Origin of the sequence: Stutzerimonas stutzeri (assembly GCF_019090095.1) — a bacterium.
Classification (GTDB): Bacteria; Pseudomonadota; Gammaproteobacteria; order Pseudomonadales; family Pseudomonadaceae; genus Stutzerimonas; species Stutzerimonas stutzeri_AN.
This window is the reverse complement of record NZ_JAGQFP010000001.1, coordinates 860,267-917,478: the sequence shown is the minus strand read 5'-3', so window position 1 is coordinate 917,478 and position 57,212 is coordinate 860,267. Positions and strand designations below refer to the sequence as shown.

Annotated in this window: 50 protein-coding genes, 3 pseudogenes and 1 riboswitch (2 of these 54 running past the window's edge); of the genes and pseudogenes, 30 read left to right on the top strand and 23 right to left on the bottom strand. The window is 59.5% G+C overall.

Annotated features, from left to right (window positions below):
- Together dbpB (KVO92_RS03910) and KVO92_RS03905 are read right to left on the bottom strand one after the other, a co-directional pair.
- On the bottom strand, positions 1–195 hold the beginning of the coding sequence (gene dbpB / locus KVO92_RS03910) for a DGQHR domain-containing protein DpdB (RefSeq protein ID WP_217474366.1). It extends 933 nt beyond the left edge of the window; the window shows 195 of its 1,128 coding nt (coding positions 1–195); its start codon is at positions 193–195; its stop codon lies off the left edge, out of view.
- Positions 192–1,127: a hypothetical protein gene (locus KVO92_RS03905; RefSeq protein WP_217474365.1), complete on the bottom strand. Its 936-nt coding sequence runs from the start codon at positions 1,125–1,127 to the stop codon at positions 192–194. The genes dbpB (KVO92_RS03910) and KVO92_RS03905 overlap by 4 nt, the downstream gene beginning before the upstream one ends.
- Positions 1,128–1,295: 168 nt before the next feature.
- On the opposite strand from KVO92_RS03905, the gene dbpB (KVO92_RS03900) reads away from it, so the two are divergent.
- The 3 genes from dbpB (KVO92_RS03900) to KVO92_RS03890 are packed head-to-tail and all read left to right on the top strand — an operon-like array spanning position 1,296 to position 3,322.
- Positions 1,296–2,372: a DGQHR domain-containing protein DpdB gene (gene dbpB / locus KVO92_RS03900; protein WP_254621277.1), complete on the top strand. Its 1,077-nt coding sequence runs from the start codon at positions 1,296–1,298 to the stop codon at positions 2,370–2,372.
- A 14-nt stretch (positions 2,373–2,386) separates the two neighbouring features.
- The gene (locus tag KVO92_RS03895; protein WP_217474364.1) at positions 2,387–2,836 is read left to right on the top strand and encodes a hypothetical protein; all 450 of its coding nucleotides are present in this window, start codon (positions 2,387–2,389) and stop codon (positions 2,834–2,836) included.
- 3 nt (positions 2,837–2,839) lie between these two features.
- On the top strand, positions 2,840–3,322 hold the full coding sequence (locus tag KVO92_RS03890; protein ID WP_217474363.1) for a hypothetical protein: 483 nt from the start codon (positions 2,840–2,842) through the stop codon (positions 3,320–3,322).
- A 283-nt stretch (positions 3,323–3,605) separates the two neighbouring features.
- On the opposite strand, the gene KVO92_RS03885 is transcribed toward KVO92_RS03890, so the two are convergent.
- Together KVO92_RS03885 and KVO92_RS22900 are read right to left on the bottom strand one after the other, a co-directional pair.
- On the bottom strand, positions 3,606–4,856 hold the full coding sequence (locus KVO92_RS03885; protein ID WP_217474362.1) for a tyrosine-type recombinase/integrase: 1,251 nt from the start codon (positions 4,854–4,856) through the stop codon (positions 3,606–3,608).
- Between the two features lie 47 nt (positions 4,857–4,903).
- Positions 4,904–4,984: pseudogene (locus KVO92_RS22900) on the bottom strand (conjugal transfer protein TrbI); the annotation flags it as partial.
- Between the two features lie 117 nt (positions 4,985–5,101).
- Between KVO92_RS22900 and KVO92_RS03880 the strand changes: the two are divergent.
- From KVO92_RS03880 to KVO92_RS03840, 9 genes and pseudogenes are all read left to right on the top strand, one after another.
- Positions 5,102–5,239 (top strand): hypothetical protein, encoded by a 138-nt coding sequence (locus KVO92_RS03880; RefSeq protein ID WP_217474361.1) that lies wholly within the window; start codon positions 5,102–5,104, stop codon positions 5,237–5,239.
- A 257-nt stretch (positions 5,240–5,496) separates the two neighbouring features.
- Entirely contained in the window at positions 5,497–6,021 is a 525-nt protein-coding gene (locus KVO92_RS03875; RefSeq protein ID WP_217474360.1) for an RNA polymerase sigma factor, read from the top strand.
- A complete protein-coding gene (locus KVO92_RS03870; RefSeq protein WP_217474359.1) occupies positions 6,018–6,839 on the top strand; it encodes a FecR family protein in 822 nt (273 codons plus the stop codon). The genes KVO92_RS03875 and KVO92_RS03870 overlap by 4 nt, the downstream gene beginning before the upstream one ends.
- A gap of 142 nt (positions 6,840–6,981) precedes the next feature.
- Positions 6,982–9,333 (top strand): TonB-dependent receptor, encoded by a 2,352-nt coding sequence (locus KVO92_RS03865; protein ID WP_254621350.1) that lies wholly within the window; start codon positions 6,982–6,984, stop codon positions 9,331–9,333.
- 770 nt (positions 9,334–10,103) lie between these two features.
- Positions 10,104–12,239, top strand: a complete 2,136-nt coding sequence (locus KVO92_RS03860) for a TonB-dependent siderophore receptor (RefSeq protein ID WP_217474357.1) — start codon at positions 10,104–10,106, stop codon at positions 12,237–12,239.
- On the top strand, positions 12,236–12,535 hold the full coding sequence (locus KVO92_RS03855; protein WP_217474356.1) for a DUF3649 domain-containing protein: 300 nt from the start codon (positions 12,236–12,238) through the stop codon (positions 12,533–12,535). The genes KVO92_RS03860 and KVO92_RS03855 overlap by 4 nt, the downstream gene beginning before the upstream one ends.
- Positions 12,536–12,545: 10 nt before the next feature.
- The gene (locus tag KVO92_RS03850) at positions 12,546–14,228 is read left to right on the top strand and encodes a PepSY-associated TM helix domain-containing protein (RefSeq protein WP_217474355.1); all 1,683 of its coding nucleotides are present in this window, start codon (positions 12,546–12,548) and stop codon (positions 14,226–14,228) included.
- Positions 14,221–14,538 carry a DUF3325 family protein gene (locus tag KVO92_RS03845; protein ID WP_217474354.1) on the top strand — a complete coding sequence of 106 codons (318 nt, stop codon included), beginning with the start codon at positions 14,221–14,223 and terminating at the stop codon, positions 14,536–14,538. Before KVO92_RS03850 ends, KVO92_RS03845 begins: the two co-directional genes overlap by 8 nt.
- A gap of 188 nt (positions 14,539–14,726) precedes the next feature.
- Positions 14,727–14,990: pseudogene (locus KVO92_RS03840) on the top strand (DUF1330 domain-containing protein); the annotation flags it as partial.
- Positions 14,991–15,224: 234 nt separating this feature from the next.
- Here KVO92_RS03840 and KVO92_RS03835 read toward each other — a convergent pair.
- From KVO92_RS03835 to KVO92_RS03825, 3 genes and pseudogenes are all read right to left on the bottom strand, one after another.
- A pseudogene (locus tag KVO92_RS03835) lies at positions 15,225–15,491 on the bottom strand (MurR/RpiR family transcriptional regulator); the annotation flags it as partial.
- A gap of 458 nt (positions 15,492–15,949) precedes the next feature.
- A complete protein-coding gene (locus KVO92_RS03830; RefSeq protein WP_217474352.1) occupies positions 15,950–16,351 on the bottom strand; it encodes a hypothetical protein in 402 nt (133 codons plus the stop codon).
- A 107-nt stretch (positions 16,352–16,458) separates the two neighbouring features.
- Positions 16,459–16,857, bottom strand: coding sequence for a DoxX family protein (locus KVO92_RS03825; protein ID WP_217474351.1), 399 nt, complete (start codon positions 16,855–16,857; stop codon positions 16,459–16,461).
- Positions 16,858–17,138: 281 nt separating this feature from the next.
- Between KVO92_RS03825 and tig the strand changes: the two genes are divergently transcribed.
- From tig to KVO92_RS03795, 6 genes are all read left to right on the top strand, one after another.
- On the top strand, positions 17,139–18,449 hold the full coding sequence (gene tig, locus KVO92_RS03820) for a trigger factor (protein WP_217474350.1): 1,311 nt from the start codon (positions 17,139–17,141) through the stop codon (positions 18,447–18,449).
- An 87-nt stretch (positions 18,450–18,536) separates the two neighbouring features.
- A complete protein-coding gene (gene clpP / locus KVO92_RS03815; RefSeq protein WP_217474349.1) occupies positions 18,537–19,175 on the top strand; it encodes an ATP-dependent Clp endopeptidase proteolytic subunit ClpP in 639 nt (212 codons plus the stop codon).
- 117 nt (positions 19,176–19,292) lie between these two features.
- Positions 19,293–20,573 carry an ATP-dependent Clp protease ATP-binding subunit ClpX gene (gene clpX / locus KVO92_RS03810; protein WP_217474348.1) on the top strand — a complete coding sequence of 427 codons (1,281 nt, stop codon included), beginning with the start codon at positions 19,293–19,295 and terminating at the stop codon, positions 20,571–20,573.
- 127 nt (positions 20,574–20,700) lie between these two features.
- Positions 20,701–23,097 (top strand): endopeptidase La, encoded by a 2,397-nt coding sequence (gene lon, locus KVO92_RS03805; RefSeq protein ID WP_217474347.1) that lies wholly within the window; start codon positions 20,701–20,703, stop codon positions 23,095–23,097.
- A 133-nt stretch (positions 23,098–23,230) separates the two neighbouring features.
- The gene (hupB, locus tag KVO92_RS03800; RefSeq protein WP_003282502.1) at positions 23,231–23,503 is read left to right on the top strand and encodes a nucleoid-associated protein HU-beta; all 273 of its coding nucleotides are present in this window, start codon (positions 23,231–23,233) and stop codon (positions 23,501–23,503) included.
- A gap of 208 nt (positions 23,504–23,711) precedes the next feature.
- On the top strand, positions 23,712–25,565 hold the full coding sequence (locus KVO92_RS03795; protein ID WP_217474346.1) for a SurA N-terminal domain-containing protein: 1,854 nt from the start codon (positions 23,712–23,714) through the stop codon (positions 25,563–25,565).
- 62 nt (positions 25,566–25,627) lie between these two features.
- Here KVO92_RS03795 and fabI read toward each other — a convergent pair whose 3' ends face one another.
- From fabI to KVO92_RS03765, 6 genes are read right to left on the bottom strand one after another with little or no spacing between them, the layout of a single operon-like run.
- A complete protein-coding gene (gene fabI / locus KVO92_RS03790) occupies positions 25,628–26,422 on the bottom strand; it encodes an enoyl-ACP reductase FabI (protein WP_217474345.1) in 795 nt (264 codons plus the stop codon).
- The gene (locus tag KVO92_RS03785) at positions 26,403–28,052 is read right to left on the bottom strand and encodes an ABC transporter ATP-binding protein (protein ID WP_217474344.1); all 1,650 of its coding nucleotides are present in this window, start codon (positions 28,050–28,052) and stop codon (positions 26,403–26,405) included. The genes fabI and KVO92_RS03785 overlap by 20 nt, the downstream gene beginning before the upstream one ends.
- 1 nt (position 28,053) lies before the next feature.
- Entirely contained in the window at positions 28,054–29,070 is a 1,017-nt protein-coding gene (locus KVO92_RS03780) for an ABC transporter permease (RefSeq protein ID WP_217474343.1), read from the bottom strand.
- A gap of 1 nt (position 29,071) precedes the next feature.
- A complete protein-coding gene (locus tag KVO92_RS03775) occupies positions 29,072–30,148 on the bottom strand; it encodes a microcin C ABC transporter permease YejB (RefSeq protein ID WP_217474342.1) in 1,077 nt (358 codons plus the stop codon).
- A complete protein-coding gene (locus tag KVO92_RS03770) occupies positions 30,149–32,029 on the bottom strand; it encodes an extracellular solute-binding protein (RefSeq protein ID WP_217474341.1) in 1,881 nt (626 codons plus the stop codon).
- Positions 32,026–33,876 carry an extracellular solute-binding protein gene (locus tag KVO92_RS03765; protein WP_423836220.1) on the bottom strand — a complete coding sequence of 617 codons (1,851 nt, stop codon included), beginning with the start codon at positions 33,874–33,876 and terminating at the stop codon, positions 32,026–32,028. The genes KVO92_RS03770 and KVO92_RS03765 overlap by 4 nt, the downstream gene beginning before the upstream one ends.
- Before the next feature lie 144 nt (positions 33,877–34,020).
- Here KVO92_RS03765 and KVO92_RS03760 point away from each other — a divergent pair, with 144 nt between their 5' ends.
- Positions 34,021–35,451, top strand: coding sequence for an HDOD domain-containing protein (locus KVO92_RS03760; protein WP_217475419.1), 1,431 nt, complete (start codon positions 34,021–34,023; stop codon positions 35,449–35,451).
- A gap of 9 nt (positions 35,452–35,460) precedes the next feature.
- On the opposite strand, the gene KVO92_RS03755 is transcribed toward KVO92_RS03760, so the two are convergent.
- Positions 35,461–37,008, bottom strand: coding sequence for a lytic transglycosylase domain-containing protein (locus tag KVO92_RS03755; RefSeq protein ID WP_217474340.1), 1,548 nt, complete (start codon positions 37,006–37,008; stop codon positions 35,461–35,463).
- A 100-nt stretch (positions 37,009–37,108) separates the two neighbouring features.
- Positions 37,109–37,888: a hydroxyacylglutathione hydrolase gene (gloB, locus tag KVO92_RS03750; RefSeq protein WP_217474339.1), complete on the bottom strand. Its 780-nt coding sequence runs from the start codon at positions 37,886–37,888 to the stop codon at positions 37,109–37,111.
- Positions 37,889–38,001: 113 nt separating this feature from the next.
- Here gloB and KVO92_RS03745 point away from each other — a divergent pair, with 113 nt between their 5' ends.
- The 7 genes from KVO92_RS03745 to nudC all read left to right on the top strand — a co-directional run bounded on the left by KVO92_RS03745 (position 38,002) and on the right by nudC (position 45,870).
- Positions 38,002–38,757: a class I SAM-dependent methyltransferase gene (locus KVO92_RS03745; protein ID WP_217474338.1), complete on the top strand. Its 756-nt coding sequence runs from the start codon at positions 38,002–38,004 to the stop codon at positions 38,755–38,757.
- A gap of 18 nt (positions 38,758–38,775) precedes the next feature.
- Positions 38,776–39,228: a ribonuclease HI gene (gene rnhA / locus KVO92_RS03740; RefSeq protein ID WP_217474337.1), complete on the top strand. Its 453-nt coding sequence runs from the start codon at positions 38,776–38,778 to the stop codon at positions 39,226–39,228.
- Between the two features lie 12 nt (positions 39,229–39,240).
- Entirely contained in the window at positions 39,241–40,002 is a 762-nt protein-coding gene (gene dnaQ / locus KVO92_RS03735) for a DNA polymerase III subunit epsilon (protein ID WP_217474336.1), read from the top strand.
- A 94-nt stretch (positions 40,003–40,096) separates the two neighbouring features.
- The gene (locus tag KVO92_RS03730; RefSeq protein WP_217474335.1) at positions 40,097–42,349 is read left to right on the top strand and encodes an arginine/lysine/ornithine decarboxylase; all 2,253 of its coding nucleotides are present in this window, start codon (positions 40,097–40,099) and stop codon (positions 42,347–42,349) included.
- A gap of 152 nt (positions 42,350–42,501) precedes the next feature.
- On the top strand, positions 42,502–43,314 hold the full coding sequence (locus tag KVO92_RS03725) for a crotonase/enoyl-CoA hydratase family protein (RefSeq protein WP_217474334.1): 813 nt from the start codon (positions 42,502–42,504) through the stop codon (positions 43,312–43,314).
- A 40-nt stretch (positions 43,315–43,354) separates the two neighbouring features.
- Positions 43,355–45,037 (top strand): ferrous iron transporter B, encoded by a 1,683-nt coding sequence (locus KVO92_RS03720; RefSeq protein ID WP_217474333.1) that lies wholly within the window; start codon positions 43,355–43,357, stop codon positions 45,035–45,037.
- Entirely contained in the window at positions 45,037–45,870 is an 834-nt protein-coding gene (nudC, locus tag KVO92_RS03715) for an NAD(+) diphosphatase (protein ID WP_217474332.1), read from the top strand. The genes KVO92_RS03720 and nudC overlap by 1 nt, the downstream gene beginning before the upstream one ends.
- Here the strand turns inward: nudC and KVO92_RS03710 are convergent.
- Entirely contained in the window at positions 45,838–46,620 is a 783-nt protein-coding gene (locus KVO92_RS03710; protein ID WP_217474331.1) for a TSUP family transporter, read from the bottom strand. The two genes, nudC and KVO92_RS03710, sit on opposite strands and share 33 nt — an antisense overlap.
- 204 nt (positions 46,621–46,824) lie before the next feature.
- Between KVO92_RS03710 and KVO92_RS03705 the strand changes: the two genes are divergently transcribed.
- Positions 46,825–47,472, top strand: coding sequence for a hypothetical protein (locus tag KVO92_RS03705; RefSeq protein WP_217474330.1), 648 nt, complete (start codon positions 46,825–46,827; stop codon positions 47,470–47,472).
- A gap of 77 nt (positions 47,473–47,549) precedes the next feature.
- Here KVO92_RS03705 and KVO92_RS03700 read toward each other — a convergent pair whose 3' ends face one another.
- The 4 genes from KVO92_RS03700 to KVO92_RS03685 all read right to left on the bottom strand — a co-directional run bounded on the left by KVO92_RS03700 (position 47,550) and on the right by KVO92_RS03685 (position 50,736).
- Positions 47,550–48,317, bottom strand: a complete 768-nt coding sequence (locus KVO92_RS03700; protein WP_217474329.1) for an SDR family oxidoreductase — start codon at positions 48,315–48,317, stop codon at positions 47,550–47,552.
- A gap of 27 nt (positions 48,318–48,344) precedes the next feature.
- Positions 48,345–49,412: a phosphotransferase family protein gene (locus KVO92_RS03695; RefSeq protein WP_217474328.1), complete on the bottom strand. Its 1,068-nt coding sequence runs from the start codon at positions 49,410–49,412 to the stop codon at positions 48,345–48,347.
- Positions 49,413–49,654: 242 nt separating this feature from the next.
- The gene (locus KVO92_RS03690; RefSeq protein WP_025241974.1) at positions 49,655–49,969 is read right to left on the bottom strand and encodes an SCP2 sterol-binding domain-containing protein; all 315 of its coding nucleotides are present in this window, start codon (positions 49,967–49,969) and stop codon (positions 49,655–49,657) included.
- Between the two features lie 59 nt (positions 49,970–50,028).
- A complete protein-coding gene (locus KVO92_RS03685) occupies positions 50,029–50,736 on the bottom strand; it encodes a histidine phosphatase family protein (protein WP_217474327.1) in 708 nt (235 codons plus the stop codon).
- 177 nt (positions 50,737–50,913) lie between these two features.
- On the opposite strand from KVO92_RS03685, the gene sohB reads away from it, so the two are divergent.
- Positions 50,914–51,939: a protease SohB gene (sohB, locus tag KVO92_RS03680; protein ID WP_217474326.1), complete on the top strand. Its 1,026-nt coding sequence runs from the start codon at positions 50,914–50,916 to the stop codon at positions 51,937–51,939.
- An 11-nt stretch (positions 51,940–51,950) separates the two neighbouring features.
- A complete protein-coding gene (locus tag KVO92_RS03675; protein ID WP_217474325.1) occupies positions 51,951–52,943 on the top strand; it encodes a YhdH/YhfP family quinone oxidoreductase in 993 nt (330 codons plus the stop codon).
- Between the two features lie 248 nt (positions 52,944–53,191).
- On the opposite strand, the gene KVO92_RS03670 is transcribed toward KVO92_RS03675, so the two are convergent.
- The 3 genes from KVO92_RS03670 to KVO92_RS03660 form a co-directional block, all read right to left on the bottom strand.
- Positions 53,192–53,692, bottom strand: a complete 501-nt coding sequence (locus tag KVO92_RS03670; protein WP_217474324.1) for a DUF934 domain-containing protein — start codon at positions 53,690–53,692, stop codon at positions 53,192–53,194.
- On the bottom strand, positions 53,676–55,334 hold the full coding sequence (locus KVO92_RS03665; protein ID WP_217474323.1) for a nitrite/sulfite reductase: 1,659 nt from the start codon (positions 55,332–55,334) through the stop codon (positions 53,676–53,678). The genes KVO92_RS03670 and KVO92_RS03665 overlap by 17 nt, the downstream gene beginning before the upstream one ends.
- A gap of 378 nt (positions 55,335–55,712) precedes the next feature.
- Positions 55,713–55,931: a DUF2970 domain-containing protein gene (locus KVO92_RS03660; RefSeq protein ID WP_217474322.1), complete on the bottom strand. Its 219-nt coding sequence runs from the start codon at positions 55,929–55,931 to the stop codon at positions 55,713–55,715.
- 129 nt (positions 55,932–56,060) lie between these two features.
- Positions 56,061–56,195, top strand: a riboswitch (cobalamin riboswitch).
- 91 nt (positions 56,196–56,286) lie between these two features.
- Here KVO92_RS03660 and KVO92_RS03655 point away from each other — a divergent pair.
- On the top strand, positions 56,287–57,212 hold the start of the coding sequence (locus tag KVO92_RS03655; RefSeq protein ID WP_254621274.1) for a cobaltochelatase subunit CobN. 3,358 nt of this gene lie beyond the right edge of the window; only the first 926 of its 4,284 coding nucleotides appear in the window; it begins with the start codon at positions 56,287–56,289; the stop codon falls past the right edge of the window.

Genomic DNA, 57,212 nt, shown 5'->3' with positions numbered 1-57,212 from the left:
AATCCCTTTTACATGGCTGCGTATTTCGGGTCGCTGAAATCCTTTGAGGGTGTCACTGTCGTCCCTTGAAATTCGGCTAATATCAGCGATACGTACCAAGTCAGATCCGCGAATAAAGAGCGCGTAAACGTCTAAGTTATCGCCTTGGGTAGTGCGCAGCGCGCGCACAACAATTTCTTGATTTTTTCCGCTCATACTTTACTCCGTAGCATGCTGCGGCTTTTCAGTTCTAGCCATAAACCCCTGAAGCGAGATTGCTCGCATGCAACCAGTGCATCGTCGCGTAGATAGCGTAGAAGGCGAGAGGAGTTACCCTTCTGAGCATCCCATGCTTCGACCATTAACGCTTTCACTTCTTCATCTGAGGCGCGGCGTCTCTTTATGGTGCCTACTAGCGGGAGTGCAGACATGGCGGCGCTGACGGCTTGGTAATCTGCACTGACGGGGTTAGTAGAGGCATTGGTGAGTTCGACAAAGTGTCGCATAGCCCTTTGTGGGAAGTCGGCCCGGGTGCCAGCGAATCGCGAGCTTTCAAGGCGATCGTCATAAGGCATAGCCAAAGAGCGGAATTGCTTCGGTAGTCGTTCAATACCGGGGCGTGAAGTGAAGAATCTCAGTTTGGACCGGTCGTCAGTCGCGATCTGTTCTAGATCGTTCGCGACTAGGTCGATGTAGTTCGCCGATAGCGCTATCAGGATGCGTTTAATGTCTGTGCGCTTAGCAAGCGTCGCTAATGGATTAGGGCGTTGCCAGTGATTGTTGACGGCGTCCCACCAGTCTGAAGGGGCCAGACCCATCCGCGCTAGCCATGGGCGAATGGAGTTAGGCTCTGCTGCGACGGTCAGATTGTAAGGCGGACAAGGATGCTCAGCTCCAATCAAGCCTAGACCTGTTGAAGCGAACATCAGTTTCGCATCGAGTTTCTGTGCCACCCATTTCGCGTCTTGCACGCTCCTGCCCGTATACAGCAACTCAGCTGGGTGAGTGGAGGTTCTTGCCTTTACCTGTTGGGTCCAGGTGGCTGCCATGGCGGTCAGCGACTGGGTCTGAGAGGTACAGAGCACCAGTGGGGAATGGCCCCCAAGCCGCTTGCGGTTTGTGCAGTTAGTGATGATGACGATGCTCATGGAAACTGTCGCATCTCTGCTCTGAAGGGTTGCAGTTATTTCTGGGTGTGCAATCCTACCATCGAATAACTGCATGGGTCATCGCTATTGGTCGGCTATGAACGCCATGTCGATACCAGATTTGGCGTGCCTCATCTGGCGTTTTGCTGATGGTATGAGGGAAATATTTTGCTCAGGTTTGCCGCGATTCGGGCCCACCAAAGCTCCACCCACCAGGTTTTTTCGTTTGCAGCGACTGCCGAGCAAATCATGGCAATCGCTTCTATCGATCGCGTAAAGCGAGATGAAAGCGGACGCCTATCCGGGTTCCAGCGACCGTTGGTCTCGAGGCACATTAGAGAGATACGAGACTATCTGGAGAGGCCCGATTCCGTGATGCCAAACGCCATCGTCCTGGCCTTTACCGATGGGGTTCGGGTTACGAACGAGGCTGGGGCATGCGTTGAGATTGAAGTGGATGTCTCGCAAGGCCCTGTTGGGTTTGTCGTGGATGGCCAGCAACGTTTGTCCGCAATGGCTGGTTTGCCAGGGCGTGATTTCCAGTTGTTGGTATCAGCACTGATCTGTGACACTCCTGAGGAATTGCGTAGGCAGTTTATTCTGGTTAATAACACTAGTCCTTTACCCAAATCACTTATCTATGAATTGCTACCCGCTGTTGATGGTCTGCCAAAACGCATGACCTCACGTGCACAAGCTGCGCGAGTCGTCGAGTTACTCAATTTTGACTCTCGGTCGTCGTTACAGGGGCAGATAAAGCAACATACGAATCCTGCGGGGGTCATCGGCGATACTGCGCTTCAGAAGATGGTAATGAACTCGCTTTCAGACGGCTACTGTCGCGAAGTGATTGAGGGTGAAGATGGTGAGGAGAAGTGTTTTATCGCCATAAGTGAATTTTTCTCTGCCGTGCAGGACGTTTTTAGATCTGCGTGGGTTGGGCATACTCCTAGAACATCTCGCTTAGTCCATAGCGCCGGAATTATCTCTATGGGATATGTGATGGATCAATTATGCGCAACAGAGAGGCCGTTAGCTCCGTTGTTTAAGCTTGGTTTGAAGAGGCTTGAGGGCAGGACGGCTTGGACTGCAGGGCAGGGGGATTGGAGTTTCCAGGGTGGCGCAAGGCCATGGAATGCAATTCAGAATCTGCATGGTGATATACATGTTCTTTCAGACTATTTGACAAGGCTTCTCCGTAGAGATCTTTTTTGTGCGAAAACAGTTACGGTCTGTGATGCTTAGTTGAGGTGTTCGCTATGTCCGATCAAGAGTTTTTTCCTGCATTGGCTAATGCAGGTTCGGTTAAAGAATTTTCGTCCCGATTACTAGAGTTGGTTGGCGTCTTTCAGGCGGCATTGCACAATATCTCTGAAAATGACAGAGCCTTTGCCGGTAGTGGATATGGTGTCTTGATGGAGGTCTATGGTTTGCGCACGCGAGCCTATATTTTAATGAATGACCCAGAGAGTCATATAGTCAATTCTTTGGAGTTCTCTCAGGATGAAATGCTATCGCTATTTGATAGGATTTCTGGCGTGACTCGAACTATGAATAGCCTGAAAGTTGCAAGTGCTATGGTTCTATCTGTGGCGACATTCACGGTCTCCCTGGGGGAAGGTAGGGATAAAGTTGTGAATTTCCTGTTCAAAATGCTAAGTGATGACGTTGCTGAATGGGAGCGTCTTTTCTCCATGGCGGGTATGTGAAGGATGGAAACGTTTGAGTTGGAGGCACGCTTCAACGTGCCAACTCCCACTCGGGAAGTTGTCTTTGCTGTAGTTGCTGTTGGAATGGGCGTAATTGCTTCGTGGCATTCTCCGGGGATGCTCAATTTTTTTGAGTTACAAACTGTCGGAGAGAAACTCCCTCTTCAGGTGTTCGGCGCGTACTGCGTTCTGATCGGCGGGCTTTATCTGGCTATTGACTTTCTCCGCGGCCCTTTGTTGCGCCGAAGAATTGCGGAGCACGCTCAACTTAGAGATGCCGCACGCCGAGATTTCTGCCTGGCTCGGTTAACTCCGCGTTCGCGCCAGAGCGTTCAGGTGATGTGGGATCATGAGATCTTACTAGAGAGACTCGACCGGCACTTTGCGCATGCGATTGATCCAGGGCACACGCACCTTACAGCCAAGGTGATCGGCCTTCTGCTTGGGTGCGTCGGATTCCTTCTCCAGGTCGCAACCTCCGGTTAGCGGCGTTGGAGAGGGGGCGAATAATCTGCCTCCGTCGTTTGTAAGGCATCCGCCGGGGCGGAGTCACAATGTTGCCTCGACTAGCGGTTATTCGATCACTCAGGGACTTTTGCGGGGAATCGTTGAAAACCGTCGGATAGCGTAGAGCATTGGCTGCAGCGAGCGCTCAAAAATATCCCATTAAAATCAATGACTTATAATGTCGACCTCCGGCATGGGGTGCAAGGGGTAGAGTGTTCGAATCACTCCGTCCCGACCAAATAACTCCACGATCTAGGCCAGTTCAGAAATGAGCTGGCCTTTTTCGTTGTGGGACTTTTGCGGAACTTTTTTCATCCTGCCTCCTCCTCAGTATCGTCAGCGCCGGCCGTCGCGAGTCCGTCGCCGATATCTTGTTGGCCTCATCGATCAGTTTTCCCAGCTCCGCCGCCGAGTAGTGACTGGTGATGCTACCGTTCTTGTGGCCCAACAGGACCTTTCTGTCTTCCTCCGTCACGCCTGCGGCGCGGAGCCTGCGGCCGAACGTATGCTTTAGGTCATGCACGCGGATCGAAGCGAAACCCGCCGGCGCCGTTCGCCCGAAGCGCTGCTCGTACATCGCGGCCGCCCGTTTCCTTGCCTTTCGCCATGCCGAGTCGTTCATTCGGTGCATCGGGGTGGCGTTGCCATCCCTGTCGGGCTGGCCATAGGGAAACACCCATTGTGGGTCCAATCCTCGCTGCCCCTCGATCACCGACTTGGCGACCCGGTTCAACACGATCAGTCGCTCGTCGCCGTTCTTGACGCCCGCATTGTCGTGTCGCCCGCCGAAATCGGCAGGAATGAGGAAAACGCTCGTTCCGAGCTCCGGTACCGGAATTTCCCAATCCCAGCGTAACTTGACCACTTCCTGTTCCCGTGAGCCGCTATTGACCTTGTAGAGCGCCATCCTCTTCAGGTGATCGGGCAGCTCTGCAAACAGCAGGCTCTGCTCCTCCCACGATAGCGGATGGGGCTGACGCGTCGAGCGCCTCAGGTCCAGCCGCGTGATCATCGGGACTGTATCGAGCCAGGGACGCCTCGCTTCATCGCGCCACTTTCGTGCGCAAAGATTCAGGACGCGGATGACTCGTTCCAACGCGATATTGATTGTCCGCGGTGATACGGGCCGCAAACGCTTTACCGGTTGCCCTCGCAGTCGCCCAGCCAGCCGGTCCCGAATGTATGGAGCCAGCGACTCGTCGTCGACATGGTCGATGGGCAAATCGCCGAGGTAGCTATCCAGCTGTTCGAGGTAGAACGCGGTGAGAGCTATCGACGGGTGGTCCTTGAATTCGACGAGGTAACGGGTCGCCGCTTCCCTCCAGGTTCTCACCTGTCGTACGCCGTAGATCCGTTGCTCGCGTAGCTTCTCGAGCCGATGAATCAGGTACTGCTCCGCCTCCTTCCGATCGTCTGATCCAGTGCTTTCATAAAGGCGCTGACCTCTGAAGATCTTGTCGATGTGCCAGATCCCGTTCCGTAGGTACAGGCCCATGATTTGTTTTCTCGCCATGGTTGTCCTCCACGGCGCCTACTGCAGGGCTGATCTTCCCCCCGCGCATGTGCTCCGGTCGCGCTGTCGTAGACCGGCTTGGTTACGGTGGCGATCACATCGCCTGGCAAGTCGGACTTGATGCCAGTCGAGGCATGAGGCCCCCAGACCAACACCGATGCGCGCCTCGTTCATCATCTGGAACATGTAAGCCAATCCCCACTTGCGCCCGCCATCCAATTTTTGCTATTGAGCAGCGGACACAGATGAGTAAGCCCGACGCCGACCGCGATGGCTTGGAGCGTTACGATAAAGATGCTGACCAGTACTTGCTGGTGATAATCACCGACGAGGACCACGCGTCGCAGATCGAACCTGACGATGGACAGGTCGCCTGGCGTTAAACGTTGCGACATTCGTTCACTGTCATCTGGCATGCATCCCAGCATGTCCAAACTTCGTCAGTCACTTCGCGTGACCGCTTTCCCTGGCCGCGAGGCTGGGAAAAGAATGCCAGGCCGTTCTTCACTGGAACCGGTTCTCCTCGATCGCTAAGGCTGTCGTGCCGCTTTGGCGTGCCCACTCTGTTTGTTAGTGATCTTTGAATGCCACTAGTTCTCATTTATATTTGCATGCCATCCAATACGTACCGCGCACAAAATTGCCTTACGCCTCGGCCAAACAGTCTCTGATTACGACCCTAACCCGTCATTATGATGAGCTGGTTGATTCTGTTCGTCGTCGTTTCGGCGACCGCCAGGCGGCGCGCGAGGTGGTACACGAAGTTTGTGTGCATCTGCTGGAGTCGCCCGAAAAAGAAGCTGTACGTGTGCCCTTGGCGCTGCTGCACAAGATCACTCATGATCGCGCTATCAGCCACTACCGCAGCGAGCGCCGCAGGCAAGCCTGGGTGGACGACCAGGTCGACCTGAACGAGGTTCTCTGTAATGCCCCGTGCCTGGAGCGCCAGCGTGCTGCCGCTGACGAATTGGACCGCCTATGCGCCGCTATCGCCGAGCTACCAGCACGCTGCCAGCAAGTTTTCGTCATGCACAAGATTTATGAGCTGCCGCAGCAGCAGGTTGCCGAAAGACTAGGAATTTCGGTAAAGACCGTGGAAAAACACCTCAAGGTCGGCATGGCCAAGTGCCTGGCCCGCCTGGGCTATCAGAAGGCCTCCGTATGAATCGCCCCGCTGACGAGCACAACTCTACAGACGACGCGCTCGCGCGCCATCGCGAGGAGCTGAAGCGGCGTTTCCCCCTGCCGTTGCCTGTCAAGAAATCCCGGAAACGTCCCGCCATGCTTGGGTTGGTGATCGGCGCGATAGTCCTGGGGCTGGTCTGGCTCGACCCAGCCTATCGCAGCGAGCACTATCGCAGTGCACCGGGCCAGGTGCAGAGCATCGCCCTGGTTGACGGCAGCACCTTCACCCTCGATGGTGCCAGCCAGGTCAACGTCAGCTGGCACCTGCGCAGCCGTCGCGTCGAGTTGCTGGCGGGGCAGGCACTGTTCGATGTCGCCCCTGCCACCTACCGTCCTTTCCGCACACAGGCCGGCTCGACCGAGATCACCGTGGTCGGTACCCGCTACAACGTCAGCCGCCTGGCAGACGATGTGCGTGTGACCGTCGAGGAAGGCAAGGTCGGTGTACGCAGCCGGACGGATGAGCTGCTGCTCACGCCCGGCCAGCAGGTTCTGGTGCACAACGGCCAGCTAGGCAATCCGACGCAGGTCGATGTCAAGGCTTTGAACGGTTGGATCAAAGGCCGCGTGGTATTTGATCGCACTCCGCTGGTCGAGGTGCTCGACACGCTCCAGCGCCAACAGAACACTGTCGTGCGCCTCAACAGCCCGGATCTGGCACAGCTGCCTGTATCCGGCGCCTTTCGCAGCGCCAATCTGGATGCCTTGTTGACCTTGCTGCCGAAGATACTTCCGGTGGAACTGCACACTGCTGACGACGGCTCTTTGAGCCTGAGCCGACGGGCTACGAAAAAATAATTTCATCGTGAGGTAGGGTTTGCGTGCTGCTGTGGCGGCTATCTCCAGGAACACCTCATATTTTCCCGGAGCTCTATCAGTGAAAACCCCCACCTGGCGCCTTACCCTGTTTGCTAGCAGCCTGCTGCTTGGCCTGTCATCGATGACACAGGCCGCTGGCGAAATCGAGTTCGATCTGCCCGCGGCGCCTCTCGAACAATCTCTGAACGCACTGGCAGCCCAGTCTGACAGCCAGGTACTGTTTTCCAGCGACATCACCCTCGGCAAACAGTCGCCTGCCCTGCGCGGTCGGCTGACAACCAGCGAAGCCCTGCAACGCCTGCTCAACGACAGCGGCCTCGACGTGCAGCAACAGGATGAACACACCTTTATCGTGGTGCCGCGCCGCAAGCCGGAAATCGCTACGGCCCCTGTCGAACTGGCGCCCATGGAAGTGACTTCATCACGTACGACCAGCGATCTGGTACAGCAGATACGTCAGGTCGACGTCATCGAGCGCGAACAGTTGGAAAAGCTGCGCATGGCCTCCGGTAGCTTGGCTACGGTGCTGGCCAAGATAATCCCCGGTATGTCGGACTCCAGCCGCACCGTCACCGACTATGGCCAGACCCTGCGCGGCCGCACCATGCTAATCCTGGTCGACGGTGTACCGCTGAACACCAACCGCGACTCTTCGCGCAACCTGGCGACTATCGATGCGGCGCTGATTGAGCGTGTCGAGGTAATTCACGGTAGCAGTGCGATCTATGGGGCTGGCGCCACGGGTGGCATCGTCAACATCACCACACGTCCTGCAGGTGGTGAAATGCGCGCCGAAACCACGCTAACCGGCACTTCTTCACTGACCCAACTCGACAACGATAGCCTCGGCGGACAGCTGCAACATCGCCTGTCCGGCTCCCTGGACCAGTTCGACTACGCGCTCGACTTCGGCGCGCGGCATATCGGCAGCTCGTTCGACGCCGATGGCCAGCGCATTGCGCCAGAGCCCAGCCAAGGCGACATGTTCGACTCCAACGCCTTCAATATCGGCGGCAAGCTCGGCCTGCGCATCGATGAGAACCAACGCATCCAGCTCGCTCTCAGCCACTACGATGCCCAGCAGGACAGTGACTACACCTCCGACCCGTCTGTGGCCAAACTACCCGCAGGCACGGTACCGGCGCAGGCGCTCAAAGGTCTCAACCTGGACGAGCAGAACCAGATCAAGAACACCATCGCGAACCTAGAATATAGCCATGAAGACCTGCTCGGCAGCCGTATGTCGGGACAGCTCTATTACCGCGACTACTTCACACGCTTCACCCCCTTCGATGCCCGTGGCGTGGCTACTCGTGGACGTTTCGTCGACCAAGTAATGCAGAACAGCGAAGTCTTCGGCAGCCGCCTGACCCTGCGCACACCGCTGGGCGAGAGGACGGAGCTGGTCTGGGGTGGCGATCTGAACCACGAGCGCAGCGACATGCCGCTCGACATCTTCGATCCGGCGATCTATGACGCCAGTGGGGGCACCGACTTCGAGAAGATCGGTAAGATGACCTACATGCCGGAGCTGACCACCCTCAGCAGCGGCGCCTTTGCCCAACTGCAGCACCGCATCAACGATCAGTGGTCCGTCGAGGGCGGCCTGCGTTACGAGTACGCCACCGCCAATTTCGGCGATTTCGTTCCGCTTTCCGAGATCCACAACGCCAGCCCGACGACCGTGCAAGGCGGCACGACCCGTTACGACGACCTGCTGTATAACCTCGGCGTGGTGTACGCCCCGGTTCCCAGCCAGGAGATCTATGCGGCCTTCAGCCAGGGCTTCCAGCTGCCGGACATCGGCGTTCAGGTACGCAACGCACGTAGGGGCTTCGACATCGACTCCTCCGATCTGGAACCGGTGAAGACCAACAACTACGAGCTGGGCTGGCGCGGTACTCTCGGAGATCAAACCCTGGCCTCGCTGGCTCTGTTCTACACCACCTCAAAGCTGGGCGACGTGCAGAGCTTCAACAACGGCCTAATCCTCACCCGCACCGAGGAGCGCATCTACGGCGTCGAAGGCAGCGCCGAGTGGCTGAGCCTGGATGACATCTGGGGCGTGGGTGGCACTTTCACCTGGATGAGGGGTCGCGAAAAACCGGACAACGGCGATTGGCGGGACATGACCGGCTTCCGCGTGCCTCCGCTGAAACTGACTGCCTACCTCCAGTATCAACCGAGCGAGGCTTGGAGCAACCGCCTGCAGGTCACCTACGTCGGCAGCGAGGACTACCGCCTGGATGGCGTGGCCAGTTTCGGCCGCCGCGAAGTCGACAGCTACACCACGGTGGACCTGATCAGCGACTACCGTCTGAGCAACGCCGACAAGTTGAGCCTGGGCATCGAGAACCTGTTCAACCGTGACTACTACCCGCTGTACAGCCAGCTGATGCGCAGCAGCAGCAACACCAGCCGCCTGCCAGGTTCCGGCACCACGCTGACACTGGGATATAACCATCAGTGGTAAGTATCTGGCGCACAGGGACGTGCGCCAATGTCACGGCAATAGCCGGTTAACAAACTGAGTTCATCAACTCAGAACGCCCGCTTCTGGCCGAACCCCCCATCCCGACCATCCCCGCGACAGCGGTGAGCGGCCTCAGGTTCGAGGCGGTCGCACTGACTCGATGCGCAGTACACCAGCGCGACCCGGCGCGGCCGGGTGATACCCCATTTTTGCGCTTTTGCACATTTGACTTTTGCTCGATGCAACGATCAGCAGTTACCGGCGATGAGCCTGCAGGAGGCAGTCGGCGATGTCGCCGTGTATTTGGTTATCGTCGAGCCCACGCGATAGAGGCACAGCGGCTATGGCTGATCGATCCCATCCTTACTCCCAGCCCTTGCTTCCTCCGCGAGGTGGTGTGCACTGGCGGGCCGTTTCGGCATTCTGCTGCGGCTTCGGTGGTCAACCGAGATGCTCCTAGTTCGAAAGCGCGCCTTGGAGCTCGGTGAGCTTTCAACCTAGCCGCTAGACCGTTTCATCCGTTTTTCTCGCATCCTCGCTTCGTAATTTGGTCGGTCCCGACCGGCTTTTTCACAGCCACTTCCGCGGCATCAATCGGTCACCTTAGGCGATCTGGCATGTAAGTAATTGTTATATTCATGCGCGAACGATTATCGTTATGAGAATTTTTACCTATACTCCCGTTCGCGACACTATCTACACATCTACTTACATGCATGCCCCGCAGAGAGCGTGGCATTTCTGACTGATCCAAAGGAAAGGTATTGCGCATGGCTGACACTGAGACTCGGCTGGTTCCCGCCCGCACCCCTTGGCAATGCAAGGCCGGTGCGCTGCTCTTTTGCGTCCCGCTGGCTGCTGTGCCGCTTAGCAGCTTCGCGCAGGAGAGCGCGGCGAGTGACGAGCCATTTCGTCTCGCGCCCATTATTGTCAACGCCAAGGCGGCCGCTGACGATGATGCCAATTCGGTGGTTGCCAAGGAGCTATGGGTAGGTGGCAAGGTCGCAACCAGTCTCCTCGATACCCCGGCCTCGGTTTCGGTCATTACCCAAAAGGAAATAGAGCAGCGCAGCGCGAGCACCACCGAGGAGGTCCTGCAGTACACGCCTGGCGTGATCACCGATTATTACGGTACCGACGATCGCAACGACTACTTCCAGATTCGCGGTTTCCAGGCCACCACCTACCGGGACGGGCTGACCCTAGGTTCGATGCGCGGCGTACGCGAGGAGCCCTTTGCCTATGAGCGTATTGAAGTGCTGCGTGGTGCCAACTCCACCCTGTTTGGTCCGGCAGACCCAGGCGGCTCGGTCAACTTTGTCAGCAAGCAGCCACGCTTCGAGCGCATTCGTCAGGGATACGTCACTTACGGCTCCTTCGATCATAAAGAAGCGGGCGTGGATGTGGGCGATGCGCTGAACGGTAGTGACACGCTGGCCTTCCGGCTCACTGGCAAGATGCAGGACAGCGAGCGGGAGTACGATCACTCCCAGGATGACAACGGGCTCATTATGGGCGGCCTGACCTGGGAGCCGACCGCCTTCACCTCTGCCACGCTGATAGTGGATCATCTGCGCCAGGACGGGACGCCCAACAGTGGCGGTTACCCGAAAGACCGGGAATATGATCGCGACGCCTTCTTCGGTGAGCCAAGTTACAACTTCCACGATGTCGAGCGGACCAATATCAGCGGCGGCTTCAGCCATGATTTCGACAACGGTTTTACGTTGCGCAGCAATCTGCGTCACAGCGACCTGAGTGATGGGTACGGCTATGTCTATATCAATGATGTAGCTGGGCGCACCGGTCCGTTGGTCGATCGCGGCTACCTGGGTTCTGATGGTGAGGCCGAGCAGCTAAACGGCAATCTGATGCTGCAGTACGATGGGCGCTTCGAGAATATAGATAGCAGCTCCATCGTCGGGGTGGAATATCTCGATGCGCATTCCGAAAATGTGTCGGTCTATGGCTCTGCCGATCCCATAGACATTAGCCGTCCGGTATACCGAGGCGTTTCGCCCGCCATCGTCTACCAGGACAAGGACCAGGACAGCACCATCAAGTCCCTGTTTCTGCAGCAGAACCTGTCCTTCTACGAGCGTGTCATTCTCACACTTGGCATGCGCCATGATTCCATGGACGTTTCCGAAACCGACCACCTCTCCGGGACCCGGTCTTCGGACCGCTTCTCGGAAAATTCTTTCCGCGGCGCGTTGACCTATATCGTCAACGACGAGGTTTCTGCCTATGTCAGCATGGTGGAGTCCGTTTCTCCGCCCGAGGTAGGCGTCACGCCAGAGCGGGGTAGCCAGTATGAGGTGGGTGTGAAGTATTCCCCAGTGGCGATAAATGCGCTGTTCTCGGCCGCCATCTACGAGCTGACCCAGGATGATGTCGCTACCGCTGTCGTGCAGCCGAATGGTGCCATTGAACAGCAGACCGTTGGGGAGCAGCAGGTACGTGGTCTGGATCTTGAGGCCAAGGCCGAGCTGACCGAGAACCTGAGTGTGATCGGCGGCTACTCCTACATGGAAACCGAAGTGCTTCGCGGGGCACTGAATGTGTGGGGCGTGGGCGTTGTATCAATCGAGGGCAACGAATTCGTCTCCGCGCCCAAGCACTCGGCTTCGCTATGGAGCTATTACAGTGTGCCGGGCACGAATGTCAGTGTCGGCCTGGGCGCCCGTTATGTAGGTAGCTACCACTTCAGCAACTTCAATGATACCGGCGAGAGCGAGGCGACGACCTTGTTCGATGCAGCCTTCAATTACCAGATTGCCAAGGACACGGATCTGGCAGTCAATGTCAGCAACCTGTTGGATGAGCAGCATGTCGTGGGTTCCGGTACTGCGGATTACTACAATCCGGGCCGAGAGCTCACCGCCAAGCTGAGCTACAGCTGGTGAGCCTGTCGGTAATGTCTCCTGTTGCGGTGGTATCCCGCGTCCTGGCCGCGATCTTCGGCTGCTATGCATTCGTCTGGGGCGTGGTGGCGCTGGGCGTGGCGGCGCTGAATGGGGTTGGGGTGGATTACCATGCCGCCGAGCAGGCGATGATGATACTGGCCTTCATACTGTATCTCGCGCTGTTTCTCTGGACTTTTGCCGCAGCCAGTCTGTGGCGGGTCTGGTTGGTACTGGCGCTGGGCAGCGTCCTGATGCTGGCAGCTGCCTGGCAGCTGCAGCGCATGATCATCGGATAGGAGCAGAGCCATGCTGAACAACTTTCGCCAATCCATGGCCTGGGTACATACCTGGTTCGGTTTGGTGCTGGGCTTCGTGCTGATGGTCGTCTTCTTTTTCGGTGCACTGTCGGTGTTCGACCGCGAGATCGATCGTTGGGCGATTCCCGATACACGCTTCGAGCCGCAGCCTATGCCGTCCTACGACAACCTGCTGAAACAGGTATTTGCCGATCTCAAACCGCATCCGGTGGATATGGCGGCAACCAAAGGGCGGGTAATCGGCGACCTGCCGGCGCCGGAGACCATGCCCATGGTCTCGCTCTACGCCTACACCACCCACCGAGATCCGGTGCTGAGCATTGGTGGCGAGTTTGGTATCCCCAACCAGCCAAAGGATCCAGCGGATGACCATCTGCACGTGCATGGCTGGGCGACCATCGACCCCCGCAGCGGTGAGATGCTCCCCGATGACCAGCTCAAGATCGGGAGCAGCTGGTTCTATCCAATGCACTACAGCCTGCAACTAAACTGGAAAAACCTGGGCATCTTTGTGGTGGGGCTGGCCGCGCTCGTGATGTTGGTCGCTCTGGTCACCGGTGTGATCATGCACCGTAAGATCTTCAAGGAGTTTTTCACCTTCCGTCCGCGCAAACGGACCCAGCGCAGCGCGCTGGACCTGCATAACATGAGTGGCGTGGTGGCGTTGCCGTTCCACTTCTTTTTTGCCTTCACCGGGTTGGTGATCTTCGCGTCGATGTACTACTTCCCAGTCTCCGGAACCGTGCTCAAACCGCTGCATGATCGGCATGAGGTGATCGAGGCGGCGCATACCGGCTTGCCCCATGATGAGGCCGGTGTGCCCGCGCAGATGGCCTCCGTCGATGGCATGGTGGCTGAGGCCAAGCGCATCTGGGCTGCGCGCGATATGCCGGGAGAGGTCGGTTTGCTGACTATCGAGCATCTGAATGACGCCAACGGCTACGTCAGCATCTACCGCGCCGGCAGCGATCGTGTGGCGCTGGTCGGGGAGGGCATTCACTTCAAGGCGAGTACCGGCGAGCTACTGCGCGAAGACCCGCAGAGTGACCCGGTTGGTGCCGTCAATCAATTTCTCACCGGCTTGCACCTGCAGCACTTCGAACACTGGGCGCTGCGCTGGCTATACGTGGCGGGCGGTCTGCTGGGCTGTGTGTGCATCGCCACCGGATTTGTATTCTTCGTCGAAAAACGCAAGCAGGAGCACGCCCGGCTCGGGTTGCAGGGCTGTCGGTTGGTTGACGCCATGGCGGTCACCACGGTTACCGGCATGCTGCTGGCGGCGATTGCCATGCTGGCGGCCAACCGACTGCTGCCTGAGGCCATGCCGGGCCGTGGCGAATGGGAAAAGTGGGTGTTCTGGGGTGCCTGGCTGGCGAGTTTGCTGCATGCGCTGTGGCGTAGTGCGCCAGTGACCGAAGCGCGGCACAACCCGGCGTGGCGCGAGCAATGCTGGGCCGTAGCGCTGCTCTGCGTCGCTGCGGTGCTGCTCAACTGGATCACCACGGGTGACCACCTGCTAAAGACAATGTTGCTTGACCCCTACTGGGCAGTGGCCGGCGTCGATCTGAGCCTGTTGGCCTGCGCGCTGGTAGCGCTACTCACAGCCCGCCGTCTGGCAAGGCCCGTTGATGTCGCGGACCGCACTCGCATCGGTGGGGTGGCCTATGAGTAATGAAGGTCTGTGGTTGTTGGCCGCGGTCGCCAGCATGGGCTTGGCGACCAGCTGGTTGGCGTTGTCCCTGCCGGCGCACTGGCGCCAGGTGTTCAGCGCGGACGAGGTTGCCCCGGACTATCTGCGCGCCCTGGGCTGTCTGGCGCTGATGGTATCGGCTCTGTGCTGCTTCAAGGCCGACCATCCATCCATGGCGGTGCTGGTCTGGTTCACCCTGTTGCCGGTCGCCGCCGTAGCAACGGCCGTGACTCTGAGCTACCGGCCGGTGCTGCTGCGCCTGTTCTGTCCGGTATTTCTGCGCACTCGATAAGAGTGCGCGGCTGACTGTGGCTGCAACTTCGCGGTTGATTCGATCGTCGTGCTCACCTCAAACCGGGGCGAGATTGATCACTGGACATACGCCGACCATTGCATGGAAGTCGAGCCCGAGCCGTCGAGGATGTTGCCGTCACCGGTGATATAGAGCCAAAAGCGGTGTGCAGACGATGGTAACGAGCAACGGCACCAGCAGATCGTCGGCGGTGGCATCGGGTGCGACCCGCCGCGTTTGCCCGCTTCGGCGCGCAAGTCTTGGCGCGCGGCGGACGAAGTGAGGCGCTGGAGGGCAGGGCAACCCCGGATCGCACCGTCGTGATCGAGTTTCCGTCCTACGACCAGGCTTTAGCCTGCTATCGGTCCGAGGAGTACCAGGCGGTTTGTCGTTATCGGCATGGGCACGCTGAGGCAACTGTTGTCGTCGTTGAGGGCGTGCCCCTCGGCTGACGCTATTGATTTACATGCTTGCGTTGCCGCTTGCCATGTTGCAGGTCTGGTTGGCCAGTCATGCCAGGCGCTCCGGATTAGACGACCGAACTCCCAGTTCAGGTTCGTCGCTCTCCAGCGGCGCCTATGGCCCTTCCTCAACTGCCGGAATGATGCTTACTGTGCCGCAGTACCGCTCCATCAAAAAAACGGCCGTTTGTCATCTAGTAGACTCGCCTCGCACAGCTCCGCTACTCAATTGTCCAGTTCCGCTTGCTCCTGGATCTCGTTAACCGATAGCTCCAGTCGGTACGCGAGAGCGATGAAAAGTGCCTGGCACAAGCACAGCGTCGCGCTGAGAGAGCGGAAGGCGAACGCCCTACCTTCGTTGACCAGCAGCATCGCATTGGCGCGCTTGGCTAGAGGCGAAAGGGGGTTGTCGGTAATGATTAACGACTTGGCGCCGTTGTGTTGCGCGATGCGCACGCACTGCTGGCTCTCCTTGCCGTAGGGGCTGAAGCTATGCTCGCGGTCGACGCTTGGTTGCCGAGTCGCTTGTAAACAGTCCGGTTCGCGCAGGTTGTAGTTCTGGCGAGTGTGCTTGCGCTTTGGCGGTAACGAGCAGGCGCCGCACATCACGCCTCCTGAGTTATCGGTACCTGGAGGTGTTGCGGGGCTGCTGGATGATCGATATTGGGTGATAGCGTTAATGCATTAAGCGGCGTGTTCGGCGGCAGCGCCTTGAACATGCGAATGCTTGCATCGAGCAGGTTGTAGTGTTCGCAATTGTGGGCTTGGCGGGGCGGCGGTAGGCCTGGCTCCACCGAAAAAGCGGGCTAGCAGCGTTCGGTTACTCTGCCCGACAAAAAAGTTCGTCGTTCTGCCTTTGTTGAGATGTGTAGCAATCAATACTGGCGTCGCCATACTTAGGCGGTGCTTATTGTGTTGCTGCGTGGACGGCAACATTTGCGCGACTGGATTCAGGCGTCGCGCAGCAGGTCGTGCGCATCGAGCAGGCGATAAGCGATTTCCGGTCGATGCTCCAATGCTCGTCTGATTGCGGCGGGTATCGACTGGCGAGTCTTGCGGCAGAGGCCGGGTAGTTCATCCAGCTCTATGCGGAAACCTCGCATGCTGCGTACTTCACCAATGCCCGGTGAGATCCGCAGGTGAATGCCTAGCTGCTGAAACATAAGCTGCTGCATATGCTGCAGATCCTCCAGGCTGGTTAAGCTTTCCAATCGCTCTACCAGACGGCTTTCCTCGTGCCGTGTGAGGCGGAGGATGCGCAGATCGGTGCTCGGATTCTGAAGCAGTTGCTCGCGCCCGCAAATGCAGGCTGCCGGTGGGCAAGGTTGACGAATCGGAACCGTGGCTGTCATGACCTTGATCTTAACTAAGGCCGTAGGGCTCTGCCCGCCGCTTCGAGCGGGCAGCCTCGCGGCAGTTTAGACGCGGAGAGCCCCTGCGTCTGCTGCGACTAACGACCTCAGTTATAGCGGCCGTTAACTCCGCCAACGCTGTGTTTACCGGCACCGAGCAGGGCTATCGCGATCGAGCCGAAGAGGAACATCCCCTGCAGCTCCAAGGCCCAACCTCCCGTCTGGCTGAGCGAGAAGATCTGTTGCATATGGGCCAGGCCAAAGGCGAAGAGCATATTGCCGACCATGAGTATGGCGCCTACACGTGTGAACAGACCGAGTATGACCAGAATAGGGCCCACGACCTCGCCCAGGTATGCGCCGTAGGCCAAGAACGTCGGTAGCCCATGGCTGCTCAGCATGCCGGCAATACCCTCTACGCCGTTGAGCAGTTTGGATATGCCGTGCAGGAGGATCAGTACCCCCACCGATAACCGTAATACCAATTTTCCAATGTCGTCAGTCATGATGGTCGCTTCCTCTAAGGCACCAGGGCTCTGGCATCAGCATCCTCTATAACATAGCCCAGCGAATCCGCCGTTGCTCGCGTATCGATTATGCGCGTAGCGATGCCAGGTGCGCCCGCGTGGCGGTTCTCTTGCGGTCGAGTGCCGCTAGAAGCAGGGGAGCGTGTTTCGGTTGGCGAGCGTGCTTACGCGCGGGGTGACTTCTGTAATACGAGCCACTAGAATGCTTGCCCATTCTGGGGCCGGAACGCCGGCTTATGTCTGTGCAACGAGGAAAATCCATGCAAGTTTCTGTTGAAAGCACCTCCGCTCTTGAGCGCCGCATGACCATTGGCGTGCCGGTCGAGCGCATCGAGACCGAAGTCAACAAGCGTCTGCAGCAGACCGCCAGCCGTGCAAAGATCCCAGGTTTCCGTCCCGGCAAGGTGCCGATGAGCGTCATTCGTCAGCGTTACGAGGCAGCCGCACGTCAGGAAGCGCTCGGTGATCTGATTCAGGCCACGTTCTACGAGGCTGTGGTGGCAGAAAAGTTGAACCCTGCCGGCGCGCCCTCCGTTGAGCCGAAGGTGTTCGAGAAGGGTAAGGATCTCGAGTACGTTGCAACGTTCGAGGTTTTTCCCGAGTTCAAGGTTGCGGGTTTCGAGGGGATCGAAGTCGAGCGTCTGCAGGCGGAAGTCACGGATGCGGACGTCGACAACATGCTCGACATCCTGCGTAAGCAGAACACCCGCTATGAGAAGGCCGAGCGTGCAGCCGAAGATGGCGACCAGTTGAACATCGATTTCGTCGGCAAGATCGACGGCGAAGCCTTTGCTGGCGGTTCGGCCAAGGGAACGCAGCTGGTGCTGGGCTCTGGTCGCATGATTCCGGGCTTCGAGTCCGCACTCGTTGGCGCCAAGGCTGGTGAGGAACGGGTGATCAACCCGACGTTCCCAGAGGACTACCAGAATCTCGATCTGGCTGGTAAGACGGCCGAGTTCACCGTGACGGTCAATAGCGTCGAAGCACCCCAGCTGCCTGAGTTGAACGAAGAGTTCTTCGCGCAGTTCGGCGTGCAGGAAGGCGGCCTGGATGGGTTCCGTGCCGAGGTCAAGAAGAACATGGAACGCGAGCTGCGCCAAGCCATCAAGACCAAGGTGAAGAATCAGGTCATGGAAGGTTTGGTCAGCGCCAACCCGATCGAAGTGCCGAAAGCGCTGATCGATAACGAAGTGAATCGCTTGCGCGTTCAGGCCGTTCAGCAGTTCGGCGGCAACATCAAGCCGGACCAACTGCCTGCTGAGCTGTTCGAAGAACAGGCCAAGCGTCGCGTCGTGCTGGGGCTCATCGTTGCTGAAGTGGTCAAGCAGTACGAGCTCAAGCCTGACGACGCCCGTGTACGCGAGTTGATCGAGGAGATGGCTTCGGCCTATCAGGAGCCGGAGCAGGTTGTGTCCTGGTACTACAAGAACGACGAGCAATTGAACGAAGTTCGCTCTGTTGTGCTCGAAGAACAAGTTGTAGATACTGTCCTGCAGCAGGCTAAAGTGACCGACAAATCGGTCTCCTACGAAGAAGCAGTGAAGCCTGCGGAAGCTCCGCAAGCTGCCTGAGTCTCTTCAACCGTTTACATGCATACTCATAAGCCAGCCTCGTGCTGGCTTATGTCTTTGCGGCATGACTAGGGAGTTTCGTTGGAAATGTCCGGCAATCCGTTTATGCAAGCACCAGATATCCAGGCGGCTGGTGGGCTGGTGCCCATGGTCATCGAGCAATCCGCTCGTGGCGAGCGCGCGTATGACATCTATTCCCGTCTCCTGAAGGAGCGGGTGATCTTCATGGTAGGCCAGGTGGAAGACTACATGGCCAACCTGATCGTCGCGCAGATGCTGTTCCTCGAGGCGGAGAACCCCGAGAAGGATATCCATCTTTACATCAATTCTCCGGGCGGCTCCGTAACCGCGGGCATGGCCATCTACGACACCATGCAATTCATCAAGGCCGACGTTTCGACGACCTGTATCGGCCAGGCTTGCAGCATGGGAGCGTTCCTGCTCGCCGGCGGCGCCAAAGGTAAGCGCTACTGCTTGCCCAATGCTCGGGTGATGATCCATCAGCCGCTCGGCGGCTTCCAGGGGCAGGCTTCGGATATCGACATTCATGCGCGCGAGATTCTCTATATCCGCGAGCGATTGAATCAGTTGCTGGCCCACCACACCGGCCAGGATATGGCGACGATCGAGCGTGATACCAACCGCGACTACTTCATGAGCGCTACCCGGGCGCTGGAATATGGAGTCGTCGACGCTGTTCATGAGAAGCGCCAACAGCCGGTCTGATATGGTCCAGGAGGTCGACGTTAGCGGGCGTCCGTCATGTGTGCCGTCGCGTGCCCTTGAAAATGCCCGCATTTGCCTTCATCTTGTATTTCAAGCCTTCCCGATTGGATCGATCGAATGACTGACACCCGCAACGGCGAGGACTCCGGCAAACTGCTCTATTGCTCTTTTTGCGGCAAAAGCCAGCATGAAGTACGCAAGTTGATTGCCGGGCCCTCGGTATTTATCTGCGACGAGTGCGTCGACCTGTGCAATGACATCATCCGCGAGGAGGTGCAGGAAGCTCAGGCCGAGAGCAGCGCGCAAAAGCTGCCCGCGCCCAAGGAAATTAGTGGCATCCTCGACCAGTACGTCATTGGTCAGGAGCGTGCCAAGAAGATCCTGGCCGTGGCTGTATACAACCATTACAAGCGGCTCAATCAGCGCGACAAGAAGGAAGAAGTCGAACTGGGCAAGAGCAACATCCTGCTCATCGGACCGACGGGTTCGGGTAAGACGTTGCTGGCCGAAACATTGGCTCGACTGCTGAATGTGCCGTTCACCATCGCTGACGCAACCACGCTCACCGAGGCTGGTTACGTAGGTGAAGATGTCGAGAACATCATTCAGAAACTGCTGCAAAAGTGCGATTACGACGTCGAGAAGGCCCAGATGGGCATCGTCTACATCGACGAAATCGACAAGATTTCGCGTAAGTCGGACAACCCGTCGATCACCCGTGACGTGTCCGGCGAGGGCGTGCAGCAGGCGCTGCTCAAGCTTATCGAGGGTACGGTTGCATCGGTGCCTCCGCAGGGTGGGCGTAAGCATCCCCAGCAGGAGTTCCTGCAGGTCGATACGCGAAATATCCTGTTCATCTGTGGCGGTGCGTTTGCCGGTCTTGAAAAGGTGATTCAGGGGCGCTCGGCCAAGGGCGGTATCGGCTTCAATGCCGAGGTGCGAAGCCAGGATCCTGGCAAGAAGATTGGTGAGTCGCTGCGTGCAGTCGAGCCGGACGATCTGGTCAAGTTTGGTCTGATCCCCGAGTTCGTAGGACGGTTGCCGGTCATCGCCACGCTGGACGAGCTGGACGAGGCGGCGTTAATTCAGATTCTGACCGAGCCGAAGAATGCGCTGACCAAGCAGTACGCCAAATTGTTCGAGCTGGAAGGTGTTGATCTGGAGTTCCGCACCGATGCGCTGAAAGCAGTGGCTACCCGCGCGCTGGAGCGCAAGACCGGTGCGCGTGGCCTGCGTTCGATCCTCGAAGGCGTTCTGTTGGATACCATGTACGAGATTCCTTCCCAGAAGGATGTCAGTAAGGTGGTGATCGACGAGAGTGTCATCGAGGGAACCTCTCAGCCGTTGCTGATCTACGAGAACAACGAGCCGCCTGCCAAGGCTGCGCCAGACGCGTAGAAGATCAAGGGGCCTTCGGGCCCCTTTGCTTTTCCGTTGAATCCTTGTTTTTTACGTTGCGTGCCCTCATCTTGATTGCCAGGGTGTTTCCCGTTTACCGCCGTATGGCCGTCGTAGAGCTGAATTTATGAAGACAACCATCGAATTGCCCCTTTTGCCGCTGCGCGATGTCGTGGTTTACCCGCACATGGTGATTCCGCTGTTCGTTGGCCGTGAGAAGTCCATCGAGGCCCTTGAATCAGCCATGGCTGGTGACAAGCAGATACTGCTTCTGGCCCAGAAGAACCCGGCTGACGACGACCCCTCCGAGGAGGCTTTGTATCGTGTTGGCACGGTCGCGACCGTGCTGCAGTTGCTCAAGTTGCCGGATGGCACGGTCAAGGTGCTCGTGGAAGGTGAGCAGCGCGGCATCATCGATCATTTTTTCGAGGTGGATGACCATTGCCGTGCGCGCGTCTCGCTGATCGACGAATCGGACCTCGAGGAGCGTGAGTCGGAGGTCCTGACCCGCAGCCTGCTGAGCCAGTTCGAGCAGTATGTCCAGTTGGGCAAGAAGGTGCCTTCCGAAGTGCTCTCGTCGCTCGCCAGCATCGATGAGCCGGCGCGCCTGGTGGATACCATGGCTGCGCATATGGCACTCAAGATCGAACAAAAGCAGGCGATCCTCGAGATCATCGACTTACCCGCCCGCGTCGAGCACGTGCTCGCGTTGCTGGACGCCGAAATCGATCTTCTGCAGGTTGAAAAGCGCATCCGTGGACGCGTGAAGAAGCAAATGGAGCGCAGCCAGCGTGAGTACTATCTGAATGAGCAGATGAAGGCCATTCAGAAGGAGCTCGGCGATATTGACGAGGGTCACAACGAAGTCGATGAGCTGAAGAAGCGAATCGAGAACGCGGGTTTGAGCAAGGACGCACATGCCAAGGCGACAGCTGAGCTGAACAAGCTCAAGCAGATGTCACCGATGTCGGCCGAAGCTACCGTCGTGCGGACCTATATCGATTGGCTGGTCAATGTGCCGTGGAAGGCCGCGAGCAAGGTGCGCCTGGACCTCGCCAAGGCTGAAGAGGTGCTTGATGCCGATCACTACGGTCTGGATGAGGTCAAGGACCGTATCCTGGAGTACCTCGCGGTCCAGAAGCGGGTGAAGAAGCTCAAGGGCCCGGTCCTGTGTCTGGTTGGCCCGCCAGGCGTCGGTAAGACATCGTTGGCGGAATCCATTGCGCGCTCGACCAACCGCAAGTTCGTCCGGATGGCGCTGGGCGGCGTGCGTGACGAAGCTGAAATTCGTGGGCATCGTCGTACCTACATCGGTTCGATGCCGGGTCGTCTGATCCAGAAAATGAGCAAGGTGGGCGTACGCAATCCATTGTTCCTGCTTGACGAGATCGACAAGATGGGCAATGACATGCGCGGCGATCCCGCTTCGGCACTGCTCGAAGTGCTCGATCCCGAGCAGAACCATAACTTCAATGACCATTACCTGGAAGTCGATTACGACCTCTCCGACGTGATGTTCCTCTGTACTGCCAACTCGATGAATATCCCGGCCCCGTTGCTGGACCGTATGGAGATCATCCGGCTGCCTGGCTACACCGAAGACGAAAAAATCAACATCGCGATTCGCTATCTGGTGCCGAAGCAGATCCAGGCCAACGGGCTCAAGAAGGCCGAGTTGCTGTTCGAAGAAGAGGCGATCCGCGACATCATCCGTTACTACACCCGTGAAGCGGGCGTCCGGAGCCTGGAGCGGCAGGTCGCGAAGGTTTGCCGCAAAGTCGTAAAAGAGCACGCGGCAGAGAAAAGCTTCGAGGTGAAGGTTACTGCCGAGTCGCTCGAGCACTTCCTGGGCGTGCGCAAGTTCCGCTACGGGCTGGCTGAGCAGCAAGACCAGGTGGGGCAGGTCACGGGCTTGGCCTGGACCCAGGTCGGTGGCGAACTCCTGACCATCGAGGCGGCCGTGGTGCCGGGCAAGGGACGGCTGACAAAGACAGGCTCGTTGGGCGATGTGATGGGCGAGTCGATCACTGCTGCGCTCACGGTCGTACGTAGCCGCGCCAAGAGCCTGGGTGTCCCGGTGGATTTCCACGAAAAACAGGACATCCATATTCACGTGCCGGAGGGCGCGACGCCCAAGGATGGTCCCAGCGCGGGCATCGGAATGTGTACGGCGCTCGTCTCGGCGCTGACGCAGATTCCGGTCCGTGCGGAAGTAGCGATGACCGGGGAGATCACCCTGCGTGGCCAGGTGCTGGCCATCGGCGGTTTGAAAGAGAAATTGCTTGCCGCGCATCGGGGTGGAATCAAGACGGTGATCATTCCCGAAGAAAATCAGCGTGATCTGAAGGAGATTCCTGAGAATATTAAGCAGGACCTGCAGATTAAACCGGTGAAGTGGATTGACGAAGTCCTCCAAATTGCGCTGCAATACGCGCCGGAGCCCTTGCCCGATGCGGCTCCCGATATTGTTGCAAAGGACGACAAGCGCGAGACTGATTCCAAGGAGCGAATCAGCACGCATTAGTCTGAATAGCTTTGTTGACACATTTTCGACGGCCTTGTTATAAGCCGGCCCTCTGTGTTGCTGCTATTTCAGCACCGCTTTGCTTACACCCAAAAAATTAAAGTACGACTCAACAGAAATAAGGGGACTTAGAGTGAACAAGTCGGAACTGATCGATGCCATCGCTGCATCTGCTGATATCCCGAAAGCTGTTGCTGGCCGCGCGCTGGACGCAGTGATCGAATCCGTCACTGGCGCTCTGAAGGCTGGTGATTCCGTGGTGCTGGTTGGTTTCGGTACTTTCGCTGTCAAGGAACGCGCTGCTCGCACCGGCCGTAACCCGCAGACTGGCAAGCCGATCAACATCGCTGCGGCCAAGATCCCGGGCTTCAAAGCTGGCAAGGCTCTGAAAGACGCTGTCAACTAAGCGTTTTCGATCCGGCCAGTTGTCAGTTAGCGCTGGCCCTGGCTTGGGGCGGGTGTTCAGACAGGACTACCTGTCGCGTTAGGGCTTGGGGGATAAGGCCCATCCGCTCCAAAAGCTCCGAGAAGGCGCATCCCTGGATGCGCCTTTCTTTTATCCGGATTCCACCCGTGCTGCAGTGACCATTGCGCAGCTGACTCCTGGGGGACGCATGCTTCAGAACATCAGGGACAATTCACAAGGCTGGATTGCCAAAACCATCATCGGCATCATCGTCATGCTGCTGGCGCTGACTGGCTTCGACGCCATCTTCAATGCAGCCAGCAACAGTCGAAACGCTGCCGAGGTCAATGGCGAGGACATCTCGCTGAACGAGCTCAACCAGGCCATGAACATGCAACGCCGGCAGTTGGCCCAGCAATTGGGCGGAAACTTCGACCCGTCGTTGCTGGACGACAAGCTGGTGCGTGAGTCATCCCTGCAGGCACTCATCGACCGTACGCTGTTGTTGCAGGGCGCTCACGACGCCGATTTCGCTTTCTCTGAAGCGGCCCTCGATCAGCTCATTCTGCAGACTCCGGAGTTCGCCGTAGACGGCGCGTTCAACGCGGCGCGGTTCGATCAGGTCATCCAGCAAATGGGCTACACGAGGCTCCAGTTCCGTGAGCTGCTGAAGCAGGAAATGTTGATTGGGCAGCTTCGCGCCGGCATTTCCGGCTCTGGTTTCGTCACCGATGAGCAGATCGAGGCCTTTGCGCGCCTGGAACAGCAAACCCGTGACTTCGCTACCGTAACCGTGGCGGCCGATACGGCGGCTATCGAAGTGAGCGATGACGAGGCGCGCGAGTTCTACGAGCAGAACACCGATCGTTTTCGCTCGCCGGAGCAGGTTGTGCTCGAGTACGTCGAGCTGAACAAGGAGTCGTTCTTCGACCAGGTCGAGGTTTCGGACGAGGCAATAAAAGAGCTTTATCAGCAGCGTATTGCCAATCTCGCAGAGCAGCGCCGGGCCGCGCATATTCTGATCGAAGCCGACGACGCCAACGATGCCGATGCCAAGGCGAAAATCGAAGCGATCGCCAAGCGATTGGCGGCAGGCGAGGATTTCGCCGCGGTGGCCAAGGACGTCTCCGAAGACCCGGGATCGGCCAATGAAGGAGGCGATCTTGGATTCGCCGGGCCTGGCGTCTACGACCCGGCGTTCGAGAAGGCGCTGTATGCGTTGGACAAGGGGCAAGTATCGGCACCGGTACGGTCCGAGTTCGGCTGGCATCTCATCAAGCTGCTGGACGTGCAATCGCCCGAGGTTCCGACACTCGAGAGCATCAAGCCGGAGCTGGTGCGCGAATTGAAGGCCCAGCAGGTGGAGCAGCGTTTCGTCGAGGCAAGCAAGCAGCTCGAGGACACTGCATTCGAGTCATCCGACCTTGCTCAGCCGGCCCAAGAGCTGGGTTTGACTGTCCAGACCACCGAGCCGTTCGGGCGTGAGGGCGGAGCCGGCATTGCTGCGAACAGGCAGGTCATTCAGGCGGCCTTTAGCGATGAGGTGCTGATCGACGGCGCCAACAGCAGTGTCATTGAGCTGGACCCGGATACGGTCGTCGCGGTGCGTGCAAAAGAGCACCTGAAACCCGAAGTACTGGCGTTCGACGCCGTGAAGAGCGACATCATCGCGCAGCTGCAGCGCAGCAAGGCAGCGGATCAGGCGCAGGATGCCGGTGAGCAGTTGATCAAGACACTCCGCGATGGCGGCCAGGTGGATAAGCAATGGCAGTCGGTCGAAGCGGCGTCGCGTAATCAGGAGGGTGTCGAGCCTGTAGTGCTTCAGCAGGTCTTCCGGATGCCGAAACCGTCCTCGAACGACAAACCGACCTACGGCAGTGTCCGTCTTGCTAACGGCGACTACGTGGTAATACGGCTGAGCGGCGTGAGCGAGCCGACAGCTGAACTCTCGGCTGAAGAAAAGCAGAACTACCGCCGATTCCTGGCATCGCGCAGTGGTCAGCAGGATTTTGCCGCTTACAGAGAAATGCTGCACGCCGAGGCGAAGATCGAGAAATACTGATCACGTCGCCCGTTGACATAAAAAAACCCGCATTCGATGCGGGTTTTTTTCGAGCTGATCAGTCAGTCTTCCATCGCGCCCATTGCGGTGGTGTTGAAGCCGCCGTCAACGTAGAGGATCTCACCGCTGATACCCGAAGCCAGATCCGAGCAGAGGAACGCACCGGCATTGCCGACTTCTTCGATGGTGACGTTACGGCGCAGCGGGGTCTGCTTTTCGTTGGCTGCCAGCATTTTGCGGAAGCTCTTGATGCCGGACGCCGCCAGGGTGCGGATAGGGCCGGCGGATACCGCATTGACACGCGTGCCTTCCGGGCCGAGGCTGCCTGCAAGGTAGCGGACGCCGGCTTCAAGACTGGCTTTGGCCATGCCCATGACGTTGTAGTTCGGCATGGTGCGCTCGGCTCCGAGGTAGGAGAGCGTCAGGATGCTGCCGTTACGGCCTTTCATCATCGGTCGGCCAGCCTTGGCCAGCGCCACCAGGCTATAGGCACTGATGTCATGGGCAATGCGGAAGCCTTCGCGGGTGGTGACGTCGGTGAAATCGCCATCCAGCTGGTCGCCCGGCGCGAAGCCTACCGAGTGAACGATCCCGTCCAGGCCATCCCACTTCTTACCCAGCTCTTCGAACACTTTGTTGATTTCATCATCGCTGGCCACGTCGCACGGGAAGCACAACTCCGGGCCCGAACCCCAGCTCGCTGCGAACTCTTCGACACGGCCCTTGAGCTTCTCGTTCTGATAGGTGAAAGCCAGCTCGGCACCCTCACGGTGCATGGCCGCGGCGATGCCGGAGGCTATCGACAGTTTGCTGGCGACGCCAACGATCAATACGCGCTTACCGGTAAGAAAACCCATGTGCTTGTCCCTCTTCTGGTTGTTCATCAGTTGTTGGAACCATAAAGGCCGACTCCAGCAACTGCTGTGTGTACGGATGTTGTGGGGCGGCGAAGATGGTCTCCGCGAGCCCTTGTTCAACGACCTGGCCTTGCTTGATCACCATCATCTGATGGCTCAGCGCCCGTACCACCGCCAAGTCATGGCTGATGAACAGGTAGGTCAGGTTGTACTTGGCCTGTAAGGAGCGTAGTAGCTCCACTACTTGCCGCTGCACGGTTCGATCCAGTGCCGAGGTGGGTTCATCGAGCAGGATCAGCTCCGGCTTTAGAACCAGCGCCCTGGCGATGGCTATCCGCTGGCGTTGCCCACCGGAAAACTCATGTGGGTAACGGTGACGGCTTTCGGGGTCGAGTCCTACCTCGGCCAGCGCATCGATGATCGCCTGCGCTTGTTCCTCCTCCGTTCCCATACCGTGGATGCTGAGCCCCTCTCCGACGATCTGGCCGACCGACATGCGAGGGCTGAGGCTTCCAAAAGGATCTTGAAACACCACCTGCATCTGGCGCCGCAATGGCCGTACCGCCCGCTGCGACATATTCTCCAGGGTCTGGTCACGAAAGCGGATCTCTCCGCTGCTGGACAGCAGCCGCAAAATCGCCAGTCCCAGCGTCGATTTACCCGATCCGCTCTCTCCGACGATGCCCAGGGTCTGACCCCTCGGCAGGTCGAAGGTAACGCCATCGACCGCCTTGATGTGATCGACGGTGTGCCTGAACAGCCCTTTCTTGATCGGGAACCAGACCCGCAGATCCTTCACCTTGAGCAGCGTTGGCGAGGTTTGCTCCACCGGCAAAGGTCGACCGCTCGGTTCCGCTGCGAGCAGCTCCCGTGTATACGGATGCTGCGGTGATCGGAACAATTCGTTGCAAGGTGCTTGTTCGACGACGCGACCGCTCTGCATGACACATACCTGATGCGCAATTCGCCGAACGAGGTTGAGGTCGTGGCTGATCAGCAGCAAGGCCATGCCCAGGCGGGCCTGCAGTTCCTTGAGCAGTTCGAGTATTTTCAACTGTACCGTGACGTCGAGGGCTGTGGTCGGCTCGTCGGCGATGAGCAGTTCCGGTTCATTGGCCAGCGCCATGGCGATCACTACGCGTTGGCGTTGACCGCCCGAGAGCTCATGGGGGTACGCTCGAATGCGCTTGGCGGGCTCGGGGATGCCGACCAGTTCGAGTAGCTCCAGCGTGCGAGCGGTCGCGGCTTTGCCGTTGAGCCCCTTGTGAATCTGCAGCACTTCGTTGATCTGCTTACCGATCGTATGCAGCGGGTTAAGCGACGTCATGGGTTCCTGGAAGACCATGGCGATCCGATTGCCCCGTATGCCACGCATGCGCTTCTCGCTCGCCTTGAGCAAGTCCTCGCCGGCGTAGAGGATCTCACCGGCGGGGTGTTGCGCGAGCGGGTAGGGCAGCAGGCGCAAGATCGAGTGAGCGGTGACCGATTTGCCGGAGCCGCTTTCGCCGACCAGGGCAAGGGTCTCGCCTTTGCGAATATCGAAGCTGACGCCCTCGACGACCCGCTTTGCCTGGCCGCCGGTAACGAACTCGACGGCCAGGTCGCGTACTTCTATCAGGTTCTCAGCCATGCTATTTCCTTGGGTCGAAGGCGTCGCGGGCAGCCTCGCCGATGAACACCAGCAACGTCAGCATGATGGCCAGCACCATAAAGGCACTGATGCCAAGCCATGGTGCCTGTAGATTTGATTTGCCTTGGGCCACGAGCTCGCCCAGCGAGGGGGCGCCAGGCGGAAGGCCGAAGCCCAGGAAATCCAATGCGGTAAGCGTGCCGATCGCCCCGGTGAGGATGAACGGTATGAAGGTCATGGTCGAAACCATCGCATTGGGCAGGATGTGGCGGAACATGATCGCGCCATTGCGCATGCCCAGCGCTCGTGCTGCACGCACATATTCGAGGTTGCGACCGCGCAGAAACTCGGCGCGAACGACATCGACCAGGCTCATCCAGGAAAACAGCAGCATGATGCCAAGCAACCACCAGAAATTGGGCTGAACGAAACTGGCAAGAATGATCAGCAGGTAAAGCACCGGTAACCCCGACCAGATTTCCAGCACCCGCTGGCCCACCAGATCGACCCAACCGCCATAAAAGCCCTGGAGCGCGCCGGCAACGACGCCGATGACGGAGCTGATCAAGGTGAGCGTCAGCGCAAACAGTACCGAGATGCGGAAGCCATAGATGATCCGTGCGAGCACATCCCTTCCCTGGTCATCGGTGCCCAGCCAGTTGGTCCAGGAGGGCGGGGCAGGCGCGGGAACCTGTAAGTCGTAATTGATGCTCGAATGGTGAAACGGGATCGGCGGCCAGATCATCCAGCCATCCTTCTTTTTGATCAGCTCCTGGATATAAGGCCCTTTATAGTCGGCCTGGAGCGGAAACTCCCCGCCGAACACGGTCTCTGGATAGCGCTTGAACACCGGGAAGTACCAGCCGCCATCGAAACGCACCACGATCGGCTTGTCGTTTGCGATCAGCTCTGCACCCAGGCTGAGGATGAACAAGGCAAGAAAGATCCATAGCGACCACCAGCCACGCTTGTGGGCCTTGAACAGGGCGAAACGGCGCTGATTGAGCGGCGACAGCATCTCAGGCCTCCCTGCTTTCGAAGTCGATTCGCGGATCGACGAGGGTGTAGGTCAGGTCGCCGATCAGCTTGACCACCAGGCCAAGGAGCGTGAACAGGAAGAGCGTGCCGAACACGACAGGGTAGTCTCGGTTGACCGCCGCTTCGAAGCTGAGCAAGCCGAGGCCATCCAGCGAGAAGATCACCTCGATTACCAGTGAGCCGGTAAAGAACATCCCAATGAATGCCGACGGAAATCCGGCAATGATGATCAGCATGGCATTACGAAATACGTGACCGTAGAGCACTCGATTCTTGCTCAGCCCTTTTGCCCGCGCCGTGATGACGTACTGCTTGCTGATCTCGTCGAGAAAGCTGTTCTTCGTCAACAGCGTCAGCGTCGCGAAGTTGCCGATCACTAGCGCCGTGATCGGCAGCGCCAGGTGCCAGAAATAATCGATTATCTTGCCACCCAAGGTCAGCTCGTCGAAATTGGCAGAGGTCAGCCCTCGCAGCGGGAACCAGTTCCAGTAGCTGCCGCCGGCAAACAGCACGATCAACAGGATGGCGAAGAGGAACGCCGGTATCGCATAACCGACGATGATCGCCGAACTGGTCCAGACATCGAATGCGCTGCCATGACGATTGGCCTTGGCGATGCCCAATGGAATCGAGGCCAGGTACATGATCAGCGTGCTCCATAGCCCCAGCGAGATGGATACAGGCATCTTTTCGATAATGAGGTCAGTGACCGACGCGTCACGGAAGAAGCTTTCGCCGAAATCCAGCCGCAGATAGTTGCTGAGCATGATCCAGAAGCGCTCGGGTGCTGGCTTGTCAAAGCCATACAGCCGTTCGATTTCCGCGATCAGGTCGGGGTCGAGGCCCTGCGCGCCTCGGTAGCTGTTGGAGCCGGTGGCAACTTCCGACCCGCCGCCGGCGATGCGGCTGGTGGCGCCGGCTTCGAAGCCTTCCAGTTTAGCGATCGCCTGTTCGACCGGGCCGCCAGGCGCCGCCTGAATGATGATGAAGTTGATCAGCAGGATGCCAAATAGCGTCGGGATGATCAGCAGCAGTCGTCGGAAAATATAGGCGAGCATTTAACGCGTCGCCTCCGAGCTATCGTTCTCGGGGGCTGCAGGCGCGTCCGGATGCTCGGCGATGGGCTCTGGCGTCGGCTTTTTCACGTCCGGCTTCTTCCACCAGGTCATCAGGCCAATATCGTAGGCGGGCGTTGTCTCCGGGTGCGCCAGGTGATTCCAGTAGGCGACACGCCAGGTCTTGATGTGCCAATTAGGAATGACGTAGTGCCCCCAGAGCAGGACCCGGTCGAGGGCGCGGGTACGGGTGATCAGTTCGTCGCGTGAATCGGCGGCGATGAGTTTCTCCACCAGGGTATCGATGGCGGGATCCTTGAGGCCGATGAAGTTTCGGCTTCCGGGATTGTCGGCACTCGATGAGTGCCAGTATTCCCGTTGTTCATTGCCCGGCGAACTGGACTGGCCGAACCCGCTGACGATCATGTCGTAGTCGCGTGAGCGAAGCCGGTTGATGTACTGCGAGACATCGACGCGACGTATCTCGAGATCGATGCCCAGACCGGCAAGGTTGCGCTTGTAGGGCAACAGGACGCGCTCGAAGTCGGCCTGAAGCAGCAGAAACTCGAACTTTACCGGCTTGCCGTCAGCGTCGACCATGCGATCGTTTTCGATCTTCCATCCTGCTTCGGTGAGCAGTTCGTAGGCCCGGCGTTGTTGCTCGCGAATCCTCCCGTCGCCTTTGGTGTGGGGGAGTTCGAACGGCTTTTCGAATACCTCGTCGGGAATTTTGCCACGCAGGGGTTCGAGCAGATTCAGCTCGTCCTCGCTGGGCAGGCCGGAGGAGGCCAGTTCGGAGTTGTCGAAGTAGCTGACGGTGCGGGTGTAAGCACCGTTGAACAGTTGCCGATTGGTCCATTCGAAATCAAACAGTAGTGCCAAGGCTTCGCGCACCCTGCGGTCCCGCAAATGCTTTTTACGGGTGTTGAAAACAAAGCCCTGCATGCCTTGCGGATTCAGGTTGGCAATTTCTTCCTTGATGATGCGCCCATCCCTGACCGCAGCGATGTCGTAGGCGCTGGCCCAGTTCTTCGCGCTGCTTTCCAGCCAGTAGTCGAACTGCCCGGCCTTGAACGCTTGCAGGGCTACCGTGCTGTCACGGAAGTAGTCGAAATGTACGTGGTCGAAATTGTAGAAGCCTCGGTTGACGGCTAGGTCCTTACCCCAGTAGTCCTCGACTCGGGCATATTGCACCGAGCGGCCTGGCTCGACCCGCTCGATGCGATACGGTCCACTCCCTAGCGGAGGCTCCATACTGCCGGCGCTGAAATCGCGGTCCGCCCACCAATGCTTTGGCAGCACTTGTAGTTGACCCAGAATCAGCGGTAGCTCCCGATTGCCGGCGTGCTTGAAGTCGAAGCGCACCTGGCGAGGCCCCTCGACGACAGCCTTTTCAACGTCCGCGTAGTACCCTCGATAGTGCGGGGCGCCTTTTGCCAGCAAGGTTTCGAAGGTGAAGACCACATCCTCGGCGGTAACGGGTTCGCCATCGTGGAAACGTGCCTCGGGGCGTAGGTAGAAGCGAACCCACTGATTGTTAGGCCCTTTCTCGATGCGTTCGGCCAGCAGCCCGTAAACCGTGAAGGGCTCGTCCAGGCTTTGGGCTGTCAGGGTGTCATAGATGAGGCCGATATCGTCGGCGGCGACACCCTTGTTGATGAAGGGGTTGAGCGAATCGAAGCTGCCGGAGCCGGCTTGGCGCAAGGTGCCGCCTTTTGGGGCTTGCGGGTTGGCATAGTCGAAATGAGTGAAGTTCGCCGGGTACTTGGGCTTCTCGTCGTACAGCGTCAACGCGTGTTGCGTCGCTGCTTCGGCCGTGCCCGAAAGACACAGGATGACGAAGGCAGCGGCGTGCAGCAGCGGCAGTCGTGCGAATACTGTCATTGAGTCTTCTCCAAGTCTTTCAACCACCAGGCGCGTAACCCCAGCGTATATGGCGGAGTGGTCACGTGCGCGAACCGATTACGGTACGCCAGGCGGTGGTAACCGATGTACCAGTTGGGAATGGTGTAGTGATTCCAGAGCAAGACGCGGTCGATGGCGCGCGCTGCGGCAATCTGCTCTTCACGGGTGCTGGCCGCAAGCAATTTCTCCAGCAGTTGGTCGACCACCGGATTGGCGATGCCCGCATAGTTGCGGCCGCCCTTGATGCTGGTCTGGCTCGAATGGAAATACAGCCACTGCTCCAATCCCGGGCTCAGGCTCTGGGCTAGTGTCGTCAGGATCATGTCGTAGTCATACCGATCCAGGCGCTGTTTATACTGCGCGCTATCTACGGTGCGCAGGCGGGCCTGGATGCCCACCCGGGCGAGACTTTCAACATAGGGTTGCAGGATGCGCTCAAGCCCTGGATTGACCAGCAGGATCTCGAACTGGAACGGGCGGCCGGCCTTGTCGCGCAAACCATCGGCTTTCAGTTTCCAGCCCGCTTGTTCGAACAATCCCAGCGCCTTGCGTAGCGTGCGGCGTGGGATGCCGCGCCCGTTGGTTTTCGGTAGCTGAAACGGCTCGCTGAATAGCTCGGCCGGCAGTTGCTCGCGGAACGGCGACAGCAGCAGCCATTCGCCGCCTTCGGGCGTGCCGGTCGCGGCGAAATCGCTGTTGGGATAGTAGCTTTCGCTACGCTGATAGGCGCCATAGAACAGGGCCCGGTTGGTCCATTCGAAATCGAACAGCATCCCCAACGCTTGACGAACACGCTGGTCGGCGAAGGCCGTGCGCCGCGTATTCATGAACAGCGCCTGCGTTTGGGTGGGGATCTGGTGAGGTATTTCGGCACGGATCACATCGCCGCGCAGCACGGCAGGGAACTGATAGCCGTTGGCCCAGTTCTTCGCCTGGTGCTCTATATAGAAGTCGAATTCGCCGACTTTGAACGCTTCGAAGGCCACCGTGGTGTCGCGGTAGAACTCGACGTCGACGCGGTTGAAGTTGTACTTGCCACGGTTGACCGCAAGATCCGCTCCCCACCAGTTTTTGACCCGTTCGAAGGTCAAGCGGCGCCCGGGCTGAACCTCGCTGATGCGGTAGGGCCCGCTGCCCAATGGTGGCTCGAAGGTCGTCGCGCGAAAATCGCGGTCTTTCCAGTAGTGTTGCGGCAGGACGGGCAGCTCACCCAGGCGCATGATCAGCAACGGTTGGCCGGGTTTGTCGAAGACGAAACGAATGCGGTGCCGGTTGAGGATGTCGACCCGTTCGACACCCTTGAGGTCGGTGCGGTAGCGAGGATGGCCGTCTTTGACCAGCAGACGATATGAGAAGGCCACGTCGTAAGCGGTGATCGGATGGCCATCATGGAAGCGGGCCGAATCGCGCAGATTGAATACCACCCAGCTACGGTCTTCGTTGTATTCGACGCTCTCGGCAATCAGTCCGTAGGCCGAAGCAGGCTCGTCGCCTGATGGGTCATAGACTCCGGTGCCGACCATCAACGGCTCGTTCAGCTCACTGATGCCGTACTGCAGGAAACCCGGGGTCGCTGTCGGGCTGGTGCCCTTGAAAGTGTAGGGGTTGAGCGTGTCGAACGTTCCCGAGGCCATCAAGCGCGCGCGACCACCCTTGGGCGCATCGGGATTCACCCAGTCGAAGTGGGTGAAGTCCTGCGCATACTTGAGGGTGCCGAACTGCGCATAACCGTGGCTCTCGCTAATGGTCGCGAAGGACGGAGCGCTCAAGCTCAAGCAGGTCAACACTGTCAGGATGGGTCGCAGCAAATTGTGAATCCAATCCATGGCGCGCTTTAGGTCTTCTCGGCGGGGTACAGTAACAGCTTGTATCGGCTGGAAAAAGGCCGACTATCTGAGGCAAACTGCCTTTCCGATCCGCTGCTTGACCATTGTTTGAGGTCGCAAAATTTGAGTGATAGTTGCTATGGCCTGCAGGCGTGGATTGACCGCCTGAACCAGTCCGAGTTGCCCGCGTTGGCGGCTGTCGTGCAGGACCTGCAACGTCTCACGGAACAGGAACACGCGTCCGTTCAACAGTTGGCCGATGTTCTGCTGCGTGATGCCGCGCTCACATCGAAGGTCCTGCGGGTCGGCAATAGCAGCTATTACAACCCGTCGCAGGAAACCATCAAGACCATCTCTCGTGCCATCGTCATGATTGGCTTCGACAATGTGCGCCTGATCAGTTTGTCGGTCAGTCTGATCGACGGGCTGCTCGACAGGGCGCCGCGTCAGCAACTGCAGGAGCTGTTGGCGCGTTCGTTCCACGCGGCCGTGCAGGCGCGCAACATCGCGGGCTATGTACTGACCCGGCACGAAGAGGAAGTCTTCATTGCCGCGCTGTTGCACGAAGTGGGTGAACTGGCCTTCTGGGGTTGTGGCGGTGCGCAAGCCGATGAGCTGGGTGAGGCGTTGGCGACCAGCGGTACCGATTATGATCAGGCGGTCGAGCAGGTGCTCGGTACCAGTTTCCGTCAGCTGAATCTCGGTTTGATCAAAAGCTGGAACATTGGCGAGCTCGCCAGCTTTGCTCATGGCTCGGCCAATCTGCGCGACCCCGCTGTACGCTCGGTGAGCCTTGGGGTCCGTATCAGCACTGCGGCGCTTAACGGGTGGGGCTGCACGGAGATGGAGGGCTTGGTCAGGGAGCTGGCCGAGTTCAGCGGGATCTCCGAAGCCGACGCCATGCAGCAGATTCTGGCCAGCGCTGACGAGGCGGTCAACGTGGCGACCACGTTCGGCGCCAGCCGGCTGGGCAAGCTCATTCCCTCGACCGATCCCGAACAGGTCGAGTTGCAGCAGGCGCAGCGTCAGGCGATGCAGTTGCAGCCCGACCTGCTGGTGATGCAGCAGGCCATGCAGGACCTCGGGATGATGGCCGTCAGCCGTGGCGATGTCGGCCTGATTCTCGACGCGATGCTCAAAGGCCTGCATCAGGGGGCAGGTCTCGAGCGCGTCATGGTGACGGTGCTTGCCGACCAGCAACGCTCATTTCGTGCCAAGCGTGTGGTCGGCGAGCAGACCGAATCCTGGCTGGAGAGCTTCGTTCTGCCGGTTGATCCGACCGGCCAGGCGCATATCTTCAGCTATGTGCTGCGCCAGCGTCAGGCATTGTGGATGGGCGTTCCGGCGAGCTACAACCTCGAAGAACTGGTGACGCTGCCGCTTCGCCGGCAGCTGGGTAAAGGCATGTTCTTCGTTGCTCCGCTGATGGCCGGGACGCGGGAGATCGGAGTGCTGTATGCCGATAGTCGGCTATCCGGCCGGGCCCTGAAGCACGAGCAGTTCGTGGCTTTTCAGCGCTTTACCCAACTGGCCGGACGTTGCCTCGATGCCCTGGCAAACGGCCGGCGAGATTGAGCGATCCGGTCAGCGGGCGATATATAGCGTCAGGGTTTGCCCGGGCTTGAGCATTGCGCTATCGCGAGGATTCCAGGTTTTCAGGTTGTGAATCTGGACGTTGAACCGCCTGGCAATCTGGTAGAGCGAGTCACCCTTTTTGACCTTGTAATAGGTCGGGGCGGGCTTGGCCCGCCGATCGCTACCGGCGGCCTGCAGGAACAGCGCTTGGCCCACCTTCAGCGAGCTGCCGGAGAGGTTGTTCCAACGTTGCAGATCCCGGACGGATACCTTCTGTGCTTTGGCAATGTCCCAGAGGCTGTCACCCGGACGAACCCGGTAGCTGCGCGGGGCGGGCTGGCTCCTGGCGACGGCATGCAGCAATTCGCGGGAAGGGTTCGAGCCAGCCGACTGGGGAATACTGAGCACTTGCCCGATCTGTAGCTGGTCGTTTCGAAGTCGATTGATGTCCCGAATGATGCTGATCGAAAGCCCATGTCGATTGGCAATCGCACCCAGCGTATCGCCTGGCCGAACCTTGTATTGCTGCCAGTCGACCAGATCCTGGGGTTTCATCAGCGCCAGATTGGCCGCAAACATCTCGGCTTTCGCGCTCGGTACCAACAGATGCTGTGGGCCGTCCAGCGTGATGCGGCGCGTGAACGCCGGGTTCAACTGGTAGAGCTCATCTTCGTCGAGATCCGCCATCTTCGCGACACGAGCCAGATCCATACGCTGCTTGAGGGCTACGACTTCGAAGTAGGGCTCGTTGGCGATCGGGTCCAGCGCAAGGCCATAGGCTTCGGGGTCCTGGACCATCTGCGACAGGGCGAGCAGCTTGGGCACGTAATCGCGCGTCTCGCTGGGTAGCGACAGGTTCCAGTAATCGGTAGGCAGCCCGAGCTTCTGGTTGCGTTCGATTGCGCGGCTGACGGTTCCTTCGCCGGCGTTGTACGCCGCCAGCGCCAGTAGCCAGTCATCGTTGAACAGACCATGCAGGTAGTTCAGGTAGCGCAGCGCGGCAGTGGTGGAGGCAGTGATATCGCGTCTGCCGTCGTACCAGCTGGTCTGCTGCAGATTGAAATGCCGCCCGGTCGAAGGGATGAACTGCCATAGCCCGACAGCTTGGGCCGGCGAATAAGCAAAGGGATTGTAGGCGCTCTCGATGATCGGGAGCAGCGCCAGTTCGAGCGGCATGTTGCGCTCTTCCAGTTGCTCGACGATGTAATGGATGTAGGGGCTACCGCGCTCGCTGGCTACTTCGATGGACTTGGGGCGGCTGGAGAACAGTAGCCGCTGTTGTTCGATGCGTGGGTTGCTGTCGAGATGCTCCTGAAGCTGAAACCCGTGCCTGATGCGGTCCCAGACATCCGAATAGACCGGGCTGACAGGATCCTTCTCGTTCAGCCACAAGGTTTCCTGCGGCTGCACGGTCGCCGCCTTGGCCTCGCTGCCTGTCGGTGCGCGCGGAGCGGTGCTTTGGCAGCCCGTGATGGCGAGACAGATCGCCAGCGCCAGGGCCCGGCCGGAGGCTGCCAAGGCGTCCGGATGAGGGCAATTCGAGGAGTCAGACGGCATTGGCTGAAGGGGTCCCTGGCGCAAAATTCGAGGGAGTGTAGGAATGCCGTTCTGGTGGGTCAACCCGGCGCTGCGGTTTTTGAAGACGAGTCGACCTTCGTCAGAAGCTGTCTTTCCATGCGCGCAGTGCCGCAAACACGCGTTCCGGCGTGTCGAGCGGGCGCCCTGCATGTCGGCTAGCCGCCGCCACGACGGCGGGTTCGGCACTACGCAAGAAGGGATTGGTGGCCTGCTCCGTACGCAGATCAGAGGGCAGGGTGATGCGCTTCGCGTCTCGCAGCTCGGTGACCCGATCGAGGCGATCGGCGATGTCCGGGTTGTTCGGCTCGACCGCCTTGGCAAAGCGCAGGTTGCTCAGCGTGTACTCGTGCGTGCAGTAAATGCGAGTGCTCGCTGGTAACGCGGCCAGCCGCTGCAGGGAGCTGAACATCTGCGCGGCGGTACCTTCGAATAGACGGCCACAACCGGCTGCGAACAGCGTGTCGCCGCTCAAGAGCCACGGTTCTTGCGAGTCGTCGTGATAGTAGGCGATGTGGCCGAGGGTATGCCCAGGCACTTCGATGACCTCGAGCGTCTGGCCGAGCACCTGGATGCGCTGGCCAGCCACCAGCGCCTCGTCGCGGCCCGGGATTGACTCTGTTGCGGGGCCATAGACCTTCGCGCCGTGCCGATCCTTGAGCTGCAGCACACCGCCGACGTGATCGTGGTGGTGGTGAGTGATGAGAATATCGGTCAGACGCCAGTCGGGGTGGGCATCCAGCCAGGCCTGCACGGGGCCCGCCTCACCCGGATCCACCGCCACGCAGGCGCGTTGCTCAGGATCCTGAAGCAGCCAGATGTAGTTGTCGGTAAAGGCGGGGAGAGCTTCGATCTTCAACATGGGCACCGGTCGCCAAGTCAGCCTTAAAAGCGCATCCTAGCAGCCAGGCTGGAGAGAGTTGAACCGGCCGGTAGCTCCGGTCGGAGCGGTGAACCGATGAGCGGAGGCTTGCCATGAGTGAATCCAATACCAAGCCGGATGAGCGTTGGCTATCGCTGATGAACGAAACCAGCGCCTGGTTCGATAGCCCTGCGGGTCGGCAACTGCTCGATCAGGAGCGGCGCGTGATCGGTCAGGAGTTGTCGCGCTGTTTCGGCAGTTATCTGGTGCATTACGGCCCCTTTGCCAATGCCGCGATCGAGCCGCAGAAAATCAAGCGCAGTGTGCGGTTGGGGCCACCGCTTGCCGGTATCGAAATCGTGTGCGAAGAGCAGTCCTGGCCCATTGGCGAGCACGCCGCCGACGTCGTGGTGATCCAGCATGGGCTTGACTTCAGTCTCTCGCCTCACGCGCTGCTGCGCGAAGCCGCACGTAGCGTCCGGCCTGGCGGGCATCTGCTGATCGTCGGGGTCAATCCCTGGAGCGTATGGGGAGCGTCACGCCTGCTGACCCGTAGGGCGTTGCGTCACGCGCGATGCATCCGTCCCACCCGCGTCGGTGACTGGTTGAACCTGCTGGGATTCGCGCTGGAGAAACGCCGGTTCGGGTGCTATTGTCCGCCGCTTTCTTCGAGCCAGTGGCAGGCGCGATTGTCGCCGCTGGAAATCGCAGGCGAACGGATGAAGTTGCCGACCGGCGGTTTTTATCTGCTGGTGGCGCGCAAGTTGATGGTAGGCCTGCGCCCGCTCCGGCAAAGCCGCCGTGAACGCATGGGCCAACTCCTGCCCATGCCGGTAGCCAAGGTCAGCCGCCGCGATGCCGAACAGTAAGCAGGCAGATACTCCTTCATGAGTGACGAAACAGTCGAGATATATACCGATGGCGCCTGCAAGGGCAATCCGGGCCCCGGTGGCTGGGGCGCGCTTCTGGTCTACAAGGGCGTGGAGCGCGAGCTATGGGGCGGCGAAGCCGAGACGACCAACAACCGCATGGAGCTGATGGCGGCGATCCGGGCACTGGAGGAACTGAAGAGGCCCTGCCAGGTCAAGCTGGTCACCGACTCCCAGTACGTGATGCAGGGCATCAATGACTGGATGCCCAACTGGAAGAAGCGTGGCTGGAAGACGGCCGCCAAGCAGCCGGTCAAGAACGCCGATCTCTGGCGTCAGCTCGACGAGCAGGTCAATCGCCATCAGGTGAGCTGGCAGTGGGTGCGCGGTCATACCGGCCACCCGGGAAACGAACGCGCCGATATCCTGGCCAATCGCGGCGTAGTACAGGCCAAACGACAAACCGCTTGAGTGATATGAAATATGCGTAGCGTAGTGCTGGATACCGAAACCACTGGCATGCCGGTGACCGATGGCCACCGGATCATCGAGATCGGCTGTGTCGAAGTCATCGGGCGGCGCCTGACCGGCCGGCACTATCATGTGTACCTGCAGCCGGATCGGGAAGTCGACGAAGGCGCCATCGCGGTTCACGGCATCACCAATGAGTTTCTGACCGACAAGCCGCGGTTCAAGGATGTCGCCGACGAGTTCTTCGAGTTCATCAAGGGCGCGCAGCTGATCATCCATAACGCGGCGTTCGACGTCGGCTTCATCAATAACGAGTTCGCGTTGCTTGGCCAGCAAGATCGTGCCGAGCTGAGCGATCATTGCAGCATTCTCGATACCCTGTTGATGGCGCGCGAGCGCCATCCCGGCCAGCGCAACAGCCTCGACGCGTTGTGCAAGCGTTACGGCGTAGACAACTCGGGCCGTGACCTGCACGGCGCTCTGCTCGATGCGGAGATTCTCGCCGACGTCTACCTGACCATGACTGGTGGGCAGACCAATCTGTCCCTGGCCGGTGATGGTGCCGACTCCGAAAACGGTGGTCGCCAGCAGGCCACGCCGATTCGCCGGCTGCCGGCGGATCGACCCAGGACGCTGGTCATTCGTGCCGATGCTCAGGAGCTCGCTGCGCATGCGGCGCGCATGCAGGCTATCGAGAAGGCCGCAGGCGCGGCGCCACTCTGGGTGCAGCTGGAGCAACCGGCCGACATCGAGGCCCAAGCCCTGCCGGCTTGAGCGGGGCTGGCGGTAATCTTCCCCCGCGCATTTCGCGCTTGGAGCTTGAGGGCGGAGCTTCTACGCTGGAGGGGAATGTCTCCAGGAAGCGCCCATGTACAAAGACCTCAAGTTTCCCATCCTCATCGTTCACCGCGACATCAAGGCCGATACGGTTGCTGGTGAGCGGGTTCGTGAAATTGCTGCAGAGCTCGAACGGGATGGCTTTCATATTCTCCCGACGGGCAGCGCTGCCGAGGGCCGCATCGTCGCCTCTACCCACCACGGGTTGGCCTGCATTCTGGTCGCAGCTGAGGGAGCGGGGGAGAATCAGCGGCTGCTGCAGGACGTCGTCGGGCTGATTCGTGTCGCTCGGCGTCGCGCGCCTCAGCTACCGATCTTTGCCCTGGGCGAGCAGATCACCATCGAAAATGCGCCTGCTGAGGCGATGGCGGACCTGAACGAACTGCGCGGTTTGCTTTATCTGTTCGAAGACACCGTTCCCTTTCTGGCACGGCAAGTGGCGCGAGCTGCCCGCGCCTATCTGGACGGCTTGCTGCCACCGTTTTTCCGCGCGCTGGTGCAGCACACCGGCGACTCCAATTATTCCTGGCATACGCCTGGCCACGGCGGTGGCGTTGCCTTTCGCAAAAGCCCGGTCGGGCAGGCCTTTCATCAGTTCTTCGGCGAAAACACGCTGCGCTCCGACCTGTCGGTCTCGGTGCCGGAGCTCGGCTCGCTACTCGATCACACCGGCCCGTTGGCGGCAGCCGAGGCGCGTGCGGCGCGAAACTTCGGCGCGGACCACACCTTCTTCGTGATCAATGGCACCTCGACCGCGAACAAGATCGTCTGGCACTCGATGGTCGCGCGGGACGATCTGGTGCTGGTAGATCGCAATTGTCACAAGTCGATATTGCATTCGATCATCATGACCGGCGCGATCCCGCTCTACCTCACCCCGTCGCGCAACGAACTCGGCATCATCGGGCCGATCCCGCTGGAAGAGTTCTCACCCGAATCCATTCAGGCCAAGATCGACGCAAACCCGCTGACCCGGGGGCGGTCGCCGCGGGTAAAGCTGGCTGTGGTCACCAACTCCACCTATGACGGCCTCTGCTATAACGCCAATCTGATCAAGCGGACGTTAGGCAACAGCGTCGATGTGCTGCACTTCGACGAGGCATGGTACGCGTATGCGGCGTTTCATGAGTTCTATGACGGACGCTATGGGATGGACACGCGCGAGCAGGGGCCGCTGGTCTTCACCACCCACTCGACGCACAAGGTGTTGGCGGCCTTCAGCCAGGCCTCGATGATTCACGTGCTCGACAGTCAGCAACGGCAACTGGACCGCGATCGCTTCAACGAAGCCTTCATGATGCACATCTCGACCTCTCCGCAGTACGGGATACTCGCATCGCTCGACGTGGCTTCGGCCATGATGGAAGGTCCCGCTGGGCGTTCGCTGATCCAGGAAACCTTCGACGAAGCCCTGAGTTTTCGCCGTGCGCTGGCCAATCTGCGGCAACATCTGGCGGCTGATGACTGGTGGTTCAGCATCTGGCAGCCGCATGCGGTGGACGGCGTGGATGAGTTGGTCACCTCCGATTGGCTGCTCGAACCCGACGCGGACTGGCATGGCTTCGGCGACGTCGCGGACGATTACGTGCTGCTCGATCCGATCAAGGTCACCCTGGTCACGCCGGGGCTCACGGCTGGCGGCAAGCTGAGCGAGCGGGGCATTCCGGCTGCGGTGGTCAGCAAGTTCCTGTGGGAGCGGGGCCTGGTCGTCGAGAAGACCGGGCTGTATTCGATTCTGGTGCTGTTCTCCATGGGCATTACCAAGGGCAAATGGAGCACGCTGCTGACGGAGCTGCTGGAGTTCAAGCGTCACTACGACAATAACCTGTCGTTGTGTGATGCGTTGCCGAGCATCGTCCAGGCGGGAGGCAGTCAGTATGTCGGCATGGGCCTGCGGGATCTGTGCGACTCGCTACACGACTGCTACCGGGAGAACGCCACCGCCAAGGCCATGCGGCGCATGTACACGGCGCTGCCTGCACTGGCGATGAAGCCAGCGGACGCTTACGACAAGCTGGTCCGCGGTGAGGTCGAAGCCGTACCCATCGATGCGCTTGAAGGCCGCATCGCCGCTGTGATGCTGGTGCCATATCCGCCAGGGATTCCGCTGATCATGCCGGGCGAGCGCTTCACTGCTGAGACGCGATCGATCCTCGACTATCTGGACTTCGCCCAGCGTTTTGCCGAGCGTTTCCCCGGGTTCGACGCCGATGTGCACGGACTGCAGCGTGAAGAACATCCGGACGGCACGCGCTATACCGTCGATTGCATACTCGAGGGGTAGGCGTTCTGCGCAAGGCGTGGGCTGCATCACACCGACCCGCATCGACTTTCATCCGGCTGTTGTTATAGTTGCTCGGTTGAGAGCAGTCCCTGCCGCGGAGCTGTTTAACTGTTTTCAGGCACTGAGGTGCCTCGGCTGTCGAGGGTGATAGCGTGACTGAATACCAAGCCTTCCGTGTGGAGTTGAAGGACAAGATCGCCTATGTCGCGATCAACCGGCCGGACAAGGTCAACGCCATGAACGCCGCCTTCTGGAGCGAGATTGTCGACATCTTTCGGTGGATCGACGATACGGATGAGGTTCGGGTGGTGATCCTGTCCGGCGAAGGCAAGCATTTTTCCGCGGGCATCGACCTGCAGTTGCTGGCGCAGGCGGCAAGCCAGATCGGCAGCGACGTGGGTCGGAATGCCGAACGCCTACGCCGCCAGATTCTCAAGCTTCAAGCCTCGTTCAACGCCGTGGACAACTGCCGCAAGCCGGTGATCGCAGCGGTCCAGGGCTATTGTATCGGTGGTGCGATCGATCTGATCGCAGCCTGCGATATGCGCTACAGCACCGTCGACGCGCAATTCTCCATCAAGGAAATCGACATGGGCATGGCCGCCGATGTCGGCACACTGCAGCGGCTGCCGCGAATCATCGGCGACGGCATGATGCGCGAGCTCGCCTATACCGGGCGTACGGTCGACGGTCAGGAGGCGCAGGCCATTGGCCTGGTCAATCGAGCCTATGCCGACCTGCCGGCCCTGATGAGCGCGGTGACCGCGCTGGCAGCCGACATTGCGAGCAAGTCGCCCGTGGCAATACGCGGCACCAAGGAAATGATTCGCTATATGCGCGACCACCGGGTCGACGACGGGCTCGAGTACATTGCCACCTGGAATGCGGCGATGCTTCAGTCCGCGGATCTCAAGGTCGCCATGGCTGCCCACATGAGCAAACAGAAACCGGACTTCGCCGACTGATGCGTCATTATTCTTACGTCGCGCGGGAGGCGCGCTAGCCATGGTTACCGGAGCTACTTCACTCAGCCTGGTCCGCGATGAGCTATTCGCTACCATGGAGGAAGCCGAGCAGAGCCTCGAACACTTCATCATCGATCGGAACAACGGCAGCCTGCTGCAACAGGCGGTCGAGAACCTGAAGCAGGTGCGCGGTACGCTCAAGCTCATCGAGTTGACCGGCGCCGAGCTGCTCGCGCAGGAGATCCTGCAGCTGGCCACCGACATACCGGTAGGGGCCGGCGAGGAGCGGGATACCCAACTGGCGGCGCTGAGTAATGCGCTTTACGTGCTCGGCCGCTATCTCGAGAGCGTCGATGCCAGCCGGCAGGAAATGCCCGAGCTACTCCTGCCACCGATCAATGCCTTGCGGCTGGCTAATGGGCAGGCGCCGTTGCCCGAAAGCTTTTTTTTCAGCGTTCGCCTCGATCACGCTCGGCCGCCGGTTGCCGCAGCGGAAAGGGACTTGGCAGCCCTGGCGGTCGAAGCGCGGCGGTTACGTCAGATGTACCAGGTTGGCTTGCTCGGCTTCATTCGTGAAGACAAGATCGCTGCCAGTCTGAAGCTCATGGCCAGAGCGCTTAGCCGTCTGGATCTTCTATTTGCAAACACACCGGGTGGACGCCTGTGCTGGCTGGGTAGCGCCGCATTGGAGGCTCAGCTCGACGGTCAGTTGCTCCCGCGTCAGTCGCGCAAACAATTGTTTTCCCGGCTCGACCGCGAACTCCGTCAGCTCAACGGCAACGGTGCTTACGAGCCGCCGCGTGTTCTGCTTAAAGAGCTTCTCTACCTGGTGGCGCTGGCCGAAAGCAATGGGCCACTGGCGACCCAGGTCCGGGACACGTTCTCGCTTGGCTCGCTGCCCTTTACCGACCACCTTCTGGAAGATGAATCTCAGCGTCTCGCGGGGCCCGGGCAGGCTGTGATGCGCTCGCTGTCATCGGCCATCCGCGAAGAGCTGGCGAGTCTCAAGGACCTTCTGGACCTGATCGAGCGTCAAACCGCATCCGCCGAATCTTATGCCACTCTGCACAGCTTGATGGGTAAGCTGGCGAAAACCCTCGGCATGGTGGGGCTTTCTTCGGCATCCAGCGCCCTGCATGCGCAGCTCCCGGTCGTTTCTGGCTGGAGCCTCGAGCAGGTCCCCGATTCACCGGCATTGTTGAAGTTGGCTGACGCCGTGCTCTATGTAGAAAGCATGGTCGCAAGCCTGGAACGGGGCGAGCGGCGTGATGTACGGCCTCAGAGCGTGCAGCCGGGCCACGAAGCCGAGGCATTCGCCAATCATCAGCTCACCGAGGCGTGCATCGTCGTCATCAGCGAAGCCACGGCGGGGCTGGCCCTGGCGAAGCGCGCAATCACGGCCTACCTGGAGTCCAATGGTGAGAAGTTGCACTTGGCCAATGTGCCTTTCAGTCTGATGGCGGTTCGTGGTGGGTTGCGCTTCCTCGAGCAGGACCGAGCGGCCGAACTGATCGGCGCGTGTGCCGATTTCATCCAGAAACAGATGCTGGAAGGTGTGCAGATGCCCCCTGAACAGATGCTCGAAACCCTGGCCGATGCCTTGACCAGTCTCGAGTATTACCTAGACGGCAGCGCTATCCTGCGCCGTGACGCTTCACGCGCAAGCGTGCTGGACCTTGCAACCGAGAGCGTCCGGGCGTTGGGCTTACCGGTGGCCGCCTGATGAGTCTGCGTTGGCAGCCGGCACTGCTCGACCCGTCGGATAACGGTGGCTGGGCGGTCGTGCACTGCCAACATGGCTTTCTGTTTGACGCCAACGGCGTGCTGTTTCCTAGAGACTGGCTCAAGCGCCTGGAGCTGCCCCTGGTCAGCGAGCAAGGCCTGGGCTACTTCGAAGGCGATCCGGTTTACCTGCTCGAGCTGACTCATCCTGCTGAGGTGCCTGGTGCAGCCTGGCAGGGCTTGCGCCAGTTCATGCTGCAGGACGACGACACCGATCGGTTCCGTATGCTCGGTTTCGCCGCGCAGATTGGGACATGGGCCAATCATCATCGCTTCTGTGGCAGCTGTGGCGGTCCGATGCGCCAGCATCCGCACGAAAGGGCAATGCAGTGCGAGCGCTGCGGCATTCATCAATATCCCCGCATTTCCCCAAGCATGATCGTCCTGGTGACGCGAGAAGACGAATTGTTGCTGGCCCGCTCCCCGCGCTTTGCCCCTGGGGTTTACAGCACGCTGGCAGGATTCGTCGAGCCTGGTGAATCGGTCGAACAATGTGTCCGGCGCGAAGTGTACGAAGAGGTTGGGGTTTCGATTCGTGATCCTCGCTACATCGGCAGTCAGGGCTGGCCGTTTCCGCACTCCCTGATGCTGGGCTTCCATGCTGAATATGCTGGCGGAGAGATTGTCATGCAGCCGGAAGAGATCGAAGACGCCGGCTGGTTCTCGATACACGACTTACCCGCATTGCCGGCGCCGAAATCCATTGCCCGTTATCTGATCGACCTCTACCTGGCCCGGCGTCTAGGCCACCCCGAACCAGTGCTGCCAAGCTAAACGCAGGCTTAACGCCAGCACGATCGTTATGAATACGGGGCGGATAAATTTCGCTCCTCCCGTTATCGCGGTACGAGCGCCGAGATAGGCGCCGATCATCAACGCGATTCCCATACCGATGCCCAGCGACCAGGCGACCTGGCCGCTGATCATGAACACGGCGAGTGCGACGCCATTGCTGACAAAGTTCATGCTGCGCGCGACACCGCTCGCTTTGAGCAGATCCAGCGGGTAGAGAAGCATCGTACTGACCGTCCAGAACGCGCCCGTGCCGGGGCCGGCTACGCCGTCATAGAACCCTAGCGTCAGGCCCTGTGGCCATTGTCGGTATTGCGAAACGGGCGCCTGGTCGTCTCGTGGCGCCATGGGTACCCGGCCAAACAGCAGATACAGGCCACAGGTGAAAACCACCACGGGCAAGAGTTGGTTGAGCCATTGCGCCGGGATCAGGTGGGCCAGGCCCGCACCGAGTACCGCACCGATGGCCGTGGCCAGCAATGCAGAGCGCCACTGCCGCGGATCGAACAGCCTCCTGCGATAGAAGGTATAGCTCGCCGTGGCCGAGCCGAAGGTTGCACACAGCTTGTTGGTGCCGAGCACCAGGTGTGGCGGCAGCCCGGCGGTCAGCAACGCCGGAATCGTCAACAGGCCGCCTCCACCAGCGATGGCATCAATAAAGCCGGCTAGAAAAGCGACCAGCATCAGCGCAACCAGAACCAGCGGCTCCACAGCGAATTCAAGCATCGGCATACAGTGCTCTAGGTAAATACGAGGCAGGCAGGCGGAGCATGATGCCGGTTACCGGGCGGGGCGCCAATGGTTAGCTAGCGAGACATTTCGGTCCGGGCACGGGTGGTTTCGGAATGTCGACTCGCGCCCAGTGTTCATCTTCGATGCTGGCTGGCTCCTGACCCCGTGTCGATAATGCGCCGTCGAACTTATGGAAGGTGATCGATGCAATATTTGGGGCTGGCAGCGGTTGTCGCACTATCGGCGCTGCTCATCGCGTTGAGTGCGGTACGGGTACTGGCTGGCGGTCACTGGCTGCTGGGTTGGTTGCGTGGCACCTTCGGCATGTTCGTTCTCCTCGCCGCCGGGCTGATCGGACTGATCGCCTGGGACGTCACCGCTTATCAGCCGCTGGTGCAAGGCACGCCCCTGGTGTCGCTCACCTTTCAGGCCGATGGGCAGCAGCGGTACCAGGTGAAGGTGGAGGAGGGCAGCCGAGTCCGTTATGTCGTGCTGGAGGGCGATCTCTGGCAATTGGACGTACGAGCGCTCTACTGGAAAGGGCTTGCCTCGCTCATTGGACTGGAGCCCGGATACCGGTTGGAAAGACTCTCGGGGCGCTACATTGCCGTCGAGCAGGAGGATCAGGCTCACCGCCCTAACGTGGCGTTGGGACATAGCCCGGCCGGAGTGGACTACTGGGCATGGCTGCAAGGTTGTCAGTGTGCTTCGCGGGTACTCGCGGCTCAGCCTCGCCGAGTGCGCTATCTACCTATCGCTGACGGTGCCAGCTACCGGATCGAAATGGCGCCGACGGGGCTGTTGGCCAAGCCGGCGAACGGGGCTGCCGAACTGGCGATGAAGGACTGGTAGCCGCGGGGCTGGTGCCCGTGTGACGAAGAAAGGGAACCCGAGGGTTCCCTTTCTTGGTTACAGCCTTTGCGAATCGATCACGCGAGGTAACCGCCGTCCACGTTGAGGGACACACCAGTGGTGTAGCTTGATGCATCGCTGGCCAGATACAGCACGGCGCCTGCCATTTCGCTGGGATCGGCAACCCGCTTCAGCGGGATATGACGCAACGCCTCTTCGCGGATCGAGTCGTTCTTCACCAGTGCAGAGGCGAACTTGGTGTCCGTCAAGCCTGGCAGCAATGCATTGCAGCGGATGCCCTGCGGTGCACACTCCTTGGCGAAGGCCTTGGTCATGTTGATTACGGCAGCTTTGGTGACCGAGTAGATGCCCTGGAAGTTGCCGGGCGTCACGCCGTTGATCGAGGCGACATTGATGATGCTGCCGCCGCCGTGCTCGCGCATCAACTTGCCGGCCTCCACGGACATGAAGAAATAGCCCCGGATATTGACATCGACCGTTTTCTGGAACGCCGAAACATCTGTGTCCAGAATGTGGCAGAACTGCGGATTGGTCGCGGCGTTATTGACCAGGACGTCCAGCCGGCCGAACTGCTCGCGGATCTGGGCGAAGACGGACTGTATCTGCTCCAGTTCGCCTATGTGGCAGGCAATCGCGGTCGCCTTGCCGCCAGTGGCCGTGATCGCATCCGCCACTGCCTGGCAGCCTTCGATCTTGCGGCTGGAAACGATAACGTGGGCGCCTTGCTGGGCCAGAAGTTTTGCAATGGCCTCGCCGATGCCGCGGCTGGCGCCTGAGACGAAGGCGATTTTGCCATCGAGATCGAACAAGTTTGTTTTGCTCATGGACGGGTTCCCTTTTGGTGAGCTGTGTTACAGCTTCGATTTGTTGATGACCTGCAGGCTCGCTTGCTCGAGCAGGGCGTTCATTTGCACGAATTTCGAGAATCGCTTGTCCTGGGTCTGGCCGTGAAAGTAGCGGTAGTAGATTTGCTGGACGATCGCCGCCAGCCGGAACAGGCCATAGGTGTAGTAGAAATCGAAGTTGTCGATACGAATACCGGCGCGCTCGGCGTAGTAGTCGACGAACTCCTGGCGCGTCAGCATGCCTGGCGCGTTACTGGGCTGCTTGCGGATCAGCTGCATCGGCGGCGGATCGGTCGCTTCGATCCAATACGCGAGCGTATTGCCCAGATCCATCAATGGGTCGCCAATGGTGGTCATTTCCCAGTCCAGCACGCCGATGATTTCCATCGGATTGTTCGGATTGAGAATGACGTTGTCGAAGCGATAGTCGTTATGGACGATGCCTGGCTTGGAGTGATCCGCAGGCATCTTGTCGCGCAACCAGTTCTTGACCGCCTCCCAGCCGGGCGCATCAGCGGTAATGGCGCGCTCATAGCGATCGATCCAGCCGGTAATCTGGCGTTGCACGTACCCTTCCGGCTTGCCCAGGTCACCCAGGCCACACGCGTTGTAGTCCACGTTGTGCAGGTCGACGAACTTGTCGATGAAGCTTTTGCACAAGGCGGTGGTTTGCGCCGATGTGAAACCCAGCTCCGCCGGCATGTCCTCGCGCAGAATGATGCCGTTGACGCGCTCCATCACATAGAACTCAGCGCCGATGAGCGATTCGTCAGTGCAATGCACGTACGCCTTCGGGCAGTAGGGAAATCCCGCGTTGAGCTGATTGAGAATTCGGTACTCGCGGCCCATGTCGTGCGCTGACTTGGCCTTGTGACCGAACGGTGGACGGCGCAGTACGAACTCCTGCTTCGGGTATTTCAGCAGGTAGGTCAGGTTCGATGCGCCGCCCGGGAATTGCGAAATGATCGGCTTGCCCTCGAGGCCCGGAATCTGCGCTTTGAGGTACTGGTCGACGATATCGGTGGGCAGCTCTTCACCTTCGCGTACGCGGCTGGTCTGATCTGTTAGCGCCATGCTTGTCCCTTCTTCTAATCAATGCCTGGCAGGCGGGTCTTGGCAGCCATGTCCAAGGGCGCCGACGGAGCATTCGGCGTTGGTAATCTAAGTCGACCGGCGACCACGACCAAGCAAAGTCGGCCCTTATTGGCCTGCGTGTTGCTGTGTAATCATGGTCCGTTATGCTCGAATTTCCTTTGGAAATGCGCATAAAAAAGCCGAAGTCCTGAGACTTCGGCTTTTTCGTTGCCGTTCGGCTGTTACGCCGGGAACAGTTCGCTGAGCTTCAGTGCGAGCATCATGTCGCCTTCGGCGCGAAGCTTGCCGGCCATGAATGCCTGCATGCCGTCGGTTTCGCCGCTGATGACGCCTTGCATGGTTTCGCTGTCCATGATCAGCGTCACGTTGGCATCGGCCGACTCTCCTTTATGGAAGTCGCAGGTGCCGTCCTTCACGACCAGATAGTAGTTTTCGGCATCGGTGATGTTGAACTGGAATACCAGGTCCAGGCCGGCCGCTGCGCTGGGGTTGAACTTGGCCTTCATGCCCTGGATGGTATCGTCGACATTGCTCATCGGTATGTCCTTTGTTCTCGTGAAAAGACGTGCAGCTTGCGGCCGCAGGTGGCTGGAGCTTATCGATAGGTGACGAGCTCCGGATTCTTCAGCAGTTCCAGATGTGCATGGCTATTGAACGAGGCGAGGGCCACATCCTGGTCGCGAAATTTGAGGCGGCTGAGTGAGGTATTGACGATCTGCCAGTTCAACTCGAACGCCCTGATGGGTGGTACGCCAATGATCAATTGAAGCAGTGCGGTGATGGTCCCGCCAGACGTGAAAATGGCGATATGGTCCTTCTGGCTCGCCAGGGTCAGGATCCGGCGCAACCCGGCCTGAACGCGGTCCACGAAGCTCTGCCAGCTCTCCAGGCCTTGCTTCTCATGTTCGCCGGACGCCCAGCGATAGATCACGTACTTGAACAGACGTTGGAACTCGGCGCGGTGGCTGGCTGCATTGGCGAAGATTTGCATGGCGTGGGGCTCGACCGCCAGCAAGTCGTCCATGTGCGCTCGAATCACTTCGTCGGCGAGGAACTCATTGAACGCGGAGTCAATCTCCACAGGCAACCGTTGTTGGCTGGCGGCCATGCGTTGCAACGTTGCACGTGCCGTATCCTGTTGCCGATTCAGGTCTCCGCTGAAGCAGCGGTCGAAGCGAACACCCAGGCGATTCAGGTGGTCACCCAGTGCGCTGGCCTGCTCGATGCCAAGCGGCGACAGGACATCATAATTTTCTGCGCCGAATGACGCCTGACCATGTCTGATCAGGTAGATGCTGCCCATGCTTCGCTCCGGACCTATTTTTCGCGAGGGTAGGGGGATCGCCCGGGGGTGTCAACGATAAATCATACGTTTGTTTGAATTGGCTGGCGCTGCTCAAATCAGCGCGTAGTCGGTATGCTTGACGGCTTACGCCAATCAGAACGGTTCTACTGGCGGCGATGGATTCAAGGGGGACCTGTGGAGTTTCTTGCTGACTATGCAAGCTTTCTGGCTAAGACCGTGACGCTGGTAGCCGCCGTGCTGGTGGTTCTCATAGCGCTCGCATCGCTACGGCGTGGGCGGACCAAGCAAGCGGGCGGCCACCTGGAAGTACACAAACTCAACGACTTCTATAAGTCGATGCGTGAGCGTCTCGAGCAGTCCATGATCGAGAAGGAGCAGCTCAAGCTGCAGCGCAAGCGCGAGGCCAAGGCGGCCAAGCTGGCGAAAAAGAATCCCGAAACTCGCCCGCGGGTTTTCGTGCTCGACTTCGATGGGGACATCAAGGCGTCCGCCGTCGAGAGCCTGCGACACGAGATCACCGCGGTGCTAACCATGGCCACCCCTCAGGACGAGGTCGTCCTGCGCCTGGAAAGCGGCGGGGGCATGGTGCACGGCTACGGCCTTGCGGCATCACAGCTGGTTCGCATCCGCGATGCGGGCGTGCCGCTGACGGTCTGCGTCGACAAGGTCGCGGCGAGCGGTGGCTATATGATGGCCTGCATCGGCGAGAAGATTCTCAGTGCCCCCTTTGCGATTCTCGGTTCGATCGGTGTCGTTGCTCAATTGCCCAACGTCCATCGGTTGCTGAAAAAACACGATGTGGACGTCGAGGTGCTGACGGCCGGTGAGTACAAGCGCACCCTGACGATCTTCGGCGAGAACACCGAGAAAGGCCGAGAGAAATTCCAGGACGACTTGGAGACCACGCACGAATTGTTCAAGAATTTCGTGGCGCGCTATCGCCAACAGGTCGCCATCGACGATGTCGCTACCGGTGAGGTCTGGCTGGGTATTTCCGCGCTGGGCAAGCAGTTGGTGGATGAGCTGAAGACCAGTGACGAGTATCTGGCCTCGAGAGCCCGTGAAGCGGACCTTTACCAGCTGCACTACGCGGAAAAGAAAAGTCTTCCTGAGCGATTCGGCATGGCGGCCAGCGCCGCCTTGGAGCAGAGCGTGTTGAAAGGTTGGACGCGCCTCAACGAACAGCGATTCTGGCAATGACGGGGGTATCGATGGAAAGCTTTAAGGCATTGCAGGCCAGCGAAGGCGCCAATGGCCGATTCGAGACGCGGGTCGTCGAGCGGAGCATTGATGAGCTACCCGCTGGCGAGGTGCTGATCCGTGTCCAGTTTTCTTCCCTGAACTACAAGGATGCGCTCTCGGCCAGCGGTAATCGTGGTGTGACGCGCAATTTTCCGCACACGCCCGGCATCGATGCTGCCGGTGTCGTTGCCGAGTCGAGTGCTGCCGAGTTTGCTGCAGGTGATGAGGTCATCGTGACCGGTTATGACCTGGGCATGAACACCGCGGGTGGTTTCGGCCAGTACATTCGCGTGCCGGCGGCCTGGGTGATCAAGCGTCCCGCCGGGCTCTCCCTGCGAGAGGCCATGATACTGGGCACCGCCGGGCTGACCGCTGCGCTCTGCGTAGACAAGCTCGAGCAGGCGGGGCTCGAGCCGACCGATGCACCGGTACTGGTGACTGGTGCAACAGGTGGCGTCGGCAGCATTGCGGTCGCGTTGCTGGCCAGCCTCGGTTACAACGTCGCGGCGGTTACCGGTAAGCCCGACCAGGCCGACTTTCTCACCGGACTCGGCGCCAAGCAGGTCCTGGAGCGAAGCGCCCTGCAGGCTGGCATCGAGAAGCCGCTGCTGCGAGAGCAATGGGCAGGCTCCGTGGATACGGTCGGCGGCGATATATTGTTCAATGTCGTCAAGTCGCTTCAGCGTGGCGCTAGCGTGGCATGTTGCGGCCTGACCGCCGGCACGAATTTTCAGGCCAGCGTCCTGCCGTTCATCCTGCGCGGGGTGAACCTGCTTGGCGTCGATTCGGTGGAAATCCCGCTGGTGGTCAAAGCCTCCATGTGGGACCGGTTGTCGGTGCAGTGGAAGCTGCCAGGCCTGGATGGCCTTGCGCACGAGACTTCGCTGGAGCAGTTGCCTGCAGCCATCGAGCGAATGCTGAAAGGGCAGCAAGCCGGACGGCTGCTGGTGCGCCTCGACTGAGGAGCGACGAAGGCCTCGCCGCTATCGAGGCCATAGCCAAAGCGCATTTTATCCCGCCGCTCATTTGGCAGAAGCTACGGCTACTTCAACGCAGCGGGGTTTCGCATGAAAGCACTAGCAGATCGATTCAGGGTTATCTTCGGCCGGCAGCAGCAGAGCGAGGCTGTTCCGATCGAGCATCCCAACTTCTGGATGTATAGCTAAAACGAAAAACCCGCCGAGTGGCGGGTTTTGCTTTATTGCGTGGGTCATCCCTGCCGGCGACGGAACAGCGGAAGCGGCTCATCAGCGGCGGCCTGGTAGGTGACGCTGAAATCCTCCAGGCTATGCAGCGCATCATAGGGGTCGCGATCAGGCCGGATGGCGAAGGCATCGAAACCGCAACGCCGCATGTAGAACAGCTGATCACGCAGCACATCACCGATCGCCCGAATTTCTCCCTTGTAGGCATAACGCTCACGTAGCAAGCGTGCGCTGGAGTAATGGCGACCATCGGTGAAGGTGGGGAAATTGAGCGCAATCACCTGGAAATGCTCCAGGTCATCGGCAATGTCTTCCACCGCTTCGTCAGCGTCCAGCCAGATGCCCAGGCCGCCATCACGCGCTTTCAACGCATGAGCGTGATCGAGCCATAGCTGGAAGGGTACGAGCAAATCGTCACAATTGGACAGGCTGTCCAGGGTCACATCTTTGGGCAGCAGGTGCCAGGTCTCGTCGATGACCTGCCCGTCCTTAATGATTCGCTGCATAGACGCGCTCCTTGAAGGGGTCGATACCGATACGGCGGAAAGTGTCGAGAAACTGTTCATCTTCGGTACGTTGCTCCACGTAGACGCCAATGATCTTTTCGATCACGTCAGGCATCGCGTCCTGAGCGAAGGACGGGCCGAGTATCTGGCCGAGGCTGGCGTTACGGCCGGAACTGCCACCGAGCGACACCTGGTAGAACTCCGCGCCCTTCTTGTCCACGCCGAGAATGCCGATGTGGCCTACATGGTGATGGCCGCACGCGTTCATGCAGCCGGAGATGTTCAGGTCGATGTCGCCGATATCGAACAGGTAGTCCATATCATCGAAGCGACGCTGAATGGCTTCAGCAATCGGGATCGACTTGGCGTTGGCCAGCGAGCAGAAATCGCCGCCAGGGCAGCAGATGATATCGGTCAGCAGGCCGATGTTTGGCGTCGCAACGCCGAGTTCGCGCAGTTCATTCCACAGCTCGAACAAGCGGGACTGTTCGACATCGGCCAGGATCATGTTCTGCTCGTGGGAATTGCGCACTTCGCCGAAGCTGTAACGATCGGCCAGGTCGGCGATGGTATCGAGCTGTTTGTCGGTGACATCGCCTGGCGCCACGCCGGTGCTTTTCAACGACAGCGTTACGGCGGCGTAACCGGGCTTCTTGTGCGCTACCACGTTGCGCTCGCGCCAGCGGGCAAAGCCGGGATGCTCGGCGTCCAGCTGCGCGAGCGCGTCACTCTGGTCTTCCAGCGTCTTGTAGGTCGGGTCGACGAAAAACTGGCCGATGCGCTCGACTTCGGCTTCGGTCAGGGTGTTCGGGCCGTCCTTCAGGTGCGCCCACTCGGCGTCGACGCGCTCGGCGAACACCTCAGGCGTGAGCGCTTTGACCAGGATCTTGATCCGGGCCTTGAACTTGTTGTCGCGACGGCCGTAGCGGTTGTAAACACGCAGGATGGCGTCGAGATAGGTCAACAGGTGCTGCCAGGGCAGGAACTCGTTGATGAAGCTGCCAACGATGGGCGTGCGGCCCAGGCCGCCACCGACCGACACCCGGAAACCCAGTTCACCAGCATCGTTCTTCACCGCTTCGAGGCCGATATCGTGCACCTCGATAGCGGCGCGGTCACTCGCAGCGCCGTTCACGGCAATCTTGAACTTGCGCGGCAGGAAGGCGAACTCAGGATGGAAGGTCGACCACTGACGAATGATCTCGCACCACGGACGAGGATCGATCAGCTCATCCTTGGCAACGCCAGCGAACTGGTCGGTAGTGGTATTGCGGATGCAGTTGCCGCTGGTCTGGATGGCGTGCATCTGGACCGTCGCCAGCTCGGCGAGGATGTCCGGGACGTCCTCCAGGGCCGGCCAGTTGAGCTGTACGTTGGTCCGTGTACTGATGTGGGCATAACCCTTGTCGTACTTGCGGGTGATGTCGGCCAGCTTGCGGATCTGAGTAGAGGACAACAGCCCATAAGGCACGGCAATGCGCAGCATCGGCGCGTAGCGCTGAATGTACAGGCCATTCTGCAGGCGAAGAGGCAGCAGTTCCGCGTCGGTCAGCTCACCAGCCAGATAGCGGCGAATCTGATCACGGAACTGACGCACGCGATCCTCGATGATGTGCTGGTCATACTGGTCGTATACGTACATGAGGTGTCCTGTTATTCAGGCTGTCTACAGCTTTTTGCGCGCACGGCCGCGCACCCGTTTTAGGGAAGGCCGGCACGATACCAGTTAGCGTTTATGCGTAAAAGTGATGTTTGGGAATATGTTTAGAACGAAACGCTGCGTTTTGGGCATTTGCATTGCCGGTCCTTGAGCGCCTCGCCAGCGTGGTCTTAACTGCTAGCAACCTGGGCATCGATGATGCCGATAAACTAGGAGAGCAGCCATGTCCGAGCATTCCCATCGCGGCGGAAACGACAGCAGGGCAGATGCGACCGCGATATTCGTCTTGATTCTGCTAGTGGTTGCGACCGCTGTTTTCTGGGTCAGTCACCAGTAAAGGAGGCCCGAGCAGCCGGGCTGTCACAGCCCGGCAAGATACAGCACCAGCTTCACCACGCCGAGGATGATCAGCACGAACGCCACCGTGAAGCCGACACCCAGCAGGATGAAATGGCTGGGTTTTCCCTGACTGAAATCCCTTTCTCTGTTCTTTCCGCTCTGCACACCGAGCGCGCCTGCCAGAACGCTTTGCAGCATTTGCCGAAACGTAAGTGATTTGGGTTGCTTATCGTCGTTCATGGCGGCCCCGGGATGACTGAGTCATCCGAAGTCTAGTCATCATCAGACGCGCCGTCGCATCGGCGTCCTGAGCGTATCGGCCGCCGGGCCTGGCTGCTTGATCTTGTTGGGGGTGCGGCGTAAGGTGCGCGCCTTCATGGAGCACGCGGTGCCCGGATCAAGGTTCGGGTTAAATGGGAAATCAGTGCCAAGCTGATGCTGCCCCCGCAACGGTAGAGTCGAACCTTCGACTGAGCCCGATACCAGCCCGTACTCCCCAGGAACTGTCGCGGTGGGCGACATCCTCAGAATGCCTTGCGCCTGTCACGGGTCGTGTGGCCGTTCTGCCGCCCGCGCGTCTCGAGACGGAGTGGGCATGTCTATCGTTTTTCGCTGGGCGGGTTTGGTGTTTTCCCTGCTGCTCGCGCCGCTTGTTCAAGCCGGGCAGATCAAGGCGATCATCTCGCAGTACAGCGCGGCTGAATTCGCCTCGGCAGTGGCCCTGCTCAAAGCGCGCCAACCGGATGCAATCATCGACGCCCGTACTCCAGAACAGTTGAGCGAGTGGCCTGATGCGCGCGTGGGCGAATGGCTGGAGGGCGGCGCCACGCTGCTTGCCGTCGGCGTCTTCGGGCCGGAAGTCGAGCGCTTGCGGCCGCTGCTCGAAGGGCACAGTTCCGGCGACCGCTACATCATGCACAGCGATCAGGGGCTGGTTGCGATGAGCCGTATCGACGGCAGGCCCGTGTTCCGCGATCGTGAACAGGCAACACGCCTCGGCGCGGAAAAGCCTGGTGAGGATCTGGCCAACTGGGTGCGCGCGCTGGGCGATGCCAATCCTGACCAGGCCGAGTGGATCGAAGCGCGCAGCTACTGGGTTTCAGGGGGGAGCGAGAACATCGCGCGCTTGCTGAGCTGGCTGTCCGACGAGAAGGGTTCGCGGCAGGTCATGCCTGCCGAGGCGCGTCCGGCGCTACGCTTCTATCAGGATGGGCGCACGCTCGACGCCTCTGAACTCGTCTGGCGCGGCGATAGCATGGTCGCGGTGATCGATCATGGCCGAGCCGATCGGCGAGGCGACGCCGACCTCAACGACGCACTCTGCCAGACGCTGCAACAGCGCGACATTGCCTGCGTCAGTCTGCTCGGCGGCTGGGGCGATGGGACGTTGCAAGCGCTGAAATGGCTGGAAAGCGGCGCACATCCACCCCTGGCTGCCGTGGTCGTGCTGCAAGACTTCGTGCTCGGCGGCGGCGAAGGGCGGCAGCAAGCAACCGACATACTCCAGCGCCTCGATGTGCC

Excerpts from the sequence above, each read along its gene's own strand:
- KVO92_RS03705 (WP_217474330.1), top strand. The coding sequence starts at position 46,825 with ATGCAATATTTGGGGCTGGCAGCGGTTGTCGCACTATCGGCGCTGCTC.
- KVO92_RS03700 (WP_217474329.1), bottom strand. The coding sequence starts at position 48,317 with ATGAGCAAAACAAACTTGTTCGATCTCGATGGCAAAATCGCCTTCGTC.
- KVO92_RS03665 (WP_217474323.1), bottom strand. The coding sequence starts at position 55,334 with ATGTACGTATACGACCAGTATGACCAGCACATCATCGAGGATCGCGTG.
- KVO92_RS03865 (WP_254621350.1), top strand. The coding sequence starts at position 6,982 with ATGACACAGGCCGCTGGCGAAATCGAGTTCGATCTGCCCGCGGCGCCT.
- KVO92_RS03795 (WP_217474346.1), top strand. The coding sequence starts at position 23,712 with ATGCTTCAGAACATCAGGGACAATTCACAAGGCTGGATTGCCAAAACC.
- fabI (WP_217474345.1), bottom strand. The coding sequence starts at position 26,422 with ATGGGTTTTCTTACCGGTAAGCGCGTATTGATCGTTGGCGTCGCCAGC.
- KVO92_RS03775 (WP_217474342.1), bottom strand. The coding sequence starts at position 30,148 with ATGCTCGCCTATATTTTCCGACGACTGCTGCTGATCATCCCGACGCTA.
- nudC (WP_217474332.1), top strand. The coding sequence starts at position 45,037 with ATGAGTCTGCGTTGGCAGCCGGCACTGCTCGACCCGTCGGATAACGGT.
- KVO92_RS03845 (WP_217474354.1), top strand. The coding sequence starts at position 14,221 with ATGAGTAATGAAGGTCTGTGGTTGTTGGCCGCGGTCGCCAGCATGGGC.
- clpP (WP_217474349.1), top strand. The coding sequence starts at position 18,537 with ATGTCCGGCAATCCGTTTATGCAAGCACCAGATATCCAGGCGGCTGGT.
- KVO92_RS03765 (WP_423836220.1), bottom strand. The coding sequence starts at position 33,876 with ATGGATTGGATTCACAATTTGCTGCGACCCATCCTGACAGTGTTGACC.
- KVO92_RS03730 (WP_217474335.1), top strand. The coding sequence starts at position 40,097 with ATGTACAAAGACCTCAAGTTTCCCATCCTCATCGTTCACCGCGACATC.
- KVO92_RS03880 (WP_217474361.1), top strand. The coding sequence starts at position 5,102 with ATGAGTAAGCCCGACGCCGACCGCGATGGCTTGGAGCGTTACGATAAA.
- KVO92_RS03685 (WP_217474327.1), bottom strand. The coding sequence starts at position 50,736 with ATGGGCAGCATCTACCTGATCAGACATGGTCAGGCGTCATTCGGCGCA.
- rnhA (WP_217474337.1), top strand. The coding sequence starts at position 38,776 with ATGAGTGACGAAACAGTCGAGATATATACCGATGGCGCCTGCAAGGGC.
- tig (WP_217474350.1), top strand. The coding sequence starts at position 17,139 with ATGCAAGTTTCTGTTGAAAGCACCTCCGCTCTTGAGCGCCGCATGACC.
- KVO92_RS03720 (WP_217474333.1), top strand. The coding sequence starts at position 43,355 with ATGGTTACCGGAGCTACTTCACTCAGCCTGGTCCGCGATGAGCTATTC.
- KVO92_RS03755 (WP_217474340.1), bottom strand. The coding sequence starts at position 37,008 with ATGCCGTCTGACTCCTCGAATTGCCCTCATCCGGACGCCTTGGCAGCC.
- dnaQ (WP_217474336.1), top strand. The coding sequence starts at position 39,241 with ATGCGTAGCGTAGTGCTGGATACCGAAACCACTGGCATGCCGGTGACC.
- KVO92_RS03905 (WP_217474365.1), bottom strand. The coding sequence starts at position 1,127 with ATGAGCATCGTCATCATCACTAACTGCACAAACCGCAAGCGGCTTGGG.
- KVO92_RS03745 (WP_217474338.1), top strand. The coding sequence starts at position 38,002 with ATGAGTGAATCCAATACCAAGCCGGATGAGCGTTGGCTATCGCTGATG.
- gloB (WP_217474339.1), bottom strand. The coding sequence starts at position 37,888 with ATGTTGAAGATCGAAGCTCTCCCCGCCTTTACCGACAACTACATCTGG.
- lon (WP_217474347.1), top strand. The coding sequence starts at position 20,701 with ATGAAGACAACCATCGAATTGCCCCTTTTGCCGCTGCGCGATGTCGTG.
- KVO92_RS03780 (WP_217474343.1), bottom strand. The coding sequence starts at position 29,070 with ATGCTGTCGCCGCTCAATCAGCGCCGTTTCGCCCTGTTCAAGGCCCAC.
- KVO92_RS03850 (WP_217474355.1), top strand. The coding sequence starts at position 12,546 with ATGCTGAACAACTTTCGCCAATCCATGGCCTGGGTACATACCTGGTTC.
- KVO92_RS03830 (WP_217474352.1), bottom strand. The coding sequence starts at position 16,351 with ATGACAGCCACGGTTCCGATTCGTCAACCTTGCCCACCGGCAGCCTGC.
- KVO92_RS03690 (WP_025241974.1), bottom strand. The coding sequence starts at position 49,969 with ATGAGCAATGTCGACGATACCATCCAGGGCATGAAGGCCAAGTTCAAC.
- KVO92_RS03770 (WP_217474341.1), bottom strand. The coding sequence starts at position 32,029 with ATGACAGTATTCGCACGACTGCCGCTGCTGCACGCCGCTGCCTTCGTC.
- clpX (WP_217474348.1), top strand. The coding sequence starts at position 19,293 with ATGACTGACACCCGCAACGGCGAGGACTCCGGCAAACTGCTCTATTGC.
- KVO92_RS03860 (WP_217474357.1), top strand. The coding sequence starts at position 10,104 with ATGGCTGACACTGAGACTCGGCTGGTTCCCGCCCGCACCCCTTGGCAA.
- KVO92_RS03660 (WP_217474322.1), bottom strand. The coding sequence starts at position 55,931 with ATGAACGACGATAAGCAACCCAAATCACTTACGTTTCGGCAAATGCTG.
- KVO92_RS03885 (WP_217474362.1), bottom strand. The coding sequence starts at position 4,856 with ATGGCGAGAAAACAAATCATGGGCCTGTACCTACGGAACGGGATCTGG.
- KVO92_RS03710 (WP_217474331.1), bottom strand. The coding sequence starts at position 46,620 with ATGCCGATGCTTGAATTCGCTGTGGAGCCGCTGGTTCTGGTTGCGCTG.
- KVO92_RS03895 (WP_217474364.1), top strand. The coding sequence starts at position 2,387 with ATGTCCGATCAAGAGTTTTTTCCTGCATTGGCTAATGCAGGTTCGGTT.
- KVO92_RS03825 (WP_217474351.1), bottom strand. The coding sequence starts at position 16,857 with ATGACTGACGACATTGGAAAATTGGTATTACGGTTATCGGTGGGGGTA.
- KVO92_RS03675 (WP_217474325.1), top strand. The coding sequence starts at position 51,951 with ATGGAAAGCTTTAAGGCATTGCAGGCCAGCGAAGGCGCCAATGGCCGA.
- KVO92_RS03870 (WP_217474359.1), top strand. The coding sequence starts at position 6,018 with ATGAATCGCCCCGCTGACGAGCACAACTCTACAGACGACGCGCTCGCG.
- KVO92_RS03785 (WP_217474344.1), bottom strand. The coding sequence starts at position 28,052 with ATGGCTGAGAACCTGATAGAAGTACGCGACCTGGCCGTCGAGTTCGTT.
- KVO92_RS03670 (WP_217474324.1), bottom strand. The coding sequence starts at position 53,692 with ATGCAGCGAATCATTAAGGACGGGCAGGTCATCGACGAGACCTGGCAC.
- KVO92_RS03695 (WP_217474328.1), bottom strand. The coding sequence starts at position 49,412 with ATGGCGCTAACAGATCAGACCAGCCGCGTACGCGAAGGTGAAGAGCTG.
- KVO92_RS03890 (WP_217474363.1), top strand. The coding sequence starts at position 2,840 with ATGGAAACGTTTGAGTTGGAGGCACGCTTCAACGTGCCAACTCCCACT.